This window comes from Agromyces cerinus subsp. cerinus (assembly GCF_900142065.1).
Taxonomy (GTDB): Bacteria; Actinomycetota; Actinomycetes; order Actinomycetales; family Microbacteriaceae; genus Agromyces; species Agromyces cerinus.
Genome location: NZ_FSRJ01000001.1, coordinates 742,418 through 799,783, shown reverse-complemented (window position 1 = coordinate 799,783; position 57,366 = coordinate 742,418). Strand labels below are relative to the sequence as shown.

The 57,366-nt window shown below is 70.4% G+C and carries 51 protein-coding genes and 1 tRNA gene (2 of these 52 only partly in view); 6 read left to right on the top strand and 46 right to left on the bottom strand.

All coding sequences use genetic code 11. The annotated features are described in order from the left end of the window. Positions 1 to 3 (top strand) — tRNA-Leu (locus BUR99_RS03595); it begins 80 nt to the left of the window's first position. 22 nt (positions 4 to 25) lie between these two features. Here BUR99_RS03595 and BUR99_RS03590 read toward each other — a convergent pair. The 31 genes from BUR99_RS03590 to BUR99_RS03440 form a co-directional block, all read right to left on the bottom strand. Then, positions 26 to 472: an SRPBCC family protein gene (locus tag BUR99_RS03590; protein ID WP_074258949.1), complete on the bottom strand. Its 447-nt coding sequence runs from the start codon at positions 470 to 472 to the stop codon at positions 26 to 28. Positions 473 to 599: 127 nt separating this feature from the next. After that, entirely contained in the window at positions 600 to 2,015 is a 1,416-nt protein-coding gene (gene pyk, locus BUR99_RS03585) for a pyruvate kinase (RefSeq protein WP_074258948.1), read from the bottom strand. 72 nt (positions 2,016 to 2,087) lie between these two features. Continuing rightward, positions 2,088 to 3,545 carry a glutamate synthase subunit beta gene (locus BUR99_RS03580; protein WP_074258947.1) on the bottom strand — a complete coding sequence of 486 codons (1,458 nt, stop codon included), beginning with the start codon at positions 3,543 to 3,545 and terminating at the stop codon, positions 2,088 to 2,090. After that, positions 3,538 to 8,130 carry a glutamate synthase large subunit gene (gene gltB / locus BUR99_RS03575; RefSeq protein WP_074258946.1) on the bottom strand — a complete coding sequence of 1,531 codons (4,593 nt, stop codon included), beginning with the start codon at positions 8,128 to 8,130 and terminating at the stop codon, positions 3,538 to 3,540. The genes BUR99_RS03580 and gltB overlap by 8 nt, the downstream gene beginning before the upstream one ends. 96 nt (positions 8,131 to 8,226) lie before the next feature. Further along, on the bottom strand, positions 8,227 to 9,237 hold the full coding sequence (gene lgt / locus BUR99_RS03570; protein WP_394327827.1) for a prolipoprotein diacylglyceryl transferase: 1,011 nt from the start codon (positions 9,235 to 9,237) through the stop codon (positions 8,227 to 8,229). 57 nt (positions 9,238 to 9,294) lie between these two features. Beyond that, positions 9,295 to 10,080 (bottom strand): tryptophan synthase subunit alpha, encoded by a 786-nt coding sequence (trpA, locus tag BUR99_RS03565; protein ID WP_074258945.1) that lies wholly within the window; start codon positions 10,078 to 10,080, stop codon positions 9,295 to 9,297. Further along, positions 10,077 to 11,285, bottom strand: coding sequence for a tryptophan synthase subunit beta (trpB, locus tag BUR99_RS03560; protein ID WP_074258944.1), 1,209 nt, complete (start codon positions 11,283 to 11,285; stop codon positions 10,077 to 10,079). Before trpB ends, trpA begins: the two co-directional genes overlap by 4 nt. A 1-nt stretch (position 11,286) precedes the next feature. After that, complete coding sequence (trpC, locus tag BUR99_RS03555) at positions 11,287 to 12,060, bottom strand: indole-3-glycerol phosphate synthase TrpC (protein WP_074258943.1); 774 nt, start codon at positions 12,058 to 12,060, stop codon at positions 11,287 to 11,289. Beyond that, a complete protein-coding gene (locus BUR99_RS03550; RefSeq protein ID WP_074258942.1) occupies positions 12,060 to 12,290 on the bottom strand; it encodes a DUF6704 family protein in 231 nt (76 codons plus the stop codon). Before BUR99_RS03550 ends, trpC begins: the two co-directional genes overlap by 1 nt. Positions 12,291 to 12,325: 35 nt before the next feature. Next, positions 12,326 to 13,057 carry a Trp biosynthesis-associated membrane protein gene (locus tag BUR99_RS03545; RefSeq protein WP_074258941.1) on the bottom strand — a complete coding sequence of 244 codons (732 nt, stop codon included), beginning with the start codon at positions 13,055 to 13,057 and terminating at the stop codon, positions 12,326 to 12,328. Further along, complete coding sequence (locus tag BUR99_RS03540; RefSeq protein ID WP_074258940.1) at positions 13,054 to 14,580, bottom strand: anthranilate synthase component I; 1,527 nt, start codon at positions 14,578 to 14,580, stop codon at positions 13,054 to 13,056. Before BUR99_RS03540 ends, BUR99_RS03545 begins: the two co-directional genes overlap by 4 nt. 23 nt (positions 14,581 to 14,603) lie before the next feature. After that, positions 14,604 to 14,975: a phosphoribosyl-AMP cyclohydrolase gene (gene hisI, locus BUR99_RS03535; RefSeq protein WP_074258939.1), complete on the bottom strand. Its 372-nt coding sequence runs from the start codon at positions 14,973 to 14,975 to the stop codon at positions 14,604 to 14,606. Beyond that, a complete protein-coding gene (gene hisF, locus BUR99_RS03530; RefSeq protein WP_074258938.1) occupies positions 14,972 to 15,733 on the bottom strand; it encodes an imidazole glycerol phosphate synthase subunit HisF in 762 nt (253 codons plus the stop codon). The genes hisI and hisF overlap by 4 nt, the downstream gene beginning before the upstream one ends. 7 nt (positions 15,734 to 15,740) lie before the next feature. Further along, positions 15,741 to 16,583, bottom strand: a complete 843-nt coding sequence (hisG, locus tag BUR99_RS03525; protein WP_074258937.1) for an ATP phosphoribosyltransferase — start codon at positions 16,581 to 16,583, stop codon at positions 15,741 to 15,743. Positions 16,584 to 16,627: 44 nt separating this feature from the next. Continuing rightward, positions 16,628 to 16,891 (bottom strand): phosphoribosyl-ATP diphosphatase, encoded by a 264-nt coding sequence (locus BUR99_RS03520; protein ID WP_056650691.1) that lies wholly within the window; start codon positions 16,889 to 16,891, stop codon positions 16,628 to 16,630. 70 nt (positions 16,892 to 16,961) lie between these two features. Continuing rightward, positions 16,962 to 17,624 carry a ribulose-phosphate 3-epimerase gene (gene rpe, locus BUR99_RS03515; RefSeq protein WP_074258936.1) on the bottom strand — a complete coding sequence of 221 codons (663 nt, stop codon included), beginning with the start codon at positions 17,622 to 17,624 and terminating at the stop codon, positions 16,962 to 16,964. Between the two features lie 39 nt (positions 17,625 to 17,663). Next, on the bottom strand, positions 17,664 to 19,127 hold the full coding sequence (locus BUR99_RS03510) for an RsmB/NOP family class I SAM-dependent RNA methyltransferase (RefSeq protein WP_084183674.1): 1,464 nt from the start codon (positions 19,125 to 19,127) through the stop codon (positions 17,664 to 17,666). Further along, complete coding sequence (gene fmt, locus BUR99_RS03505) at positions 19,124 to 20,059, bottom strand: methionyl-tRNA formyltransferase (RefSeq protein WP_074258935.1); 936 nt, start codon at positions 20,057 to 20,059, stop codon at positions 19,124 to 19,126. The genes BUR99_RS03510 and fmt overlap by 4 nt, the downstream gene beginning before the upstream one ends. A 27-nt stretch (positions 20,060 to 20,086) precedes the next feature. Further along, complete coding sequence (locus tag BUR99_RS03500) at positions 20,087 to 22,045, bottom strand: primosomal protein N' family DNA-binding protein (RefSeq protein ID WP_074258934.1); 1,959 nt, start codon at positions 22,043 to 22,045, stop codon at positions 20,087 to 20,089. Position 22,046: 1 nt separating this feature from the next. Beyond that, positions 22,047 to 23,240, bottom strand: a complete 1,194-nt coding sequence (gene metK, locus BUR99_RS03495) for a methionine adenosyltransferase (protein WP_074258933.1) — start codon at positions 23,238 to 23,240, stop codon at positions 22,047 to 22,049. Continuing rightward, positions 23,237 to 24,514: a bifunctional phosphopantothenoylcysteine decarboxylase/phosphopantothenate--cysteine ligase CoaBC gene (gene coaBC / locus BUR99_RS03490; RefSeq protein WP_074258932.1), complete on the bottom strand. Its 1,278-nt coding sequence runs from the start codon at positions 24,512 to 24,514 to the stop codon at positions 23,237 to 23,239. Before coaBC ends, metK begins: the two co-directional genes overlap by 4 nt. Before the next feature lie 13 nt (positions 24,515 to 24,527). After that, positions 24,528 to 24,785, bottom strand: coding sequence for a DNA-directed RNA polymerase subunit omega (gene rpoZ / locus BUR99_RS03485; protein ID WP_056009287.1), 258 nt, complete (start codon positions 24,783 to 24,785; stop codon positions 24,528 to 24,530). A gap of 64 nt (positions 24,786 to 24,849) precedes the next feature. Then, positions 24,850 to 25,782: a guanylate kinase gene (gmk, locus tag BUR99_RS03480; protein ID WP_074258931.1), complete on the bottom strand. Its 933-nt coding sequence runs from the start codon at positions 25,780 to 25,782 to the stop codon at positions 24,850 to 24,852. Further along, the gene (gene pyrF, locus BUR99_RS03475; protein WP_074258930.1) at positions 25,775 to 26,653 is read right to left on the bottom strand and encodes an orotidine-5'-phosphate decarboxylase; all 879 of its coding nucleotides are present in this window, start codon (positions 26,651 to 26,653) and stop codon (positions 25,775 to 25,777) included. Before pyrF ends, gmk begins: the two co-directional genes overlap by 8 nt. Then, complete coding sequence (carB, locus tag BUR99_RS03470) at positions 26,650 to 29,937, bottom strand: carbamoyl-phosphate synthase large subunit (protein ID WP_074258929.1); 3,288 nt, start codon at positions 29,935 to 29,937, stop codon at positions 26,650 to 26,652. Before carB ends, pyrF begins: the two co-directional genes overlap by 4 nt. Next, entirely contained in the window at positions 29,937 to 31,115 is a 1,179-nt protein-coding gene (gene carA, locus BUR99_RS03465; RefSeq protein WP_200802657.1) for a glutamine-hydrolyzing carbamoyl-phosphate synthase small subunit, read from the bottom strand. The genes carB and carA overlap by 1 nt, the downstream gene beginning before the upstream one ends. After that, positions 31,108 to 31,740, bottom strand: coding sequence for a PH-like domain-containing protein (locus tag BUR99_RS03460; protein WP_143231425.1), 633 nt, complete (start codon positions 31,738 to 31,740; stop codon positions 31,108 to 31,110). Before BUR99_RS03460 ends, carA begins: the two co-directional genes overlap by 8 nt. After that, positions 31,733 to 33,076, bottom strand: a complete 1,344-nt coding sequence (locus tag BUR99_RS03455; protein WP_074258927.1) for a dihydroorotase — start codon at positions 33,074 to 33,076, stop codon at positions 31,733 to 31,735. Before BUR99_RS03455 ends, BUR99_RS03460 begins: the two co-directional genes overlap by 8 nt. Then, the gene (locus tag BUR99_RS03450) at positions 33,076 to 34,026 is read right to left on the bottom strand and encodes an aspartate carbamoyltransferase catalytic subunit (RefSeq protein ID WP_074258926.1); all 951 of its coding nucleotides are present in this window, start codon (positions 34,024 to 34,026) and stop codon (positions 33,076 to 33,078) included. The genes BUR99_RS03455 and BUR99_RS03450 overlap by 1 nt, the downstream gene beginning before the upstream one ends. Next, positions 34,026 to 34,589 carry a bifunctional pyr operon transcriptional regulator/uracil phosphoribosyltransferase PyrR gene (gene pyrR, locus BUR99_RS03445; protein WP_074258925.1) on the bottom strand — a complete coding sequence of 188 codons (564 nt, stop codon included), beginning with the start codon at positions 34,587 to 34,589 and terminating at the stop codon, positions 34,026 to 34,028. Before pyrR ends, BUR99_RS03450 begins: the two co-directional genes overlap by 1 nt. A gap of 130 nt (positions 34,590 to 34,719) precedes the next feature. Continuing rightward, positions 34,720 to 35,229, bottom strand: a complete 510-nt coding sequence (locus tag BUR99_RS03440) for a DoxX family membrane protein (protein ID WP_074258924.1) — start codon at positions 35,227 to 35,229, stop codon at positions 34,720 to 34,722. 185 nt (positions 35,230 to 35,414) lie between these two features. Between BUR99_RS03440 and BUR99_RS03435 the strand changes: the two genes are divergently transcribed. Continuing rightward, positions 35,415 to 36,707, top strand: a complete 1,293-nt coding sequence (locus BUR99_RS03435) for a glycosyltransferase (RefSeq protein ID WP_143231423.1) — start codon at positions 35,415 to 35,417, stop codon at positions 36,705 to 36,707. A 42-nt stretch (positions 36,708 to 36,749) separates the two neighbouring features. Here BUR99_RS03435 and nusB read toward each other — a convergent pair whose 3' ends face one another. The 3 genes from nusB to BUR99_RS03420 form a co-directional block, all read right to left on the bottom strand. Continuing rightward, positions 36,750 to 37,163: a transcription antitermination factor NusB gene (nusB, locus tag BUR99_RS03430; RefSeq protein ID WP_074258922.1), complete on the bottom strand. Its 414-nt coding sequence runs from the start codon at positions 37,161 to 37,163 to the stop codon at positions 36,750 to 36,752. After that, positions 37,163 to 37,726 (bottom strand): elongation factor P, encoded by a 564-nt coding sequence (gene efp, locus BUR99_RS03425; RefSeq protein WP_074258921.1) that lies wholly within the window; start codon positions 37,724 to 37,726, stop codon positions 37,163 to 37,165. Before efp ends, nusB begins: the two co-directional genes overlap by 1 nt. A gap of 128 nt (positions 37,727 to 37,854) precedes the next feature. Continuing rightward, positions 37,855 to 38,292, bottom strand: coding sequence for a type II 3-dehydroquinate dehydratase (locus BUR99_RS03420; RefSeq protein ID WP_074258920.1), 438 nt, complete (start codon positions 38,290 to 38,292; stop codon positions 37,855 to 37,857). Positions 38,293 to 38,521: 229 nt separating this feature from the next. On the opposite strand from BUR99_RS03420, the gene BUR99_RS03415 reads away from it, so the two are divergent. Beyond that, a complete protein-coding gene (locus BUR99_RS03415; protein WP_074258919.1) occupies positions 38,522 to 40,786 on the top strand; it encodes an esterase-like activity of phytase family protein in 2,265 nt (754 codons plus the stop codon). Positions 40,787 to 40,852: 66 nt separating this feature from the next. Here the strand turns inward: BUR99_RS03415 and aroB are convergent, their stop codons facing one another. The 10 genes from aroB to BUR99_RS03365 form a co-directional block, all read right to left on the bottom strand. Beyond that, on the bottom strand, positions 40,853 to 41,938 hold the full coding sequence (gene aroB, locus BUR99_RS03410) for a 3-dehydroquinate synthase (protein ID WP_074258918.1): 1,086 nt from the start codon (positions 41,936 to 41,938) through the stop codon (positions 40,853 to 40,855). Further along, on the bottom strand, positions 41,935 to 42,453 hold the full coding sequence (locus BUR99_RS03405; RefSeq protein ID WP_234980718.1) for a shikimate kinase: 519 nt from the start codon (positions 42,451 to 42,453) through the stop codon (positions 41,935 to 41,937). Before BUR99_RS03405 ends, aroB begins: the two co-directional genes overlap by 4 nt. After that, positions 42,446 to 43,666: a chorismate synthase gene (aroC, locus tag BUR99_RS03400; protein WP_074258917.1), complete on the bottom strand. Its 1,221-nt coding sequence runs from the start codon at positions 43,664 to 43,666 to the stop codon at positions 42,446 to 42,448. Before aroC ends, BUR99_RS03405 begins: the two co-directional genes overlap by 8 nt. A gap of 137 nt (positions 43,667 to 43,803) precedes the next feature. After that, positions 43,804 to 44,649, bottom strand: a complete 846-nt coding sequence (locus tag BUR99_RS03395; protein WP_074258916.1) for a shikimate dehydrogenase — start codon at positions 44,647 to 44,649, stop codon at positions 43,804 to 43,806. Next, positions 44,642 to 46,150 carry an endolytic transglycosylase MltG gene (gene mltG, locus BUR99_RS03390; RefSeq protein WP_234980717.1) on the bottom strand — a complete coding sequence of 503 codons (1,509 nt, stop codon included), beginning with the start codon at positions 46,148 to 46,150 and terminating at the stop codon, positions 44,642 to 44,644. Before mltG ends, BUR99_RS03395 begins: the two co-directional genes overlap by 8 nt. Beyond that, the gene (ruvX, locus tag BUR99_RS03385; protein ID WP_074258915.1) at positions 46,147 to 46,623 is read right to left on the bottom strand and encodes a Holliday junction resolvase RuvX; all 477 of its coding nucleotides are present in this window, start codon (positions 46,621 to 46,623) and stop codon (positions 46,147 to 46,149) included. The genes mltG and ruvX overlap by 4 nt, the downstream gene beginning before the upstream one ends. Positions 46,624 to 46,628: 5 nt before the next feature. Continuing rightward, positions 46,629 to 49,286 carry an alanine--tRNA ligase gene (gene alaS / locus BUR99_RS03380; protein ID WP_074258914.1) on the bottom strand — a complete coding sequence of 886 codons (2,658 nt, stop codon included), beginning with the start codon at positions 49,284 to 49,286 and terminating at the stop codon, positions 46,629 to 46,631. Between the two features lie 56 nt (positions 49,287 to 49,342). Further along, positions 49,343 to 49,546 carry a hypothetical protein gene (locus tag BUR99_RS03375; protein WP_056650759.1) on the bottom strand — a complete coding sequence of 68 codons (204 nt, stop codon included), beginning with the start codon at positions 49,544 to 49,546 and terminating at the stop codon, positions 49,343 to 49,345. A 147-nt stretch (positions 49,547 to 49,693) separates the two neighbouring features. Next, a complete protein-coding gene (gene rpsD / locus BUR99_RS03370) occupies positions 49,694 to 50,317 on the bottom strand; it encodes a 30S ribosomal protein S4 (RefSeq protein WP_074258913.1) in 624 nt (207 codons plus the stop codon). 216 nt (positions 50,318 to 50,533) lie between these two features. After that, positions 50,534 to 51,991, bottom strand: coding sequence for a replication-associated recombination protein A (locus BUR99_RS03365; RefSeq protein ID WP_084183555.1), 1,458 nt, complete (start codon positions 51,989 to 51,991; stop codon positions 50,534 to 50,536). A gap of 176 nt (positions 51,992 to 52,167) precedes the next feature. On the opposite strand from BUR99_RS03365, the gene BUR99_RS03360 reads away from it, so the two are divergent. The 3 genes from BUR99_RS03360 (at position 52,168) to BUR99_RS03350 (ending at position 54,971) form a co-directional block, all read left to right on the top strand. Further along, a complete protein-coding gene (locus BUR99_RS03360) occupies positions 52,168 to 52,944 on the top strand; it encodes a peptidylprolyl isomerase (protein ID WP_074258912.1) in 777 nt (258 codons plus the stop codon). 88 nt (positions 52,945 to 53,032) lie between these two features. Next, entirely contained in the window at positions 53,033 to 54,265 is a 1,233-nt protein-coding gene (locus BUR99_RS03355; protein ID WP_074258911.1) for a DUF349 domain-containing protein, read from the top strand. A gap of 112 nt (positions 54,266 to 54,377) precedes the next feature. Further along, complete coding sequence (locus tag BUR99_RS03350) at positions 54,378 to 54,971, top strand: hypothetical protein (RefSeq protein WP_074258910.1); 594 nt, start codon at positions 54,378 to 54,380, stop codon at positions 54,969 to 54,971. Here BUR99_RS03350 and BUR99_RS03345 read toward each other — a convergent pair. After that, on the bottom strand, positions 54,958 to 57,210 hold the full coding sequence (locus tag BUR99_RS03345; protein WP_074258909.1) for a RelA/SpoT family protein: 2,253 nt from the start codon (positions 57,208 to 57,210) through the stop codon (positions 54,958 to 54,960). The genes BUR99_RS03350 and BUR99_RS03345 overlap by 14 nt on opposite strands. Before the next feature lie 75 nt (positions 57,211 to 57,285). Next, positions 57,286 to 57,366 carry the 3' end of a protein translocase subunit SecF gene (secF, locus tag BUR99_RS03340; protein ID WP_074258908.1) on the bottom strand. It continues 939 nt past the right edge of the window, so 81 of the gene's 1,020 nt are visible here — the last part of the coding sequence; the start codon falls outside the window, past its right edge; it ends in the stop codon at positions 57,286 to 57,288.

The window sequence follows — 57,366 nt, the reverse complement described above, 5'->3', positions numbered from 1 at the left end:
GCACCGCTCGACGAGCGGCGACCGTTCAGTGAGCGGATGCCGCGATGTGCGCGTTCCGATGTTCGATGAGCCGCCGCAGGTACGGGCCGAGCACGACCTCCGCGATCCGGCCGAGCGGCCCGAGGGGCGCGACGAACCGCACCCGATCGGTCATGATCGTGCCACCCACCGGGTCCGCCGCGAACTCGTGTTCGTGACGGAATGAGCGGAACGGTCCGCGAACCTGCTCGTCGACGAACGACGACGGCGGATCGAACTCGGTGATCCGGCTCGTCATGCGGATCGGCACCCCGAAGTGCCACGCCCGCCACGTCACTTCGTCGCCGGCGCCGATGAGGCCGCTCGTGACGCCGGCGATCGCGCGCTCCTGCGAATCCGCCATCGACGCGACATGCAGGTCGATGCTCCGGGACAGGTCGAACGCACGCGACACCGGCACCGGCAGTTGGGTACGGCACTCGAACTCGACCATGATCCGAGTGTGTCATCTCGAGCCGGAGGGCGATCACGCGCTCCTGTCCGTGCCGGGACATCCGCCGTTCGCCACCGGCGATGCGAAAGGAGCCGGCCCTCTCGGACCGGCTCCTCTCGTGAACTGCTTAGAGCACCTCACCGACGACGTGCACGCGCACGTCGTTGGTGGTGCCGGGGATTCCGGGAGGGGAACCCGAGATGATGACGACCTTCTCACCGTTGACGGCCTTGCCGGTCTTCGCGAGTGCCTCGTCGACCTGGCCGACCATCTGGTCGGTGTGGGTCACGCGAGAGACGACGAACGACTCGACACCCCAGTTCAGCGCGAGGCGACGTCGGATCGCCGGGTCGGGCGTGAACGCCAGGATGGGGATCTTCGAACGCAGGCGAGTCATGCGGCGCACGGTCTCGCCCGACTCGGTGAAGACGCAGAGGTACTTGGCCTCGACGAAGTCGGCGACCTCGACCGCGGCGGCCGTGATCGCGCCCGACTGGGTGCGCGGCTTCGTGCCGAGCGGTGCGATGCGGTCGAGTCCGTGCAGCTCGGTCGACTCGACGATGCGCGCCATGGTCTGCACCGTGATGACGGGGTACTCCCCCACGCTCGTCTCGCCCGAGAGCATGACGGCGTCGGCTCCGTCGAGCACGGCGTTCGCCACGTCGGAGGTCTCGGCGCGCGTCGGCACCGGGCTGTGGATCATCGACTCGAGCATCTGCGTGGCCACGATGACAGGCTTCGCGAGACGGCGGGCGATCTCGACCGCGCGCTTCTGCACGATCGGCACGGCCTCGAGCGGCAGCTCGACGCCGAGGTCGCCGCGGGCGACCATGATGGCGTCGAACGCCTCGGTGATCTCCTCGAGGGCGTCGACGGCCTGCGGCTTCTCGATCTTCGCGACGACGGGGACGCGACGGCCCACCTCGTCCATGATCTCGTGCACGCGCGTGACGTCGGAAGCGTTGCGCACGAAGGAGAGGGCGATCAGGTCGGCGCCGAGCTCGAGGCCCCAGCGGAGGTCGGCCTCGTCCTTCTCGGAGAGCGCGGGCACGTTGACCGCGACTCCGGGCAGGTTAATGCCCTTGTTGTTCGACACCGGGCCGGCGACGACGACGCGGGTCGTGACGACGACGCCATCGGTCTCGATGACCTCGACGCGGACCTTGCCGTCGTCGATCAGAAGGAAGTCGCCGGGCTTGACGTCTTGGGGAAGCCCCTTGAACGTGGTGCCGACGATCTCCTTCGTGCCGACCACGTCTTCGGTCGTGATCTTGAAGATGTCACCCTCGGCGAGCTCGTGCGGTCCGTCGGCGAACTTGCCGAGGCGGATCTTCGGGCCCTGCAGGTCGACCAGCACGGCGATCGCCTTGCCACTGTCGTTCGCAGCCTTCCGAACGTTCTGGTAGACGCCCTCGTGCACGTCGTAGCTGCCGTGGCTGAGGTTCATCCGCGCGACGTCGACGCCCGCATCGATGATCGCCCGGATCTGCTCATAGCTCGATGTCGCCGGCCCGAGGGTGGCGACGATCTTCGCTCGTCTCATTATCTTGTGCTCCCATGTTTCGCGCGTCAGCGCCGGGTGTTTGGTCGAAACGCGCCGTGCGGCGCGCCATGGTCAGATGGAGAAGGCGTGCGCCGTCGAGGCGATCGGCGACGGCAGCAGGGTCTCGCCTTCAAGGTAGCGGTCGACGGCGGATGCCGCAGCTCGCCCTTCTGCGATCGCCCACACGATGAGCGACTGCCCGCGGCCGGCATCGCCGGCGACGAACACGCCCGGCTGTGCGGTCGCGTAGTCGGCCTCGCGGGCGAGGTTGCCGCGGTCGGTGACGGGCAGCGCGAGCTGCTCGTCGAGCGCCGCGGTCTCCGGCCCGGTGAATCCGAGCGCGAGGAGCACCAGGTCGGCGGGGATCTCCCGCTCGGTGCCGGCCTTCGGCACGCGGCGGCCGTCGAGGTACTCGGTCTCGGCGACGCGGATGGCGCGCACCTCTCCGGCGTCGTTCGCGAGGAATTCGACCGTGGAGGCGAGGAACTGGCGGTTGCCGCCCTCTTCATGCGCGCTCTGCACCTCGAACAGGGTCGGGTGCACGGGCCACGGCTGGTGCTCGGGGCGGTTGGCACTCGGCTCCTTGCCGATCGCGAGGTTGGTGACCGACAGCGCGCCCTGGCGGTGCGCGGTGCCGATGCAGTCTGCGCCGGTGTCGCCGCCGCCGAGCACGACGACGTGCTTGCCCTCGGCGGTGATCTGGTCGATGACCTGATCGCCGGCGAGGTGCCGGTTCGACTGCACGAGGTACTCCATGGCGAAGTGCACTCCCGGGAGGTCGCGCCCGGGGATCGGCAGGTCGCGGGGAACGATCGCACCCGTGGCGACCACGACGGCGTCGTAGCGCTCGCGGAGCTGCGCCCAGGTGATGTCGACGCCGATGTTCACGCCGGCGCGGAACCGGGTGCCTTCGGCCGTCATCTGCGCGAGCCGCAGCTCGAGATGCTTCTTCTCCATCTTGAAGTCGGGGATGCCGTAGCGCAGGAGCCCGCCGATGCGGTCGTCGCGCTCGAACACGGCGACGGTGTGACCGGCCCGCGTCAGCTGCTGGGCGGCGGCGAGGCCAGCGGGGCCGGAGCCGACGACCGCGACCGTCTTGCCCGTGAGGCGCCCCGGCGGCTGCGGCTGGACCCAGCCGTTGCCGAACGCCTCGTCGATGATCGAGACCTCGACCTGCTTGATCGTCACCGCGGGCTGGTTGATGCCGAGCACGCACGCCGACTCGCACGGTGCCGGGCAGAGCCGCCCCGTGAACTCGGGGAAGTTGTTCGTGGCGTGCAGGCGCTCGGCGGCCGCGCGCCCCTCACCGCGATACATGAGGTCGTTCCACTCGGGGATCAGGTTGCCGAGCGGGCAGCCCTGGTGGCAGAACGGGATGCCGCAGTCCATGCAACGCCCGGCCTGACGGCGGAGCTGAGCGGGGTCGCCCTGCTCGTAGACCTCTTTGAAGTCCATGATGCGCACCGGCACGGGCCGCCGCTTGGGCAGCTCGCGTTCGGTGACCTTCAGAAAGCCCTTGGGGTCAGCCATTCGTCACCTCGAGAATTCTGGTCCAGACCACGTCGCCGTCGGGGTCGAGCCCCTCGTCGACCGCGCTCTGGCGGGTTCGGAGCACTGCGGCGTAGTCGCGCGGCAGCACCTTGGTGAAGCGGTCGAACGCATCGTCGCCGGCGGCGAGGAGCGATGCGGCGACCGCGGAGTCGGTGTTCGCGACGTGCTGTTCGAGCAGGTCGCGCACGATCACCCGATCGGCGCTGCCGAGCGGGTGGAGTTCGAGCTCGCCGGTCGTCAGCGATTCGCGGTTCACGCGTTCTTCGCGGAGGCCGAGCACGTAGGCGGTGCCGCCCGACATGCCCGCGCCCAGGTTCCGGCCGGTCTCGCCGAGGATGAGCGCGAGACCGCCGGTCATGTACTCGAGCGCGTGGTCGCCCACGCCCTCGACCACGGCGGTGGCACCGGAGTTGCGCACCAGGAAGCGTTCGCCGACGATGCCGCGGATGAACATGCTGCCCTGCGTCGCCCCGTAGCCGATGACGTTGCCGGCGATCACGTTGCGCTCCGCGACGAACCCGCTGTCGCGCGACGGACGGACCACGATCTGTCCGCCCGAGAGCCCCTTGCCGACGTAGTCGTTCGAGTCGCCCTCGAGGCGGAGCGTGATGCCCGCGGGCAGGAACGCGCCGAGGGACTGGCCCGCCGAGCCGGTGAGCGTGATGTCGATCGAGCCGCTCGGCAGCCCGTGCTCGCCGCGCCGCACGGTCACCTCATGGCCGAGCATGGTGCCGACGGCGCGTTCGGTGTTGCGGATCGGCAGCGCGATCTCGATGTTGCCGCCCTGCTCGAGCACCAGGCGGCTCCGCCGGATGAGCTCGTTGTCGAAGTGCTCCTCGAGCTCGTGGTCCTGGCCGCGCATGTTGCGCCGCGCCTCGGACTCGGAGAAGTCGGGACCGACGAGCACGGGCGTGAGGTCGAGCCCGGAGGCCTTCCAGTGGTCGAGCGCTCGGTCGACGTCGAGCAGTTCGCGACGGCCGATGATCTCGTCGATCGAGCGGTAGCCGAGTTCTGCGAGGTACTCGCGCACCTCCTGCGCGATGAACTCGAAGAAGTTCACGACGAACTCGGGCTTTCCCGTGAACCGCTTGCGCAGCTCGGGGTTCTGGGTGGCGACGCCCACCGGGCAGGTGTCGAGGTGGCAGACCCGCATCATGACGCAGCCCTGCACGACGAGCGGCGCCGTGGCGAAGCCGAACTCCTCCGCGCCGAGCAGCGCGCCGATCACGACGTCGCGACCGGTCTTCAGCTGTCCGTCGACCTGCACGACCACGCGGTCGCGCATGCCGTTCAGCATGAGGGTCTGCTGGGTCTCGGCGAGGCCGAGCTCCCACGGCGTGCCCGCGTGCTTCAAGGAGTTGAGCGGGCTCGCGCCGGTGCCGCCGTCGTGCCCCGAGACGAGGATGACGTCGGCCAGGGCCTTGGCCGTTCCGGCGGCGACCGCGCCGATGCCCGACTGGCTCACGAGCTTCACGTGCACGCGCGCCTTCGGGTTCGCGCGCTTCAGGTCGAAGATGAGCTGCTTGAGGTCTTCGATCGAGTAGATGTCGTGGTGCGGCGGCGGCGAGATGAGGCCGACGCCCGCCGTCGCGTGCCGCGTGCGGGCGACCCACGGGTACACCTTCGTCGGCGGCAACTGGCCGCCCTCACCGGGCTTGGCACCCTGGGCGAGCTTGATCTGGATGTCGTCGGCGTGCGTCAGGTACATGCTCGTGACGCCGAAGCGACCCGAGGCGACCTGCTTGATCGCGCTGCGACGCTCGGGGTCGAGCAGGCGGTCGAGGTCTTCGCCGCCCTCACCGGTGTTCGACTTCGCGCCGAGCCGGTTCATCGCGATCGCGAGCGACTCGTGCGCCTCCTTGGAGATCGAGCCGTAGCTCATCGCCCCGGTCGAGAAGCGCTTGACGATCGACTCGACGGACTCGACCTCGTCGATCGGCACGGCGGGACGAGTGCCGGTGCGGAGGGCGAACATGCCGCGCAGGGTCATCAGGTCTTCGGCCTGCGAGTCCACGAGCGAGGTGTACTCGCGGAACACGTCGTAGCGACGGTTCCTCGTGGAGTGCTGCAGGCGGAAGACCGTCTCGGGGTTGAAGAGGTGCGGCGAGCCGTCGCGGCGCCACTGGTACTCGCCACCGGTCGCGAGGCGCTCGTGCGCGCGCACCGCGACATCCTGCGGGTACGCCTGCGTGTGCCTGTCGAGGTTCTCCGAGGCGATCGCGTCGATGCCGACGCCGCCGAGCTTCGAGGTCGTGCCGGTGAAGAACTCGTCGATGAAGCCCTGGTCGAGCCCGATCGCCTCGAATGCCTGGGCCCCCGCGTACGACGAGATGGTGGAGATGCCCATCTTCGACATGATCTTCAACACGCCCTTGCCGAGCGCCTTGATGACGTTGTGCACCGCGTCTTCGGGCGTGACGCCCGTGATGACACCCGAGCGCACGAGGTCTTCGCAGCTCTCCATGGCGAGATAGGGGTTCACAGCGGATGCCCCGTAGCCCACGAGCAGGGCGACGTGATGCACCTCGCGCACGTCGCCGGCCTCGACGACGAGTCCGACCTTCATGCGGTTCTCGGAGCGGATGAGGTGGTGGTGCACCGCCGAGAGCATGAGCAGCGACGGGATCGGGGCCAGGTCCTTGTTGGAGTCGCGGTCGCTCAGCACGATGAACGCCGCGCCGTCGTCGATGGCCTGGTCGACTTCGCCGCAGATCGCGGCGAGGCGGTTGCGCAGCGCGTCGGGGCCCTCGTCGAAGCGGTAGATGCCGCGGATCGTGACCGTGGTGCGTGCGCCCGGTGCCGGGTCGATGTGCACGATCTTCGCGAGCTCGTCGTTGTCGATCACCGGGAAGGTGAGGGCGACCTGTCGCGCGTGCTCGGGTCCGGCGTCGAGGAGGTTGCGTTCGGGGCCGAGCGACGTGCCGAGCGAGGTGACGACCGCCTCGCGGATCGAGTCGAGCGGCGGGTTCGTGACCTGCGCGAACTGCTGCGTGAAGTAGTCGAAGAGCAGGCGCGGACGCTTCGAGAGCACCGCGATCGGCGTGTCGGAGCCCATGGCGCCGAGCGGCTCCTGCCCGGTGCGCGCCATCGGCGCGAGCAGGATCTTCACCTCTTCCTCGGTGTAGCCGAAGGTGCGCTGACGGCGGTTCACGGATGCCGGCGGGTGCACGATGTGCTCGCGCTCCGGCAGCTCGGCGAGCTGGATGCGACCCTGCTCGAGCCAGTCGCCCCACGGCTCTGCGGCCGCCAGGTCGGCCTTGATCTCGTCGTCTTCGATGAGGCGCCCTGCCTCGGTGTCGACGAGGAACATGCGGCCGGGCTGCAGCCGGCCCTTGCGCACGATGCGGCTCTGCTCGATGTCGAGCACGCCGATCTCGCTCGCGAGCACGACCAGTCCGTCGTCGGTGACGACGTAGCGGCCGGGGCGCAGGCCGTTGCGGTCGAGGGTCGCGCCGACGAGCGTGCCGTCGGTGAAGACGATCGCGGCCGGGCCGTCCCACGGCTCCATCAGCATCGAGTGGTACTCGTAGAACGCGCGGCGCTCGGGTGCGATCTCGGTCTGGTTCTCCCAGGCCTCGGGCACCATCATCATGACGGCGTGCGGCAGGCTGCGGCCCGCGAGCGTGAGCAGCTCGACGACCTCGTCGAACGAGGCGGAGTCGCTGGCGCCGGGGGTGACGATCGGCCGGAGCGGCGCGAGGTCGCCGAGGACCTCGGACTCGAGCTGCGACTGGCGCGCTCGCATCCAGTTGCGGTTGCCCTGGATCGTGTTGATCTCGCCGTTGTGCGCGATCATGCGGAACGGCTGGGCGAGCGGCCACGACGGGAAGGTGTTGGTGGAGTACCGCGAGTGCACGAGCGCGAGCTTCGACGCGAACCGCTCGTCGGAGAGGTCGGGGTAGAACGGCTCGAGCTGCAGCGTCGTGACCATGCCCTTGTAGACGAGCGTGCGGCTCGAGAGGGAGGCGAAGTAGAGCTCGAGCTCGCGCTCGGCGCGCTTGCGCAACCGGAAGGTCAGCCGGTCGAGGTCGATGCCCGAGACGGTCGCACCGGTCGACGACGTGGCGACCGCCTGCACGAAGAGCTGCTGCACGACCGGCATGGCCGCCCGTGCGAGCGAACCGAGTTCATCGGGGCGCACGGGCACTTCGCGCCATCCGATGACCGAGAGTCCTTCGGATGCCGCGAGCCCGACGAATGCCTGCTTGACCCGACTGCGTGCGGTGGGGTCGACGGGGAGGAACGCGTTGCCGACCGCGTAGGCCCCGGCCGCGGGAAGCCCGAACGAGGTCACCGCCCGGAGGAACGCGTCGGGCACCTGCGTGACGATGCCAGCACCGTCGCCGGTGCCGGCGTCGGAGCCGACTGCGCCGCGGTGCTCGAGGTTGCGCAGTGCATCGAGCGCCGCGGTGATGATGTCGTGTCCGGCGGTGCCACGGAGGGTGGCGACCATCGCGAGGCCGCAGGCATCTTTCTCGGCGGCAGGGTCGTACATGCCCTGGGCAGCCGGAACGGTACCGAACCTCGAGAAGGGTGGGGTGAGCGACACGTGAACCGTCCTCATCAACTAAGTGTGCAGCGGGGGACGTCGTCGGCCCATCAAGGGAGATGTCTCGACGCGTGGTGCGGCGTCGCTTCGGAGAACGTTCTGCGGGGCGTTTTACGCTGAGGTGGATCGGCTTGGGCTTGTGGCCGCCGTCACGCCCGTCTTGCTCTCACCCTCGACGTCATCGTCGAGAGAGTCGGAGTCGGACTCGATGTCTTCGGAGTCTACCTCAGCATTCGGCGCAGTCCATTCACGCCCCGGCACGTACGGGCTCGGCTCGTCGCCGGTGTGACGACGACGCTGCACGATGATCAGCACGATGCCGAGCACGACGGCTGCGAGCGACGCCCAGACGTTCACGCGGATGCCGAAGAACATCTCACTCGGATCGAGGCGGATCGACTCGAAGAACGCGCGGCCCGCGCCGTACCAGATGAGGTACACGCCGAAGGCCTTGCCCCAGCGCAGGTTGAACCGGCGCTCGAGCAGGACGATGGCGGCGGCGCCAAGGAGGTTCCAGACGAGCTCGTAGAGGAACGTCGGGTGGAACAGCGTGCCGTCGGCGAGGCCTGCCGGGAACGCCAGGTTGTCGGAGGAGATCTCGAGGCCCCAGGGCAGGTCGGTGGGCGAACCGAAGAGCTCGTGGTTGAACCAGTTGCCCAGTCGGCCGATGGCCTGCGCGACCAGCAGGCCGGGCGCGAGCGCGTCGGCGAACGACCAGAAGCGGATGCCGGTGAACCGGCAGCCGATGATCGCACCGATCGCACCGCCGATCAGGGCGCCGTAGATCGCGTTGCCGCCCTCCCAGATGTTCCAGATGGCCCCGGGGGCGAATGGATTCCAGACGTTCGCACCGGCGTAGAAGTAGTCGTCGGGGTGCGTGAAGACGTGGTAGAACCGGGCGCCGATGATGCCGAGCGGCACCGCCCACAGGGCGATGTCGAGCACGATGCCGGGCTCGGCGCCGCGCTTGGTGAGGCGGCGCGAGGTGATGATGACGGCGAGGATGATGCCGACGAGGATGCAGAGCGCGTACGTCTGGATCGTCAGCGTGCCCCACGGGACCGGAATCTCGAGGGCGCGCCAAGCGGGGTCTGGGCTCGGAATGCTGAACGGTGCGATCACGCCGGCTGCTGCCTTTCCTCAGTTGCTTCGGCCGCTGACGGCCTCAATGAGCGTACTTCACTCTGCGCGGGTGCCGCGCGCGAGTTCCGCAGCCAGTTCGCCGACCGCGGCGACGCCGCCCGTGGCGAGTGCGTTCACGAGCGCCGACCCGACGATCGCGCCCTGCGCGTACTCGAGCACCTCGGCGACCTGGGCGGCCGTGGAGATGCCGACGCCGACGCAGCTCGCGGGCGCGTCGGCAGCGGTCAGCCGCTCGACGAGCGTGCGAGCGGCCCGGTCGACGTCGCTGCGGGCACCCGTGATGCCCATGGTCGACACCGCGTACACGAATCCACGACTCGCCTCGACGACCTGCCCGATGCGAGCATCGGTCGAGGTCGGCGCCGCGAGGAACACCCGGTCGAGACCGGTGCGCTCGGATGCCGCGATCCACTCGGAGCCCTCGTCGGGGATGAGATCGGGCGTGATGAGCCCCGCTCCCCCGGCCGCGACCAGGTCGTCGGCGAATCGGTCGACGCCGTACTGCACGACCGGGTTCCAGTAGGTCATGATCAGCACCGGGGCATCCACTCGCGCGGTGATGCGTCGCACGGCCTCGAAGCCGTCGGCGAGGCGGAAACCGTTCGCAAGGGCCTGCTGCGTGGCGGCCTGGATGACGGGACCGTCCATGACGGGGTCGGAGTACGGCAGGCCGAGCTCGAGGATGTCGACGCCGTTCTCGACCATCGCGACCGCGGCCTCGACGCTCTCGTCGAACGTGGGGAAGCCGACGGGGAGGTAGCCGATGAGCGCGCCGCCCGCCTCCTCGTTGCGACGGCGGATGACGGAACCGACCGTGTTCATTCGGCGTTCTCCTGGTCGTAGAGCTCGAAGTAGTGAGCGGCCGTGTCCATGTCCTTGTCGCCGCGCCCCGAGAGGTTCACGAGGATCGTGGCCTCGGGCCCGAGTTCGCGACCGAGTTCGAGGGCTCCCGCGAGTGCGTGGGCCGACTCGATCGCCGGGATGATGCCCTCGGTGCGGGTGAGGAGGCGCAGCGCCTGCATCGCCGCGTCGTCGGTCACCGGGCGGTAGTTCGCGCGCCCGATCGCCGCGAGCCACGAGTGCTCGGGGCCGACGCCCGGGTAGTCGAGGCCCGCCGAGATCGAGTGCGACTCGATGGTCTGGCCATCTTCGTCCTGCAGCAGGTAGCTGCGCGCCCCGTGGAGCACACCGGGGCGACCCTTCGTGATGGTCGCCGCGTGGCGCTCGGTCTCGGCGCCCTCGCCGCCGGCCTCGAAGCCGTAGAGCGCGACGGACTCGTCGTCGAGGAAGGCGTGGAAGATGCCGATCGCGTTCGATCCGCCGCCGACGCAGGCCGCGACGGCCGTCGGCAGCCCGCCCGTGAGGTCGATGACCTGCTGACGGGCCTCTTCGCCGATGATCTTCTGGAAGTCGCGCACCATCTCGGGAAACGGGTGCGGACCGGCGACCGTGCCGAAGATGTAGTTGGTGGTCTCGACGTTGGTGACCCAGTCGCGCATCGCCTCGTTGATCGCGTCCTTCAGCGTGCGCGAACCGGCCGTCACCGCGATGACCTCGGCGCCGAGCAACCGCATGCGCGCGACGTTCAGCGCCTGGCGCTCGGTGTCGACCTCGCCCATGTAGATGACGCAGTCGAGACCGAAGAGGGCGGCGGCCGTCGCCGTCGCGACGCCGTGCTGACCGGCACCGGTCTCCGCGATCACGCGGGTCTTGCCGATGCGCTTCGTGAGCAGCGCCTGGCCGAGCACGTTGTTGATCTTGTGCGAGCCGGTGTGGTTCAGGTCTTCGCGCTTCAGGATGACCCTGGCGCCACCTGCGTGCGCGGCGAAGCGCGGCACCTCGGTGATGATCGACGGGCGTCCGGTGTAGCTGCGGCCGAGTTCGGCGAGCTCTTCGCCGAACGCGGGATCGAGCTTGGCGAGGTCGTAGGCCTCACCGAGCTCGTCGAGTGCGGCGACGAGGGACTCGGGCACGAAGCGCCCCCCGAAGTCGCCGAAGTAGGGACCAGTCTGCGCTCTGAGCGCCATGTCACACCGCCAGGAAAGCTGAGAGGTTGGCAATCGGGTCGCCGCCCGTGACGAGCGCCTCGCCGACGAGCACGACGTCGGCGCCCGAAGAGCGGTAGTGCGCGACATCCGCCGCCGACAGCACCGCGGACTCCGCGACGCGGATCGCGCCCTCGGGGAATCGCGGCGCGAGACGGCCGAAGAGGTCGCGATCGAGTTCGAACGTCGAGAGGTCGCGGGCGTTCACGCCGATGAGGCGCGCGCCGAGCGCTGCCGCGCGCTCGAGTTCATCAGCCGAGTGCGTCTCGATGAGCGGCGTCATGCCGAGCTCGACGATGAGGTCGTGGAGTTCGCGGAGCGTCGGGTCGTCGAGCGCGGCCACGATCAGCAGCACGAGGTCGGCGCCCGCCGCACGGGCTTCGAGCACCTGGTACGGCGTCGCGATGAAGTCCTTGCGCAGCACCGGCAGCGAGACGGCGGCGCGCACGGTCTCGAGGTCGGCGAGCGACCCCCCGAACTTCCGGCCCTCGGTGAGCACGCTGATCGCGCTCGCACCGCCGAGCTCGTACTGACGGGCGAGGGCGGCCGGGTCGGAGATCGAGGCGAGGGCGCCCCGTGAGGGACTCGAACGCTTGATCTCGGCGATGACCTTGACGTGCGAGGCCGGGCGCAGCGCCTCGAGCGCGTCGAGCGCGGCCGGACGAGCGAGCGCCGCGGCCTCGACGACGGCGAACGGGGCGCTCTCGCGGCGCGTCAGAGCGTCGGCGACAGCGTTCGCCGTGAGCTCGGCGAGCACTAGTGCGCCTTTTCGGAGACCTTCGAGCCGCCGACACCGTAGCCGGCGCGCGCGAGCACCCAGCCGACGACCAGGCCGACGACGAGCAGACCTGCCGACGCCCAGACGAGCCACTGCATCTCGAAGAAGAAGGCGACCGTGCCGATCGTGAATGCGATGAGCATGATCGTGACGGCGGTCCATGCCGCGGGCGAGTGTCCGTGGCCGGGATCTGCGGTCTCAATGCTCATGATGCTCCTTCGTGCTGGGGTTTTCGTCGGCCAGTCTAGCGGTTCGCGTCACTGGGGCTCTCGTCGTCGCTCGGGTCGGCGTCGCGGTGGTCGGTGGAATCGTCGTTCGCGTCGGCGCTCGCAGCCGCGGACTCGTCTCGGGTCGGGTCGTCGGTCGGGTCGTCGCCCCGGCTGAGGCCGTCCCAGTCGTCGATCGCGCGGTCGGAGGCCGGGCGCTCGGCCGCGGCGGCGGCAGTGCCGTCGGCGGCCATGCGGGAATCGCTGTACCGCCGCGAGGAGGCGGGCCAGCGGGCGCCGGTCAGGAGGACCACGAGCCCGGCGAGCACGAGCAGCGCGCCGCCGATGATCGCGAGCACCGGCCAGACGGTCGCGGTGACGGATGCCACGAGCTCGGCGGTCGGCGCGGCACCGGCGACGCCCGTGGCATCCGTCACCGCCCGCGATACCGAGGCGACGGGGTCGGAGAGGGACAGGCTCGCCGCGAGCAGCACGCAGCCGCCGAGGAGCACCTCGAGCACGCCGAGCACGAAGCGGATGCCGGGCCCAGCGATCGCGAGTGCCGCGACGAGCGCGAGGCCCGCGAGGCCGAGCGCCGCGAGCGCCGGGGAGGCGATGCTGCCGGTGACGGCGATCGGCTCGCCCGTGCCGCCGGTGGCGCTCGCCTCGATGAGGAGGTCGAACCAGGTCTGGCTCCACGAGAGCAGCACGAGGCCGGCTCCCACGACCGTGGCGACGATCGCGGGCAGCTTCATGCGGGCCGGGTTCACGATTCCACCCGTCGCATCGCATTGGCCACTGCGACCGCTCGGAGCGGCGCGGCGGCCTTGTTGCGCGACTCCTGGTACTCGGACTCGGGATCCGAGTCTGCGACGAGGCCGCCGCCCGCCTGCACCCGGGCGACGCCGCCCGAGATCGTCGCGGTGCGGATCGCGATCGCGAGGTCGGCGTCGCCGCCGAACCCGAAGTAGCCGACGACGCCGCCGTAGAGACCGCGCTGCGCCGGCTCGAGCTCGTCGATGATCTCGAGCGCCCGGGGCTTCGGCGCGCCCGACAGCGTACCGGCCGGGAACGTCGCGCGGAACACGTCGATCGCGTTCGCATCGCCGACGAGGTCGCCCTCGACCGAGGAGACGAGGTGCATGATGTGGCTGAACCGTTCGACCCGCATGAACTCGGTCACCTCGACGGTGCCCGCGGTGCAGACCTTCGCGAGGTCGTTGCGGGCGAGGTCGACGAGCATGAGGTGCTCGGCCTGCTCCTTCGGGTCGGCGATGAGCTCGGCCTCGAGATCGGCGTCGGCCTCGGGTGTTGCACCGCGCGGCTTCGACCCCGCGATCGGATGTGTGAACACGCGGCCCTGCTGCACCTTCACGAGCGCCTCGGGCGAGGAGCCCACGATCCAGTACGGCTCCCCCGCGGAGTCCTCGAGGTGCAGCAGGTACATGTACGGGCTGGGGTTCAGGCTGCGGAGCACGCGGTAGACGTCGATCGGGTGCGCGGTCGCCTCCTGCTCGAAGCGCTGCGAGATGACGACCTGGAAGATGTCGCCCTCGCGGATGTACTCCTTCGACCGGTCGACCGCCGCGAGGAAGTCGGCCTTCTCGGTGCGGTGCACCGGGTCACCCGCGCGAGCCAGGTCGATCTCCGCGAGCCACGCCTCGGTCGGCTGGGCGAGCTCCTGCTGCATACGGTCGAGCCGCGCCTGCGCGCCCTGCCAGAGCTGCTCGGGCGCTTCGCCCCGGTCGTTCAGCACCGAGGCGATGAGCTGCACGGTGCCCGTGCGGTGGTCGATCACGACGAGCTCGGAGACGAACGCGAATGCCTGGCCGGGCATCGGGAACTCCGACGGGGGCCGGTTCGGCAGATGCTCGATCTGGCGGATCGCCTCCCAGCCGATGAAGCCGACGAGACCGCCGGTGAGCGGCGGGGCGCCCGGCACGTCCTCGGTGCGCCAGCGCTCGAAGAGCGCTTCGAGCGCGGCGAGCGGCGCGAGCTCGGCGGCGTCGCCGAGGGCGCGTTCGGCGCTCAGTCCGTAGTCCTGCCACTCGACCCGGTCGGATGCCTCGGTGAGCACGCCGTACGACGAGACGCCGACGAACGAGTAGCGCGACCAGATGCCGCCCTGCTCGGCCGACTCCAGCAGGAACGTGCCGGGGCGGTCACCCGCGAGCTTGCGGTAGATGCCCACGGGCGTCTCGCCGTCGGCGAAGAGCTCGCGCACGACGGGTACGACACGACGCCCCGAGAGCAGGGCGGTGAACTCCTCGAAGGTGGTCGTGGCGTCGGCCAACGTGTGCTCCTCGTCGTCAGTCGTCAGTCGGCGGGCGGGAATCCGGGGGTCACGGCGATGGGGTCGCCGTCGAAGCAGGTGCGGGTGCCGGTGTGGCACGCCGCGCCGATCTGCTCGACGCGCACGAGCAGGGTGTCGGCGTCGCAGTCGAGCGCCGCCGAGCGCACGTACTGCGCGTGGCCCGAGGTGTCGCCCTTGCGCCAGTACTCCTGCCGCGACCGCGACCAGAACGTGACCCGTCCCTCGGTCAGGGTTCGGCGCAGCGCCTCGCGGTCCATCCAGCCGAGCATCAGCATCTCGCCGGTGTCCCACTGCTGGATGACGGCGGGCAGCAGCCCGTCGGCGTTGAAGACGGCGCGTTCGAGCGCCTGGTCGACCGTCGATCCGGTGGTCATCGCACGATCCTCCCGTCGGCCGCCAGCGCGGCCTTGACCTCGCCGATGGTCAGCTCGCCGTTGTGGAACACGGATGCGGCGAGCACCGCGTCGGCGCCGGCCGCGATCGCCGGCGGGAAGTCGGCCACCGCGCCCGCGCCGCCCGAGGCGATGACGGGCACGGTCGACAGCTCGTGCATGAGTGCCGTGAGCTCGAGGTCGAAGCCAGCCTTCGTACCGTCGGCGTCGATCGAGTTGACGAGCAGCTCGCCGGCGCCGAGTTCGATGCCCCGGCGCGCCCAGTCGAGCGCGTCGAGGTCGGTCTCGGTGCGCCCGCCGTGGGTCGTCACGACGAAGCCCGACGGCGTGCGGTCGCTTCGCTTGACGTCGAGCGAGAGCACGAGCACCTGGGCGCCGAACCGGTCGGCGATCTCGCCGATGAGCGCCGGCCGGGCGATCGCGGCGCTGTTCACGCCGACCTTGTCGGCGCCGTGGCCCTGCAGCCGGGCGACGTCGTCGGCCGAGCGGATACCGCCGCCCACCGTGAGCGGGATGAACACCTGCTCGGCGACGCGCTGCACCATGTCGTACGTGGTGGAGCGGTCGTCGACGGTGGCGGTGACGTCGAGGAAGGTGAGTTCGTCGGCACCCTGCTCGGCGTAACGGGCCGCGAGCTCGACGGGGTCGCCCGCATCACGCAGGTTCTGGAAGTTGACGCCCTTCACGACGCGGCCTGCAGCCACGTCGAGGCACGGGATCACGCGGACGGCGAGAGACATGGGCGCCTCACAACCGGGCCGCGTGGATGGCGCTGACGAGGATCGCCCTCGCGCCGAGTTCGTACAGTTCGTCCATGACGTGGTTCATGTCGGTGCGCGGGATCATCACGCGCACGGCGACCCACTCTGGGTCGTGCAGCGGCGACACGGTCGGCGACTCGAATCCGGGTGCCGCGGCGGTCGCGCGCTCGAGGTGCTCGAGCGGCACGTCGTAGTCGAGCAGCACGTACTGACGTGCGACGAGCACGCCCTGCAGGCGCCGGAGCAGGGTCGAGGCGCCGGGCTTGTCGATGCCGGACCCGATGAGCACGGCCTCGGAGTCGAGGATGACCGGGCCGAAGATCTCGAGGCCGGCCTGTCGGAGCGTCGAGCCCGTCGAGACGACGTCGGCGACGGCGTCGGCGACGCCGAGGCGCACCGCCGACTCGACCGCCCCGTCGAGCTTGACGAGCTTCGCCGGCGTCACGCCGTGGCCGGCGAGGAACGCGCCGACGAGGCCCGGGTAGCTCGTGGCCACCCGGACGCCCTCGAGTCCGGTGAGATCGGTGAACGCGCCCGCCGGCCCGGCGAAGCGGAAGGTCGAGTCGCCGAATCCGAGCGGCGCGATCTCGGAGGCATCCGAACCGGAATCGAGCAGGAGGTCGCGACCCGTGATGCCGACGTCGAGTGCGCCGGAGCCGACGTACGTCGCGATGTCGCGCGGGCGGAGGTAGAAGAACTCGACCCCGTTGCGGGGATCGGCGGTGTGCAGGTCGCGCGGGTCGCGGCGACCGGTGTACCCGGCCTCCCACAGCATCTGCGCGGCGGTTTCAGCAAGCGAGCCCTTGTTGGGCACGGCGATTCGGAGCATTTCCTGACTTTCGTGTCGACGGTTCTGATCGGCCATGGGCGTGATCAGAGATGTCGGTACACGTCGGCGGGCGAGAGCCCCTTCGCCAGCATGAGCACCTGCAGGTGGTACAGCAGCTGGGAGATCTCCTCGGCGGTCTCGTCGTCGCTCTGGTACTCGGCGGCCATCCACACCTCGGCCGCCTCCTCGACGATCTTCTTGCCGATGGCGTGCACGCCGGCGTCGAGCTCGCGCACGGTGCCTGAGCCCTCGGGGCGGGTGGCGGCTCTGTCAGCGAGCTCGATGAACAGCTCGTCGAAGGTCTTCACCCGTCAAGACTACCGGTGCCGGGCGCGGGTCGATGCCGGTGCGCGATCGCGGCGTCACGAAGCGTTCCGGTCAATGCCGGTGCGCGACCGCGGCATCACGAAGCGCGGTGATGCGATCTTCGGGCACCTCGGCCCCGAAGACCGCCGAACCCGCCACGAAGGTGTTCGCGCCCGCCGCTGCGGCGATGCCGATCGTGTCGAGCGCGATGCCGCCGTCGACCTGGAGCCAGACGTCGAGGCCGGTCTCGCGCACCACGCGTGAGAGACGCTCGAGCTTCGGCATCGTCTCGGGCATGAACGACTGGCCGCCGAAGCCGGGCTCGACGGTCATCACGAGCACCTGGTCGAACTCGGGCAGCAGCTCGAGGTAGGGCTCGACGTCGGTGCCGGGCTTCAGCGCGATGCCGGCGCGCGCGCCGATCTCGCGGAGCCGTCGCGCGAGCGCGACCGGCGCCTCAGTGGCCTCCGCGTGGAAGGTCACCGAGAAGGCGCCGAGCTCGGCATAGCCCGGGGCCCAACGGTCGACGTCGGAGATCATGAGATGCACGTCGAGCGGGATCGGACTGACCTGCTGCAGGCGCCCGACCATCTGCGGGCCGAACGTCAGGTTCGGCACGAAGTGGTTGTCCATCACGTCGACGTGCACGAGGTCGGCGCTCGCGATGCGCCCGAGCTCGTGCTCGAGGTTCGCGAAGTCGGCAGCGAGGATGCTCGGGTTGATCCGCGTCGTCATGCAGCCACCCTATCGAGCGGCGTCGGCAGCACCCTGCGCTCAGGCCCGCTTGCGCACGAGCGCGATGAACATCGCGTCGGTGCCGTGCCGGTGCGGCCAGAGCTGCACCGTCTCGGGCGCGCCCGCGAGGTCGAGCGGATGCCGCGACACGCCGTCGATCACGGAACGCGTGTCGAGCTGCTCGGCCGCGTCTCCGGCCCGGCGAAGCGCCGCCGCGAGGGTGCCGTGGGTCTCCGCGGTGTGCGGCGAGCACGTGACGTAGGCGAGGATGCCGCCCGGAGCGAGCGCGGCGAAGGCGCTGTCGAACAGTTGCCCCTGGAGCTTCGTGAGCTCGGCGACATCCGCTGGGGCCTTGCGCCATCGCGCCTCGGGGCGGCGACGGAGCGCGCCGAGCCCGGTGCACGGGGCATCGAGCAGGATGCGGTCGAAGCCGCCCGGAGCGCCGAGCGCCTCGAGGTCGAGCTCGCGGCCGTCACCGACGTGCACCTCGACGTCGAGCGGCACGCCGACGATCGCGTTGCGCACGAGTTCGGCACGAGCGGGAACCGTCTCGTTCGCGGCGAGCACCGCGCCGCCCGCGAGCGCCTCGGCCGCGAGCACCGCCGTCTTGCCGCCGGGGCCCGCGCACAGGTCGAGCCAGTGCTCCCCCGACTCGACGGGTCGAGCCCGTGTCAGCGCCAGCGCGGCGAGCTGCGAGCCTTCGTCCTGCACCCGGATGCGACCGCCCGAGCGCTCGGCTGCCGCGATCGGATCGGCGGCGACCGCTCCGATCGGCGAGAAGGGGTCGGGTTCGAGGCCCTCGATGTCGGCGGTGTCGACGTCGAGGCCAGGCAGCACGGCGAGATTCACGCGCGGCGAGGCGTTGTCGGCATCGAGCAGTTGCTCGATCTCGTCGGCCCGCCCCTCATGGTCGAGGGCGGTCCGAAGCGCGCGAACGATCCACTCGGGGTGGCTCGTGACGGCTCCGAGGCGAGCGTCTTCGCTGCTCGCCCCCTCGGCGACGAGTTCGCGCCACTCCTCGGGAGACGTGCGCGAAATCGTACGGAGCACGGCGTTCGCGAAGCCCGCCGCCTTCGGGGCGACGCGTCGCGCGAGCTCGACCTGCTCGTTGACCGCGGCATGGGTGGCGACGCGGGTGGCCAGCAACTGGTGCGCGCCGAGCCGGAGCACGTCGAGCACCGCGGGGTCGATCGCCGACGCCGGGCGGTTCGCCGCGAGCTCGATCACGCGGTCGTAGAAGCCCTGCATGCGGAGCGTGCCGTAGGTCAGCTCGGTCGCGAACGCGGCGTCGGCCCGGTCGAGGCCGGCGCGACGGATGCGCGTGGGCAGCAGCAGGTTCGCGTAGGCCTCGTCGGCGCGCACGGCCTCGAGCACCTCGACGGCGACGATGCGCGCGGGAGCGATGCGCGGCTGGGCCGGACGGGACTGCGCGGGGCGACTCGAGGCTCCCCCGCTGCTGCGACGCCGGCCGCCGTCGGCGCTTCCGCCACGCCCGCCGCTCATCGTGCCACCGCCGTGGTGCGGCCGGAGCCGCGCCACCAGTCGCCCGCGTCCATGGCCGGCTTGCCGGCCGGTTGCACCCGGCGCAGCTCGAGCGGCGTCGTCGCCGTGCCGATGAGCACGCGGCGGGCAGCGAGCACGAGTTCGCCGGGTGACAGTGCGGGGACGTCATCGCCGGCGGCGGGCGCGACGAGGTCGAGCACCTTGACCCGCTGCTCGTCGATCGTCGTCCATGCGCCGGGTTCCGGTGTCACGCCGCGGAACCGTGCGCGCACCTCATCCGCGGGGCGCGTCCAGTCGAGACGGGCATCGTCGATCGACAGCTTCGGAGCGAGGCTCGGCTCGCCGTGCTGCGGCACCCCTCGTGCGGTGCCGTCGGCGATGGCGTCCACGACCTGGCCGAGGAGCCCGGCCCCGGAGTCCGCGAGTTCGCCGAGCAGTTCGCCGGCCGTCTCATCGCCCTGCAGCGGATGCCGCAGCTCGGCGAACACCTCGCCCGCGTCGAGTTCGGGCACGAGCTGGAACACGGACGCCCCCGTGACCGAGTCGCCCGCGATGAGCGAGTGCTGCACGGGCGCGGCCCCGCGCCAGGCCGGCAGCAGCGAGAAGTGCAGGTTGATCCAGCCGTGCACCGGAGTCGACAGCAGCGGCTCGCGTACGAGGCCGCCGTAGGCGACGATGACGCCGAGATCGGGTGCCAGCGCTGCGATCTGCCCCGTCGCGTCGGCGTCGAGGCGATTGGCCTCGATCAGCGGCACGCCGAGTCGCGACGCGGCCTGGGCGACGGGCGACGGCGTCAGCACGCGCTTGCGCCCGAGCGGGGCGGGCTGCCGGGTCACGACGCCGACGAGGTCATGGCCGCTCGCCGCGAGACGTTCGAGCGACGGGATGGCGACGGCAGGAGTGCCGGCGAAGACGATGCGGAGCTTCTGCACACTCCATTGTCGCCGACGACGTACCGACTACGGGACCTCGGGGTCGTCGAAGCGCACTCGGAGCACCGCCGGCCGCTTCGGCGGCTGCCCGGCGACCGGGCGTCGCCGCTCGGTCGCGACCCGGATCATCTCCGCCCTCAGGGCCTTGGCGACCGCGACACCGGCCGCGTAGTCGAAGCGCACGATGCCGCGTTCGAGCCCCTCGTCGGCCGGCACCGGGCCGAGCGAGTCGACGCCGGGCGCGGCGTCGCGTGCTGCATCGAGTGCCTTGGCGACCAGGGCAGGTGCTGCCGTCACGCTCGCCACGCGCACCGCCGGCGGGAACCGCAGGGCCCGGCGGCTCGCGAGCTCGCCGCTCGCCCACTCGGAGAGCCGCCACGACGTCAGCGACTGCGCGAGCGCGCCTGCCACCCCGACGAGGTAGATCGGCGCGCCGGGAGCAGCGAGCGCCGCGGCGTTGGCCCACCAGCGCAGGCAGTCCTCAGCGACGCGGAGCGACTCGCGCAGCAGCATCCGCTCGCCGTCGAGGAGGAGCACGGCACGGTAGCCGCCGTCGGCGATGGGTTCGGCGCCGCGGGTCGCGACGACGAGCGCGGGTTCGGCGCCGACCTTCAGCACCGGTCGCTCGCCGTCGGACAGGATGACGCGGGCCTTCGGGAACGCGCGACCGAGTTCTTCGGCCGTGCGGCTCGCCCCGACCGTCGCCGCGCGGAGCTTCGTGGCCTCGCACACCGGGCATCGCCAAGTGCTCGCACTCGTGCCGCACAGCACGCAGCGGGGGTCGCCACCGCTCCGCGGCACCACCAGGGCGCCGCCGCACGCCGAGCAGCGCGCCGGTTCACGGCAGCGGTCGCACGTGAGCATCGGCGCGTGACCGGGCCGCGCGACCTGCACGAGCACCGGTCCGTCGAGGAGCGCCTGCTGCGCTGCGCGCCAGGCGCTCGACGGGATGCGCGCCGAACCGGGCTCGGGCGACGCCTGCTGCTCGGTCGGGATGACCTTGGGCCGCACATGCCTGACGGGCGGCACCTCGTGCACCCACCCGATCTCGACGAGTCGTTCGACCTCGACGCTGCGGCTGTGCCCGAGGAAGAGCAGGGCGGCACCCGACTGCTCCTGACGGATGAGGGCGGCATCGCGCGGATGCACGCCCGGCGCGAGCTGCTCGTTCTGGAGCGAGTCGCCGTCGTCCCAGATCGCGATGAGGCCGAGCCTCGACGCCGGGGCGTAGACGGTCGAGCGGTTGCCGATGACCACGCGCGCGTCGGCGCCGGTGGCGTCGAGGAATGCACGGAACCGTTCGCCGCCGGTCTGCCGGGCATCGGTGCGGAGCACCCGTCTCGGGTCGACGCGATCGGCGAGCGCCGCCTGCAGCTGTTCCTGATCGCGGTAGTCGGGCACGATGATGAGGCTCGAGCGGTCGGCTGCGAGCGTGTGCGCCGCAGCAGCCGCGAGCGTCGCGGCCCAAGCTCCGACCCATTCGCCCGAGTCGAGTCGCACGGGGCGGGGGTCGGCGGCCAGAGCCATCCGCTGGCCCGCGTCGATGCCCGTCTCGATGCGACCGCGTTCGTAACCGGGGATCGCCGCGCCGGGCCCCGGCAGTTCGCCCGGATCGGGATCGGCGGCCCGCCACGCCCGCTCGGCCCGCACATAGCGGCTCGGGATGGCGACTCGCAGGATGTCTCCGGCGTTGCCGGCCGCCCGATCGGCAGCGGCCCGTGCCAGCGCCCACACCTCGGGCATCAGCAGTGGCACCTCGGAGACGACGTCGTCGAGCTCGCTGAGGCGACCCTCGAACTCGCTCGACGAGGCGACCTCGACGAGCCATCCGTTGGCGATGCGCCCGCCCGAACGCAGCGGAACGCGCACGCGCACCCCGGCGACGGCGGCCTCGCGCAGCCGCTCGGGCACGGCGTAGTCGAAGAGCTGGTCGAGTTGCGGCAGCGGCGAATCGACGAGCACGCGGGCGACGGAGCCGCCTGCCACGTCAGAGCCCGGAAGCGGAGCGGAGGTCGTCGACGCGGTCGAGGCGCTCCCAGGTGAAGTCGGGCAGCTCACGGCCGAAGTGGCCGTAGCTCGCGGTCTGGGCGTAGATCGGTCGCAGCAGGTCGAGGTCGCGGATGATCGCCGCGGGCCGCAGGTCGAACACCTCGCGGATCGCGGCGGTGATCTGCTCGTCGGGCAGCGCGCCGGTGCCGAAGGTCTCCACGTAGAGCCCGACGGGCGCCGCCTTGCCGATGGCGTACGCCACCTGCAGTTCGAGACGATCGGCGAGACCAGCTGCGACCGCGTTCTTCGCGACCCAGCGCATCGCGTACGCCGCCGAGCGGTCGACCTTCGACGGGTCCTTGCCGCTGAACGCGCCGCCGCCGTGTCGGCTCGCGCCGCCGTAGGTGTCGATGATGATCTTGCGGCCGGTGAGGCCGGCGTCGCCCTGCGGGCCGCCGATCTCGAAGCGACCGGTGGGGTTGATGAGCACGTCGAGATCGGGCCGGGCCAGCTCCACCGTGTCGAGCACCGGGCGGATCACGAGCTCCTCGACCTCGGCGCGGAGCTGCTCGGTCGACACCGCGAGCGTGTGCTGCGTCGAGAGCACGACCGTCTCGACCGTCTTCGGCACCTGGCCGTCGTAGCCGATCGTGACCTGGGTCTTGCCGTCGGGGCGGAGGTAGTCGAGCTCGCCGTTCTTGCGCACGGCCGACAGCCGCTCGGCGAGGCGGTGCGCGAGCCAGATCGGCACCGGCATGAGCTCGGGGGTCTCGCGCGTGGCGTAGCCGAACATGATGCCCTGGTCGCCGGCGCCCTGCATGTCGAGGGCATCGACGCTCGACCCCTCACGGGACTCGAACGCGTGGTCGACGCCCTGGGCGATGTCGGGCGACTGGCCGCCGATCGAGACGGAGACGCCGCAGGAGCGCCCGTCGAACCAGGCGTCGGAGGAGTCGTAACCGATCGAGGTGACCCGCTCGCGCACGATCGCCGGGATCTCGACGTACCCGCTCGTCGTGACCTCGCCCGCGACGTGCACGAGTCCCGTCGTCACGAGGGTCTCGACGGCGACCCGGCTGTTCGGGTCTTCGCGCAGCAGCGCGTCGAGGATCGAGTCGGAGATCTGGTCGCAGAGCTTGTCGGGGTGACCCTCGGTGACGGACTCGGACGTGAAGCGGCGGAGTGCGCTCATGGGGTGGGCTCGTGTTCCTTCGAGGTCGTCGCGGTGGTGACGGCGGTCACTTCCGCGACCACCACATCGAGGATGTCATGCGCCACCGACTGTTTCGTTCCATGTGCTCGTGTGACGACATCGCCGTCCCGGCCGATCACGACGACCCGGTTCTCGTCGCTCGCGAAGCCCTCGTTCCAGCCGACGCGGTTGACGACGAGCAGGTCGGCGCCCTTCGCCTCGCGCTTGGCGCGGCCGAGCGCGATGATGCGGTCGTCGTCGGGCTCGGTCTCGGCTGCGAAGCCGACCAGCAGCGTGCCCGGGTGCTCCGCATGGCCGAGGCCCGCGAGGATATCGGGATTGCGCACGAGTTCGAGCGTCAGCCCGTCGTCGCTCTGGTCCTTCTTGATCTTGCCTTCGCTCACGTTCGCCGGCCGGTAGTCGGCGACGGCGGCGGCCATCACGACGACGTCGGCGCCGTGTGCGACCTCGGTCACCGCGGCCTGCAGCTCGAGCGCGGTCGACACACGGCGGATGTCGCAGCCCTCGGGCTCGGCGACCTCGAGGTTCGCGGCGATGAGCGTGACGTGCGCACCGCGCTCGCGAGCGGCCTCGGCGATCGCGATGCCCTGCTTGCCGCTCGAGCGGTTGCCGAGGAAGCGCACGGGATCGAGGGGCTCGCGTGTGCCGCCCGCGCTCACCACGACGCGGCGACCGGCGAGGTCGGCATGATTTGCGGATGCCGCGGCGCCCGAGCCGTCGCCCAGCACGCGTTCGAGCGCGAACCGCACGATCTCGTCGGGCTCCTCCATGCGGCCGGGGCCGCTGTCGGCACCGGTGAGCTGGCCGACGGCGGGGCCCACGATCGTGACGCCGCGCGAACGGAGCGTCTCGACGTTCGCCTGAGTGGCGGGGTGCCGCCACATCTCGGTGTGCATGGCCGGTGCGATGACGACGGGCGCCTCGCTCGCGAGCAGCGTGTTGCCGAGCAGGTCGTCGGCGAGTCCCGTCGCGAGCTTCGCGATCGAGTTCGCGGTCGCGGGGGCGATCACGATGAGGTCGGCGGCCTGGCCGATGGCGACGTGCCGCACCTCGGCGACGCCCTCGTACAACTCGGTGTGCACCGGGTTGCGCGAGATCGCTTCGAGCGTCGGCCGACCGACGAAGCGCAGCGCGCCCTCGGTCGGCACGACGTGCACGTCGTGGCCGGCGAGCACGAGCGCTCGCACGACGCCGACGGCCTTGTACGCGGCGATGCCGCCGGTGATGCCGACGACGATGTTGAGCCGAGTCATCCGGCCCTCCGGATCACTCGGCGATCGGGCGGAGCCGGAGCTTGTCTTCGTTGATCTCGTGCATCGCGACCGACAGCGGCTTGTCGTCGATCGAGGAGTCCACGAGCGGGCCGACGTTGTCGAAGAGGCTGCCCTCGTGCAGGTCGGCGTAGTAGTCGTTGATCTGGCGCGCGCGCTTGGACGCGAAGATGACCAGCTGGTACTTCGAGTCGACCTTCGAGAGCAGGTCGTCGATGGGCGGATCGATGATGCCGGACAGCTTCTCAGCCATGGAATGACTCCTTAGATCGTGGGGTGCGCACCCTCAGTGCGCGGAAAGTCGTGGCGAGGGCAGCTCAACGCCGACCCTTGCGAGATCTCATCAAGTCTACGACCTCCTGCGCCGCTTCGGCGACGTCATGGTTCACGACCTGGTGATCGAACTCCTCGACGGCGGCCAGTTCGACCTTCGCGGTCTCGAGTCGGCGCTGCTGTTCGGCCGGACTCTCGGTGCCGCGGCCGACGAGTCGGCGCACGAGTTCGTCCCAGCTCGGCGGCAGCAGGAAGACGAGTGTCGCCTCGGGTGCGGCGCGGCGGACCGACCGTGCACCCTGGATGTCGATCTCGAGCAGCACGCTGTTGCCCGCCGCGATCGCCTCTTCGACGGCCTTGCGCGGGGTGCCGTAACGCGAGGCGTTGTGCACGGTCGCCCACTCGAGGAGTTCGCCGGCCTCGACCATGCGGTCGAACTCGGCGTCGTCGACGAAGAAGTAGCTCTCGCCCTCGACCTCGCCGGGCCGCGGCTGACGCGTCGTCGCAGAGACCGAGAGGCGCACATCGGGGTGATGGCGTCGGATGTACTCGGCGACGGTCCCCTTGCCGACCGCGGTCGGCCCGGCGAGCACCACGAGCCGGTCGCCCGTGCCGCCGTGGGCGGAGACCCAGTCCGCGAGGAACTCGCGGAGACGCCGTCGCTGCAGCCGGCCGAGGCCGCCGAGGCGCTTCGACGGAGAGATCTCGAGCTCCTCCATGATGCGCGCGGACTTCGTCTGCCCGATCGCGGGGATCGAGGTGAGGAACTCGGTGACGCGCAGGCGCCCCTCGACGCCGTCAGGCGACTCGAAGGCCTCGCGCAGCACGTCGAGCGGGCTTCGCGAACCCGCCGCGATCGCCGACTTGACGGTCGCCCGGGCGCGTCGCGCCGCCACGGCGGCGCGGGATGCGGCCACTCGATCGACGTCGGGCGGCGATGGACGCGTGACGCCGGGAACGGTCGTCTGCTCAGACACTCGTCGCCCCTACCTCGCCGACGCGGCGCGTGATCGCCTCGGCGAGGCCATCGGGCCCTGCACCGAGGATCGACCGGGACTCGCTCACGATGACGCCTGCGGCGAGCGACCCGAAGATCGACCGGAGGTCGCGGAGCTCGGCGCCCTGATATCCGAATCCCGGAGCCAGCACCGGCAGTCCCGGCCGCGGCGGATCGACGTCGAGGTCGATGCCCGAGCTGCGCAGGTCGATGGTCGCGCCGAGCACGACGCCGACCGACCCGAGGGGCCGGTCCGGGGCATCCGCTCGGCCCTGGTTCCAGGCGATGACCCCGCTCGTGATGGCCTGGGCGACAGTGGAGCCGGCGCGGCTCGACTGCTGCAGCACGGCGCGCTGGATGGCGGCGGCCTCGGGGTTCGAGGTCGCGGCCAGCACGAACGCGCCCTTGCCCGCGCGCTCGGCGGCCTCGAGCACCCCGGCGATGGAGCCGAGGCCCTGGTAGGCGCTGATCGTCATCGCGTCGGCCTCGAGGCTCGACCCCGGTGACAGCCAGGCCTCACCGTACGCCGCGACGCTCGTGTCGAGGTCGCCGCGCTTCACGTCGGCGATCACGAGCAGGCCGGCGTCGCGCGCCTCGGCGAGCACGCGCTCGAGCGCGGCATAGCCTGCGGCGCCGTGGCGCTCGAAGAACGCCACCTGCGGCTTGACGATGCCGACGCGCCCTGCGGCGGCGTCGACGGTGCGCAGACCGAACTCGCGCACGCCCTCGGCGGAGTCGGGAAGACCCCACTGGTCGAGGAGCGAAGCGTGCGGGTCGATGCCGACGCAGAGCCGGCCGTAGGCCGCGAAGACGGCTTCGAGCCGATCTCCGAACGGAGTCACGTCGGTCATGCGTTCGCCTCCCGACGGAGTGCGTACTCCTGCAGGCTCGTGACGTCGAAGCCATCGCGCTGCACGTCGAGCGAGGCGACGGCCGCCGAGAGCTCGGCGATGGTCGTGAACAGCGGGATGTCGGCAGCCACCGCGGCTGCGCGGATCTCGTAGCCGTCGGCGCGCGACGAACGCCCGCTCGGCGTGTTCACGACGACGTCGACCTCACCGCGGTGGATGAGCTCGACCACGGATGCCGCGTCGGCGCTCGTCTTCTCGCTGAACTTCAGCACCTCCTGCGCGCGGATGCCGTTGCGACGCAGCACCTCGGCGGTGCCCTCGGTCGCGGCGACGTCATAGCCGAGCTGCTGCAGCCGCAGCACCGGCAGGATGATCGCGCGCTTGTCGCGGTCGGAGACCGAGACGAACACCGTGCCCGAGGTGGGCATGCCGCCGTAGGCTGCGAGCTGGCTCTTCGCGAACGCGGTCGGGAAGTCCTTGTCGATGCCCATGACCTCGCCGGTCGAGCGCATCTCGGGGCCGAGCACCGAGTCGACGATGATGCCCTCGCGGGTGCGGAAGCGGCTGAACGGCAGCACGGCCTCCTTGACGGCGACGGGCGCGTCGAAGGGCACCCGCGATCCGTCGTTGGCGGGCAGCATGCCCTCGTCGATGAGCTCGGCGACGGTCGCGCCGACCATGATGCGCGACGCGGCCTTCGCGAGCGGGATGCCGAGCGCCTTCGAGACGAAGGGCACGGTGCGACTGGCACGGGGGTTGGCCTCGAGCACGTAGAGCACGCCGGCGCCGATCGCGAACTGCACGTTCAGCAGGCCCCGCACGCCGATGCCCTCGGCAATGGCGCGAGTCGCCTCGCGCACCCGGTCGACCTCGGCGCGGCCGAGGGTCACGGGCGGCAGGGTGCAGCTGGAGTCGCCGGAGTGGATGCCGGCCTCCTCGATGTGCTCCATGACACCGCCGATGTAGAGGTCGGTGCCGTCGTACAGGGCGTCGACGTCGATCTCGATCGCGTCGTCGAGGAAGCGGTCGACGAGCAGCGGATGCGTCGGACCGACGATGCCCTGACCCTCGATGCGGGCGAAGTAGTCGGCCAGCGACGGCGAGTCGTAGACGATCTCCATGCCGCGGCCGCCGAGCACGTAGCTCGGACGCACGAGCACCGGGTAGCCGATGCCCTCTGCGACGTGCACGGCGCCCGCGAGGTCGATCGCGGTGCCGTTCTTCGGTGCGAGGAGGCCAGCGGCGTCGAGGATGCCGGAGAAGAGCCCGCGCTCTTCGGCGAGGTCGATCGCATCGGGCGTCGTGCCGAGAATCGGGATGCCGGCGGCCTCGAGGCCCTTGGCGAGCCCGAGCGCCGTCTGGCCGCCGAGCTGCACGACGACGCCCACGAGCTCGCCCGACTGCGACTCGGCATGGATGACCTCGAGCACGTCTTCGAGCGTGAGCGGCTCGAAGTAGAGCCGGTCGCTCGTGTCGTAGTCGGTCGAGACCGTCTCGGGGTTGCAGTTGATCATGATCGTCTCGAAGCCGGCCGCCGAGAGGGCGAACGATGCGTGCACGCACGAGTAGTCGAACTCGACGCCCTGGCCGATGCGGTTCGGGCCCGAGCCGAGGATGACGACCTTGCGGCGGTCGCTGGGCTCGACCTCGGTCTCCTGGTCGTAGCTCGAGTAGTGGTACGGCGTGAGTGCCGGGAACTCCCCCGCGCACGTGTCGACGGTCTTGTAGACCGGGCGGATGCCGAGGATGTGGCGCACCTCGCGGGCGTCGGCCTCGCCGAAGCCTCGGAGCTGGCCGATCTGCGCGTCGGAGAAGCCGTGGTCCTTCGCGAGCAGCAGGAGCTCGGTGTCGAGGTTCTCGGCCGAGGCGATGGTCTCGGCGACCTCGTTGATGAGCACGATCTGGTCGAGGAACCACGGGTCGATCTTGGTCGACTCGAAGAGCTGCTCGATCGTGGCGCCCTTGCGGAGCGCCTGCTGCACGACGACGATGCGGCCGTCGGTCGGCACGGAGGCCACCTCGAGGAGTTCCTCGATCGAACGGTCCTCTTCGCCCCAGTGGAACGAGGAGCCGCGCTTCTCGAGCGAGCGGAGCGCCTTCTGCAGCGCGGTCGCGTAGTTGCGACCGATCGCCATCGCCTCGCCGACCGACTTCATGGTCGTCGTGAGGGTGGGGTCGGCGGCCGGGAACTTCTCGAACGCGAACCGCGGCACCTTCACGACGACGTAGTCGAGCGTCGGCTCGAACGACGCCGGGGTGACCCGGGTGATGTCGTTCGGGATCTCGTCGAGGCGGTAGCCGATGGCGAGCTTCGCGGCGATCTTCGCGATCGGGAAGCCCGTGGCCTTCGAGGCGAGCGCGCTCGAACGGGAGACGCGCGGGTTCATCTCGATGACGATGACTCGGCCGTCTGCGGGGTCGATCGCGAACTGGATGTTGCAGCCGCCGGTGTCGACGCCCACGGCGCGGATGATGTCGATGCCGATGTCGCGCAGGTGCTGGTACTCGCGGTCGGTCAGCGTGAGCGCGGGCGCCACGGTGATCGAGTCGCCGGTGTGCACGCCGACGGGGTCGACGTTCTCGATCGAGCAGACGACGACCGTGTTGTCGGCGGTGTCGCGCATGAGCTCGAGCTCGTACTCCTTCCAGCCGAGGATCGACTCCTCGAGGAGCACCTCGGTCGTGGGCGAGTCGTGCAGGCCCTGGGTGACGATGCGCACGAGGTCTTCCTCGGTGTAGGCGAAGCCCGATCCGAGGCCGCCCATCGTGAACGACGGGCGCACTACGAGCGGGTAGCCGAGGTCGAGAGCGAACTCCTTGGCCTGCTCGAGCGTCTTCGCGACGTGCGACTTGGCGACACCCGCGCCGGCCTCGATCACGAGGTCTTTGAAGAGCTGGCGGTCCTCGCCCTTGCGGATGGCGTCGACCTTCGCGCCGATGAGCTCGACACCGTGCTTCTCGAGGATGCCCGCGTCGTGCAGCGCGATGGCGGCGTTCAGCGCCGTCTGGCCGCCGAGCGTCGGGAGCACCGCGTCGGGCTTCTCCTTGATGATGATCGACTCGATGATCTCGGGCGTGATCGGCTCGATGTACGTCGCGTCGGCGAAGTCGGGGTCGGTCATGATCGTCGCGGGGTTCGGGTTCACGAGGATCACTCGCACGCCCTCCTCGCGGAGCACGCGGCACGCCTGGGTGCCCGAGTAGTCGAACTCGGCGGCCTGTCCGATGACGATCGGACCGGATCCGATGACGAGGACGCTGTTGATGTCGTCGCGCTTGGGCATTACTCGTTGCTTCCTTCGGTCGCGGTGCTCGTCGTCGTGTTCGCGATCACCATGTCGCGGAATCGGTCGAAGAGGTAGTTCGCATCGTGCGGGCCGGCCGCCGACTCGGGGTGGTACTGCACGCTGAACGCGGGGATGTCGAGGCAGTTGAGCCCTTCGACGACGTTGTCGTTGAGGCCGTAGTGGCTGACTTCGACGCGGCCGAAGCCCTCGCTCGATTCGCTCACGCGGTCGATCGGGGCGTCCACGGCGAAGCCGTGGTTGTGCGCCGTGATCTCGACGCGACCGGTGACCTTGTCGAGCACCGGCTGGTTGATGCCGCGGTGGCCGAAGGGCAGCTTGTAGGTGCCGAACCCGAGCGCGCGGCCGAGCAGCTGGTTGCCGAAGCAGATGCCGAAGTACGGCAGCCCCTCGCGGAGCGTGGTGCGCAGCAGTTCGACATGACGGTCGGAGGCCGCGGGGTCGCCGGGACCGTTCGAGAAGAACAGCGCGTCGGGGGCGAGTGCGAGCACCTCCTCTGCCGTGATCGACTGCGGCACGACATGCACGTCGAAGCCGCGCTCGGCGAGGTACTTCAGCGTCGAGGTCTTGACCCCGAGGTCGAGCACCACGACGGATCCGACGCGTTCGCCTTCGGCCGGCAGCTGGTACGGCTCGGTCGTCGAGACGGCGCCCGACAGGTTGGCGCCGGACATCGCCGCACCGCTTTGCACGAGGTCGAGCTGCTCACCCGGGGTGAGGAGCGCGTCGTCGCCCGAGAAGATGCCGGAGCGCATCGCGCCGGCGGAGCGGAGGTGCCGCGTGAGCGCCCGCGTGTCGATGCCGCTGATGCCGACGACGCCCGAGGCGGCGAGGTCGTCGTCGAGGCTCCGCTGCGAGCGGAAGTTCGAGACGACTCGCGAGGGGTCGCGCACGATGAACCCGGCCACCCAGATGCGGGCCGACTCCATGTCCTCGTCGTTCATGCCCGTGTTGCCGATGTGCGGCGCGGTCATCATGACGATCTGGCCCGCGTACGACGGGTCGGTCAGCGTCTCCTGGTAGCCGGTCATGCCGGTGGCGAAGACGGCTTCACCGAGGGTTCGGCCGCGCGCACCGTAGGCGCGACCTTCGTAACGGCGTCCGTCTTCGAGGACGAGCACGGCGGATTCGCTCGTGCCGGCGGGGGTCTCAGTCATTCGAGGCCTCACTCTCCTGCTCTGGCCGCGGCGCGACTGACGCTGCGGCGATGTCCTGTTCGGACCGCGGCGCGACTGGCGCTGCGGCGATGTCCTGCTCTGGCCGCGGCGCGACCGGCGCTGCGGCGATGTCGTTGACGGCCTGGATGATCCTGGCCGGGTCGCCCGGGTACCGGGCGCGTACATAGCTGTCGACCCGGGGCTCGGTGCGCTCGGCTGTCCCGTGCTCCTGGGCGATCCAGGTGAGGGCGACGAGGCCTTCGGGCTCGACGCCGCGGTCGATGGCGTAGCTCGCGAGCTGCGCACCGACGAGGCGGTCGGCCGGGATGAAGGACAGGGACTCCCCCGCAATGCGGAGGATCACCCCTTCTGGCAGCACTTCGAGGTGGCCGGAGCCGCGGAACGCGAGCCCGTGCACCGCAAGCCGTTCGAGGGGTTCACCGAGCGGCGTGGTCGCGACGTAGAGCACCTCGGCGTCGACCACCGGAGCCCCGTGCCCGGCGGGCACCGGGTACGAGCTGAGCGACTCGTCGCGCACGGTGCGCCGCTTCCACGAGCGGTACATGAGCCAGCCGACGAGCGCCACGATCGCGATGGCGACGAGGGTGCCGATCACCTTATCCATGCACGACCCCCAGCGCGGATGCCGCGTTGCGGGCGACCTCGTCGAGCGGGCGCACCGCGCCGTCGAGGAAGGTCGGGTACCCGCCGTGGAACGTCGCGACGACCCGCCCGGGCAGGCGACGGCCGAGGTACGGCGAGTTCGTGCTGCGGCCGGCGAGCCGGTCGAGGTCGAACTCGGATGCCGCGGCGGGGTCGTACAGCGTCAGCTCGGGCGCCGCCCCCACGGCGACCGACTCGCCGTGGCCGTGCAGCCGGCCGATGCGCGCCGGTGCCGACGACATCACGCGCGCGACATCCGCCCAGTTCATGAGCCCCGTCTCGACGACGGCGGCGTGCACGACGGCGAGGGCCGATTCGAGACCGACCATGCCGTTGGCGGCGGCCTGCCACTCGCTCTCCTTCGCCTCGACCGGGTGCGGGGCGTGGTCGGTCGCGACGATGTCGATCGTGCCGTCGGCCAGGGCGGCACGCAGTGCCTCGACGTCTTCGGCACGACGGAGCGGCGGGTTCACCTTGAACCGGGGGTCGTAGCCCGCGATGAGGTCTTCGGTGAGGAGCAGGTGGTGGGGCGTCACCTCGGCGGTCACGTCGATGCCGCGGGCCTTGGCCCAGCGGATGACCTCGACGGATCCGGCGGTGGAGACGTGGCAGACGTGCAGGCGCGAGCCCACGTGCTCGGCGAGGAGCACATCACGGGCGATGATCGACTCCTCGGCGACGGCCGGCCAGCCGGTCAGGCCGAGCTCTCCCGAGAGGGCGCCCTCGTTCATCTGCGCGCCCTCGGTGAGGCGCGGCTCCTGCGCGTGCTGGGCGATGACGCCGTCGAAGGCCTTGACGTACTCGAGCGCTCGACGCATCAGCAGCGGGTCGGAGACGCAGAAGCCGTCGTCGGAGAAGACCCGCACGTTCGCACGGGAGCGCGCCATCGCGCCGAGCTCGGCGAGCTGCTCGCCCTTGAGCCCGACGGTCACGGCGCCGATCGGCTGCACGGTCGCATAGCCGGCGGTGCGGCCGAGGCTCGCCTCCTGCTCGACGACGCCCGCCGTGTCGGCGACGGGGAAGGTGTTGGCCATCGCGAACACCGCGGTGAAACCGCCGGCCGCTGCGGCCTGGGTGCCCGTGAGCACCGTCTCGCTCTGCTCGTAGCCGGGCTCGCGCAGGTGCGTGTGCAGGTCGACGAGGCCAGGAAGGGCGATGAGCCCGGCGGCGTCGACGACCGTCGCGCCCGAGGCATCCGCGATGCTGCCGACGCCGGCGATGATGCCGCCGTCGAGCAGGATGTCGGCGCGCTCGCCACCCGGAAGGGTGGCGCCGGTGATCAGGAAACGCTCGCTCATCAGGCGTCCCCCCGTTCGCCGGACATCAACAGATAGAGGGCGGCCATTCTCACTGAAACTCCGTTCGCAACCTGCTCGCGCACGGTCGACTGCGGGGAGTCGGCGGCGCGAGCGGCGATCTCGAGCCCGCGATTCATCGGGCCGGGGTGCATCACCATCGTACTGGGGGGCAGCGCGTCGAACCTGGCATCGTCGAGACCCCAGGTGCGCGCGTACTCGCGGCTGTTCGGGAAGAACGCCGCGTGCATGCGCTCGGCCTGGATGCGCAGCATCATGACGACGTCGGGTGTGCCGCTGAGCGCGGCATCGAGGTCGTAGCCGACGCGGGCGGGCCAGGTGGTCGTGTCGACCGGCACGAGGGTCGGCGGAGCGACGAGCTCGACCTCCGCGCCGAGCGTCGCGAGGAGCCACACGTTCGACCGCGCGACGCGGGAGTGCAGCACGTCGCCGACGATGACGACGTGCACGCCGTCGAGCGCACGCCCGCGCGACGCTGCGCCATGCAGGCGCCGCCGCATCGTGAAGGCGTCGAGCAGCGCCTGCGTGGGGTGCTCGTGCGTGCCGTCGCCGGCGTTGACGACGCCGGCGTCGATCCATCCGCTCGTCGCGAGCGTGTAGGGCGCGCCCGACGCGTGATGCCGGATGACGACGCCGTCGGCGCCCATCGCCTGGAGGGTCTGCGCGGTGTCCTTCAGGCTCTCGCCCTTCGAGACGCTCGACCCCTTGGCGCTGAAGTTGATGACGTCGGCCGAGAGGCGCTTCGCGGCCGCCTCGAACGAGATGCGCGTGCGGGTCGAGTCCTCGAAGAAGAGGTTCACGACGGTCTTTCCGCGCAGGGTCGGCAGCTTCTTGACCTCGCGCTCCTGCACGGCGGCCATGTCCTCCGCGATGTCGAGGAGTTCGATCGCCTGCTCGCGGGAGAGTTCGCGGGTGCTGAGGAGGTGGCGCATCAGGCCTCGCCGCCCTCGGCCGCGACGGTGTCGTCGATCGCGACGGCGTCGTCGCCGTCGATCTCGGCCAGGCGCACGTTGATGCGCTCCCGGGTCGAGCTCGGCAGGTTCTTGCCGACGAAGTCGGCCCGGATCGGGAACTCCCGGTGCCCGCGGTCGACGAGCACGGCGAGTCGCACCGCGCGTGCGCGACCGAGATCGTTCAGCGCGTCGAACGCGGCACGGATCGTGCGTCCCGAGAACAGCACGTCGTCGACGAGCACGACGGTCTTGCCGTCGATGCCGCCGGCCGGCAGTTCGGTGGGCTGCGGCGTTCGCGTGCGGGTGCGGGTGAGGTCGTCGCGGTACATCGTGACGTCGAGCGCTCCCGCGGGCGGCGGCGCGGCGTCGGGTTCGATGCGTGCGATCGTCTCGGCGATGCGACGGGCGAGGATCACGCCCCTGGTCGGGATGCCGAGGATGACGAGATCGGAACTGCCGCGATTGGACTCGAGGATCTCGTGCGAGATGCGGGTCAGCGCCCGCGAGATGTCAGCTTGACTGAGCACGGCACGTGCCATCAAACGACTCCCTTCTCCGCCTCACAGGACGGCCTTAAAGGTTGTCAACGTCCTTCGATCCTATCGGATGATGCGAACGACCCCCTGCCGCGAACGGAGGGGGTCGTCGACGACGCGGGCCGAGCGCACGGAATCACCGGATCGGACGCGTGAACGCCTTCGCCGCGATCACCATGGCCGCGGCCACGAGCACGACGTCCTTCAGGATGTACTGCGCGGTGAGCGTGGGCCCGGCCGCGGTGAAGAGCTCGCCGCCGAAGAAGACGAGCGGTGAGAACACGCCGACGAAGGTCACCGCGAGCGCGAGCAGGCCGATCCTGAGCAGCACGCCCGTCACGAGCGTGACGCCGACGAACACCTCGAGCGCACCGGTCAGCGCGAGCGCGGCGTAGCCGTCGACCACGCCGAACGACAGCACGTTCCAGGTGCGGGTCACGAGCGCCTCGACGGGGCTCACGCCGGGGAAGAACTTCAGCACGCCGAAGGCGAGGAAGACGAGGCCGAGCGAGATGCGGAGCGCGGGGACTCCTGCACGGGCGAGGAAGCGCTGGACGACCGCCTGGGCGTCGTTCGCGCGGTCGAGGATCGAGTCGAGCCCGGATCCGGTCGCGACGCGACCGGTGCCGATGGTGGTGCTGGACATGGTGCTCCTTCCGAGAGCAACGTGGGAGATGCCGGCCGGAATCGGCGGCACACTCATCACATCGCCGCAGCGGTCGCCCGTCGTCGGGAGTGCCGCTGAACCGCGCTCGGTGCCTCCACGGAACGCGCTCTCAGGGAACGGTCCGCCGAACCCCCCGAGTGCGGGTCACGGAGCGGGGTGCCCGCGTGCTGCAATGGACCATGGCCGATGTCATGATCGCGGTGATGCCGTTCCATGGCCATGTGGCACCGCTGGTGGCCGTCGCCGAGGCCTTCCTGGCGGCAGGGCACCGTGTTCGCGTCTACACGGGTGCAGCCCACGCCGACCGATTCACCGCGATCGGCGCCCGCGTCGTGACGTGGGCGTCGGCACCCGACTTCGACGAGCACGACCTGCCCGCCACCTTCCCTGCGCTGCGCGGGAAGAAGGGTCCGCGGCAGATGCTCACGAACGTCGAGCAGCTGTTCGTGCGAACCGGCGCCGGCCAGGCCACCGATCTCACGCGCGCATACGCCGAGCAACCCTGGGATGTCATCGTCGCCGACGGGTTGAGCATCGGTGCGCATTTCGCGTCCGAGCTGACCGCCACGCCGTGGGTGACGGTCAGCATCGTCCCGCTGACCATTCCGAGCCGCGACCTGCCCCCGCCGATACTCGGGCTTCAGCCGGCCAAGGGGCTCGCAGGACGGCTGCGCGACCGCGCACTCCGCGGAATGACGCGCATGGTGTCGAGCGGGATCCAGCGCGCATACGCCGAGGAACGAACCCGAGCAGGCCTGCCCCTCGATGACCTCGCGTTGGAACAGGCCTTCATGTCGCCCCAACTCGTCTGCGCCTCGGGCGTCGCCGAACTCGAGTACCCGCGCTCGGACCTCGCGACGCAGGTCGTCTTCGTCGGCGAGCTCACCCGGCCGCGCGCGAACGACGCCGCGCTCCCGTCGTGGTGGCCCGACGTCGAGTCCTGCCGCGACCCGATCCTGCACGTCACCCAGGGCACGCTGAACGTCGATCCCCACGACCTCATCGAGCCGTCGTTCACCGCCCTCGGCCGGCAGCGGGTGCTGCTCATCGCTTCGACCGGGCGATCGGATGTCGCGGAGCTGCCGTTCACCGCGCCGCCCAACGCTCGGGTGGCGGGGTTCATCCCGTACGACTCGCTGCTTCCACGCCTCGACGTCATGATCACCAACGGCGGCTGGGGAGGTGTCCTCGCCGCCCTCGCACAGGGCATTCCGCTCATCGTCGCCGGCGGCGACCTCGACAAGCCGGAGATCGCCGCGCGCGTGGCGTGGGCCGGTGCCGGCGTGAACCTGCGCACCGGGCGCCCGCGTCCACGCGCGATCCTCGACGCCTGGCGGCGAGTCACCTCCGACGGCTCGTACCGGGCGAACGCACAGCGCCTTGCGAAATCGCTGTCGGCCCACGACGGACCGCGCGAAGTGGTCGATCACACGATGGCGTTGCTCGCCCGCGCGTGAGCGACCGCAGCCTCAGCGGAGGCGCTCGACGGAAGTGCCCTGTCAGGCCTTCGAGTGCGAGATCGCCGCGAGCAGGCCGTTCACGAAGCCGGCCGAGTCGTCGGTCGAGAGCACCGTGGCCGCCTCGACGGCCTCGGAGATCGCGACCGGGTCGGGCACGGCGTCGTTGTGGATGATCTCCCACACGCCGATGCGCAGGATCGCGCGGTCGACGGCGGGCATGCGCTCGAGGGTCCAGCCGTGCGAATGCGTCTCGATGAGTTCGTCGATCTCGGCACGATTGTCGACGATGCCGTCGACGATCTCGCGCGCGTAGAGCCACGACGCGGCGCGCTCGGGCTCGCTCGCCGCCTTCTCCGCCTCGACGACGAGCATCTGCTCGACCGGCACCTGACGCATGTCGGCCGAGTACAACAGGTCGAGCGCGCGCTTGCGCGCCTTGGTACGTGCGCTCACTAGTCGTTCACGCGGCCGAGGTAGTCGCCCGTGCGGGTGTCGACCTTGACCTTCGTGCCGGTCTCGAGGAAGAGCGGCACCTGGATCTCGTAGCCGGTCTCGACGGTCGCGGGCTTCGTGCCACCGGTGGAGCGGTCGCCCTGCAGGCCCGGCTCCGTGTAGGTGATCTCGAGCACGACCGACGCGGGCAGCTCGACGTAGAGCGGGTTGCCGTTGTTCAGCGCGACGGTCACCGACTGGTTCTCGAGCATGAAGTTCGCGGCGTCGCCGACGACGGTGCCGGGCACCGTGAGCTGGTCGAAGTCGGTCTGGTCCATGAAGACGTAGCCGTCGCCGTCGCTGTAGAGGTACGTGAAGTCACGACGGTCGACGTTCTCGATCTCGATCTTCGCGCCCGCGTTGTAGGTGCGGTCGACGGTCTTGCCCGACACGACGTTCTTCAGCTTGGTGCGCACGAACGCACCGCCCTTGCCGGGCTTGACGTGCTGGAACTCGATGACGCTCCAGAGCTGACCGTCGATGGAGAGGACGACGCCGTTCTTGATGTCAGCGGTGCTTGCCATGCGTGTGTGTTCCGTTCAGTTGCGAAGAGGCTCGGCCGGAGTCGGCCGCAGAAGTTCAGTCGGTCGAGTTTAGTCGGTCGGTCGAGACTGCGCCAATGCACTCGGATGCCGCGGCGCCCGCGCCGATCTCAGGCGTGACGCAGCACCCATTCCACGGCCATGCGGTACGAGTCGCTGCCGAAGCCCGCGATGACTCCGGTGGCGACGCCCGAGATCACGCTCGTGTGACGGAACGACTCGCGGGTGTGCGGGTTCGAGAGGTGCACCTCGACGAGCGGCACGCCGGCCTGCTTCAACTGGGCTGCGGCATCGCGCAGCGCGTAGCTGTAGTGGGTGAAGGCCGCCGGGTTCAGTACGACGGGGAGCTTCCGGTCGACCGCCTCGTGGATCCAGCCGATCAGTTCGGCCTCGTCGTCGCTCTGGCGCAGGTCGATCTCGACGTCCGACGGCACGACGCCTGCGAGCGAGTCGCGGATGTCGGCGAGGCTCTCGCTGCCGTAGACCTCGGGTTCGCGGGTGCCGAGCCGGCCGAGGTTCGGGCCGTTGAGCACGAGGATCGTCGTCATGCCGCAAGCCTATCGAGGCGTGGCTCGCAGGCGCGGCTCTCCGGGTGAGCTCGCGGGTGAGCTCTCCGAAGCAGCCATCCGTCGACGGCCGGCAGTCGGCAGGCGGTGAACGGCGGACTGCCGGCAGGTGGCGGCCCGGGTGCCACCCGAGGCTCGGGTTCACGTGCTGGCCGCATCGCATTCCACGAACGGCCATCACGACGTGCCCTGCGCCCGATTGGCTCGCCGTATGCCAACCGAAACTGCACGAACGCGAACGCGCTTCCGCCTCCTGGTCGCCGCGGCCACCGCCGTCACCGCGGCCGCGATCCTCGTCCCCTCGTCCGCCACCGCCGCCGGGAACGGCGACGCACCGAAGGGTCCATCCGTCAAGAAGACGGAACCCGTCCTCGTCGCCCGGGCGACGCTGTCGGCCGACCACCTCGAGGCGGGCCCCGCCAGCGGCGCAGCGCTCACCACGACGGTGAACGGGCGCACCGGCCCCTTCGCGGGCCAGGTCATCCCCGGGTTCTCGGCGATGATCGACAACGGCGACGGCACGTTCTGGGCCCAGCCCGACAACGGCTTCGGCGCGAAGGGCAACTCGGCCGACTTCCTGCTCCGCAACTACCTGGTCCGTCCTGCCTGGCAGACCGCGGAGGGCGGCAGCGGCGAGATCCAGGTCGAGCGGTTCATCTCCTACAACGACGCGGACCACGTGCTCGACTTCCCGATCACGAACGAGACGACGCCCGAACGCCTGCTCACCGGCGCCGACTTCGACATCGAGTCGGTGGTCCGCGCGAAGGACGGCAGCTTCTGGGTCGGCGAGGAGTTCGGCCCGTTCCTGCTCCACTTCGGCGCCGACGGCACCCTGCTCGAGAAGCCGCATCCGATGCCCGGCGGTGCGAAGTCGCCGCAGAACCCGTATCTGCAGGCCGGCGAGACGCCGCGCGTGCGTGCGAGCCGCGGCTTCGAGGCGCTCGCGTCCTCGGTCAACGGACGCTACCTCTACCCGGTCGTCGAGGGATCCTACGCCGATGACGCCGACCTGCGCCGCCGCGAGATCCTCGAGTTCGACACCAGGGCCGGCGCGTACACGGGTCGCACCTGGAACTACCAGACCGATCAGGACGCCAACGTCGTGGGCGACGCGTTCGCCGTGCGCAACGGCGTGCTGCTGCTCGTCGAACGCGACGACTTCGAAGGCGACCAGGCGGTGACGAAGCGCATCTACGAGGTGGACCTCACGCGCTCCGACTCCGAGGGCAAGCTCGAGAAGACCCTCGTGGTCGATGCGCTGCGCATCGCGAACCCCGGGCTGCTCGGCGCCGGCGACGGCTATGGCACGGGCGATCCGTTCTCGCTGCCGGTGCAGTCGTTCGAGACCGTCGTCCAGTTGAAGGGGGGCGACCTCCTGATCGCCAACGACAACAACTACCCGGGCAACGACGCGCGTGTCGGCGGCACCCCCGATGACACCGAGATCGACGTCATCGACCTCGAGCGCACCCGCGTGCAGCCGTCCGACGTCACCGTCGTGGCGCATCGCGGCGCGAGCGGCTCGCGCCCCGAACACACCCTCGCCGCGTACGAGGCGGCGATCATCGAATGCGCCGACTTCATCGAACCCGACGTCGTCTCGACGAAGGACGGCGTGCTCGTCGCCCGCCACGAGAACGAGATCAGCGGCACGACGGATGTCGCGACCCGCACGGTCTTCGCCGACCGCAAGGCCACGAAGCTGATCGACGGCATCTCCGTCACGGGCTGGTTCACCGAGGACTTCACGCTCGCCGAGCTCAAGACGCTGCGTGCGGTCGAGCGGCTCCCCCAGCTCCGCCCGGCGAACACGACGTTCAACGGCCTCTACCAGGTGCCGACCCTCGACGAGGTGTTCGATCTCGCCCGGCACTCGGTGAGCTGCGACGGCCGGCCGGTGGGCGTCTACCCCGAGACGAAGCACCCGAGCTACTTCGACTCGATCGGCCTCTCCCTCGAGGAGCCGCTCGTCGCCGAACTCTCGCGCAACGGGCTCGACGCGGCCGATGCGCCCGTCATCATCCAGAGCTTCGAGGTGGGCAACCTCCGCGAGCTCGACGGCGCCACCGACGTGGCACTCGCCCAGCTCCTCAACTCGAGCGGTCGTCCCTACGACTTCACGCTCGCCGGTGACGCCCGCACCTACGCCGACCTCGCGACGGCCGCAGGCATCGCCGAGATCGCGACGTACGCCGACGGGGTCGGCGTCGAGAAGAGCCTCCTGATCCCCCGCACCGCGACCGGCACGCTCGGCGCGCCGACCACGCTGATCGCCGACGCGCACGCGGTCGGACTCGAGGTGCACGGCTGGACGTTCCGCCGCGAGAACGCGTTCCTCCCGACCGAGTTCCGTTCGAGCGCCGATCCCGCAGGCATCGGCGACCTCGCCGGCGAGCTCCGGGTGTTCCTCGACGCGGGCCTCGACGGCTTCTTCGCCGACAACCCCGCCATCGGAGTCGCGACCGCGGGCTAGACCGGATTCATCCGTTTCGAGAGCGGGCGGGTGCCTCGGGCATCCGTCCGCTCTCGTGCGCGACGCTCAGGAGGCGATCTCCTGGTAGGCCGCGAAGAGCAGTGACGGGTCGGGCGCGAGCATGACCGTCGGCTTCGCCAGGTCGTCGAGCACGATGAAGCGAAGCTGCCCGGCGCGCGACTTCTTGTCGCGCTGCATCGTGGCGAGGAGGGTGTTCCAGCGGCCTGCGGGGTACGAGGTCGGCAGGCTCAGCAGGTCCAACACGCGCTTGTGCCGGTCGGCGACCTCGTCGGGGAGGCGACCCGAGAGCCGGCCGAGCTCCGCCGCGAAGGCCATGCCGACCGCGACCGCGGCACCGTGGCGCCACTGGTAGCGCTCGGCGTGCTCGACGGCATGACCGAGCGTGTGCCCGTAGTTCAGGATCTCGCGGAGCCCCTGCTCCGTGAAGTCCTCCGAGACGACATCGGCCTTCATCTGGATCGCGAGCTCGACCACGCGGCGGAACTGCGGCGTCGACGGATCGGTCGCGGCCTCGGGGTCCGCCTCGATGATGTCGAGGATCTCGGGGTAGCGGATGAAGCCCGCCTTCACGATCTCGGCGAAGCCCGCGAGGATCTCGTTCTTCGGCAGCGTGTCGAACACGTCGAGGTCGCAGATCACGGCGGCGGGAGCGTGGAACGCGCCGACGAGGTTCTTGCCCTCGTTGGTGTTGATGCCGGTCTTGCCGCCGACGGCCGCGTCGACCATGCCGAGCACCGTCGTCGGCACCTGCACGACCTTCACGCCGCGCAGCCAGGTCGCGGCGACGAAGCCCGCGAGGTCGGTGATCGCTCCCCCGCCGAACCCGACGACCGCGTCGGTGCGGGTGAAGTCGGCCTGTCCGAGCACCTGCCAGCAGAACGCGGCGACCTCGATGCGCTTGCCGGCCTCGGCGTCGGGCACCTCCGCGAGCAGCACCTGATACCGGTCGGAGAGTTCCTCGCGAAGTTCGGCGGCCCGCGCGCCGAGCGTCGCGGGGTGCACGATGAGCACCTTGGTCGCCTCGGTGCCGATCGCGTCGGCGAGCTCGGCGAGCACCCCTCGGCCCACGATGACGTCGTAGCCCGATTCGCCGCCGACGCGGATGCTCGTGCGGGTCTCGTCTGCGGTCATCGTGTTCCTCCGAAGTGCCCGGTGATGTCGTCGACGATCCGCGCGACCGAGCGACGCGAGGTGTCGATGCTGAAGTCGGCGACCGACTCGTACAGGGGGCGCCGCGCTTCGAGGATGGCGCTCCAGCGTTCGATGCCGCCGTCGGCCAGCAGCGGACGAGTGCCGCCGGCGAGTCGGGGCGCCACCGCCGACGCCGACACCTGCAGCCAGACGACCGGGAGGCCGGCGAGGTCGTCACGGGTGTCGTCGTGCAGCACGGCGCCACCGCCGAGCGAGATCACGGCCTCTTCGCGCAGCGCCTCGTCGACGACCTCGCGTTCGACGATGCGGAAGTACTCCTCGCCCTCGCGGTCGAAGATCTCCTCGATCGGTCCGTAGCGTTCGGCGATGCGCAGGTCGGTGTCGACGAACGGTGCGCCGACGGATGCCGCGAGCCGCTGCCCGACCCGTGACTTGCCCGCGCCCATCGGGCCGACGAGCACGATCGGCAGGGCGAGTCGCGGGGTGTCAGACACGATCTGCCGCGACGTCCGAAGCAGCGCCCGCCGTGCGGAGCGTGTCGGGGATCGCCGCGAGGTAGGACTCGAGGTTGCGCCGGGTCTCGCCGATCGAGTCACCGCCGAACTTCTCGAGCACGGCGTTCGCCAGGGTGAGCGCGACCATCGCCTCGGCCACGACACCCGCGGCCGGCACCGCGACGACGTCGGAGCGCTGGTGGTGTGCCGCCGCGGCCTCGCCGGTGGCGACATCGACCGTCGGCAGGGCGTGTGGCACGGTCGCGATGGGCTTCATGCCGGCGCGCACGCGCAGGACGGTGCCGGTGGACATGCCGCCCTCGGTGCCGCCCGCACGATCGCTCGAACGTGCGATGAGCTCGCCGTCGATGTGCAGTTCGTCGTGCGCGGCCGAGCCGCGGCGTCGGGTCGTCTCGAAGCCGTCGCCGACCTCGACGCCCTTGATCGCCTGGATGCCCATGAGCGCGGCTGCCAGCTGCGCGTCGAGACGCCGGTCCCAATGCACATGCGAACCGAGGCCCGGCGGCACGCCGTAGGCGAGCACTTCGACGACGCCGCCGAGGGTGTCGCCCTCCTTGTGCGCGAGGTCGACCTCGGCGACCATCGCGGCCGAGGTCTCGGGGTCGAAGCAGCGGAGCGGATCGGCGTCGAGCAGCTCGACGTCGTCGGGCGTCGGCAGCGGGCTGCCATCGGGCACCCGAACCGGGCCGATCGCGAGCGTGTGGGCGACGAGCCGGATGCCGAGCTCGGCGAGGAACGAGCGTGCCACCGCGCCGAGGGCGACGCGGGCGGCGGTCTCGCGGGCGCTCGCGCGCTCGAGCACCGGGCGGGCCTCGTCGAAGCCGTACTTCTGCATGCCGACGAGGTCGGCGTGCCCGGGACGGGGCCGGGTGAGCGCGGCGCCGCGGCCGCGGCCGAGCTTCGACGGATCGATGGGCTCGGGGCTCATCACCTCTTGCCACTTCGGCCACTCGGTGTTGCCGATGCGCAGCGCGACGGGGCTGCCGAGGCTGAGGCCGTGGCGCACACCGCCCGAGATCGCGAGTTCGTCCTGCTCGAACTTCATGCGCGCACCCCGGCCGTAGCCGAGTTTGCGGCGCGCGAGGTCGGCACGAATATCGTCGAGCGAAACGGGGATACCGGCGGGAAGACCCTCGAGGATCGCGACGAGCTCAGGGCCGTGCGACTCTCCGGCAGTGAGCCAACGGAGCATGTTCCTATCCTTTCACAGGCTCGGTGACGCGGACGTCGCATGACAGAGGCCGGCCGTCGCGACGACGCGGCACCCGCGGCGCCCGCGGCGCCCGCGGCGCCCGCGGCGCCCGCGGCGACGATGCCCCGACGAAGCGCTCAGGCGACCGCATCGCGCATGACGGCGAGCACGGCGTCCTCATCGTCGAGCGGCTCGTTCGGGTCGCCGTTCACGAAGATCCGAACCTGCAGCAGAGCCTGGTGCAGCAGCATCCCGAGTCCGTGCACCACTGCGCCGCCTCCCGCGAACCAGCCGGCCGCGAGCGGCGTGGGCCAGGGATCGTAGGCGACGTCGAGCAGCGCAGCGGAGGAGATGAGACCAGCGGATGCCGCGACGCCGAGGTCCGTTCCGCCGGGCACGGTGCTCACGACGAGGTCGGCACGATCGATCGTCGCGAGTTCGGTGGGGCGGCCCTCGTGGACGTCGATGCCGAGACGCGACCCCAGCTCGACGAGCGGTGCCGCCGCTCCCGGTCGACGCACGAGCACCTGCACCTCGCGTGCCCCGAGCTGCGACATCGCGACGAGCGCCGACGCGGCCGTGGCCCCGCCGCCGAGCAGCACGCCGTGCGACGCCTCATGCACGCCGGCCTCGCGGAGCGTCCGCACGATGCCGCCGACGTCGGTGTTGAACCCCCGGCGGGTGCCGCCGTCGAAGAGCACCGTGTTCGCGGCGCCGGTGATCGCGGCGACCTCGTCGATCGAGTCGAGGAGGGGCAGCACGTCCTGCTTCAGCGGCATCGTGAGCGAGAGCCCGCGCCACGAGGCATCCAGACCACCCAGGAACTCGCCGAGCCGGTCGCCGTCCATCTCGACGGCCGAGTACTGCCACGACAACCCGAGACGGTCGTACGCCGCGCGGTGCAGAGCTGGGCTCTTGGAGTGCGAGATCGGCGAGCCGAGCACCGCGAGCCGCGCGTGGAGCGGTCGCGGTCGCTCAGCCATACTCTGGGTGCTCGTCCATCCAGGCGAGCCACTTCTCGACGGCGGCGTCGTGCTGTTCGACGGTCTCGGAGAAGATCGTCTCTCCGGTGTCGAGGTTCCACGTCACGAAGAAGAGCCACGGCCCGTCGGCCGGGTGCAGCGCCGCGTCGATGGCGAGATCGCCCGGGTTCGAGATCGGACCGATCGGCAGGCCGGGGTGCAGATAGGTGTTGTAGAGATTCGCGGCGTTCGCCCGCTCCTCGTCGGTCGTCGTCACCAGATGGGTGTTGCCGGTGCCGTACGCCACAGTGGCATCCGACTCGAGCAGCCCGGTCTCCCACTTGGCAGGATCGAGCCGGTTCTGGAAGACACGCGACACCTTGTAGAAGTCGTCGCGGAGGCCCGCCTCGCGCTGGATGAGCGCGGCGAGCACGATCGTCCGCCAGCGGTCTTCGGGCGCGACGCCCGCGGCGTCGAGCGCTTCGAACTGCCGGTCGACGAGGGTCTGCAGCACGGCGTGCGCGTCGAGCCCGGGATCGAGCGTGTACGTCGCAGGGAAGAGGAATCCCTCGAGGTTCGTCGCTTCGGCGGGCAGCCCGTAGCTCGCGGGCGGCTCTGCCGCGGCGGCCTGGAGTTCCTCGATCGGCAGTCCGGTGCCCTCGGCGATGTACGGCAGCGCATCGACGGTCGCCGTGCCTTCGGGGATGACGAAGGTGTTCTCGAGCTTCGTCGCCGGATCCTGCAGCGCATCGAGCGCCGCTTGCGCGCTCATCTTCTCGGCGAGCCGGTACGCACCGGGGTGGAACTCGGGTTCGGGACTCTGTTCGAGCAGCAGGTCGTAGAAGGCGTCGTGCGACGCGGTGACGCCCTCGTCGACGAGGTTCGTCGCGATGTCCGAGCCGCCGTCGCCGTCGTGGATCATGAACACGACCTCGCCTGTGCCGGAACCCTCGAAGTCCGCGGCCGGCGTGAACCGCTCGATGACGGCATTGATCGGGCCCTGCAGGAAGAAGAAGGCCACCGCACCGAGAGCGACGACGACCAGGAGGCCGATCAGGCAACCCCATGCGCCTCGGCGCTTCGGCTTCTCGGGCTCGTACGGGTCGGAGTTCACCGCCCGGCGCTCGGCGCGCGACGGTCGCGCCGGCTCGGGAGCAGCGGGTTCGGCCACGATCGAGTCGAAGAACGGCAACGGGGCGTCGTCGGCAGGCGGACCCGCCGCGGCGAGCACTGCTGCCGCTTCGGCCTCCGCCGCCTGACGCTGCTCGGCCTCCCGAGCCTCTCGACGGGTCATCGGCTGCCCCTCGGCGGCGGACGGAGTCGGCGTCGCGCCGGTCGGCGTCGCGCCGGTCGGCGTCGCGCCGGTCGGCGTCGCGCCGGTCGGCGTCGCGCCGGCCTGCGGTCGTGGCGGCGCGGCATCCGCTGCTCTGCTTGCTCGCACCGGCGCATCGCCGGCGAGCATCGCGTGCCAGTCGGCGGCGGCGCGGTCGGTGTCGTCGCGCTCGGGAGGAGGCTGGGTCACAGGGGGGACGGCCCTTCGGGGATCTCGATCGTCCGGCCGGGCGGGCGCTGGAAATCCCGCTCGGCGTCGATGGCGTGTTGCAAAATGATAACGGCTGCAACTTGGTCCACGATGGGACGTTGCTTCCGCGCCGACTTCCCGGTCGCGCGAAGCGCCTGTTGGGCGCTCACGGTCGAGAGTCGTTCATCGACCAGCCGCACCGGGATCCCCGTGCTCGCCAGTCGCTCCGCGAAGGCCACCGCGTCGTCGGTCGACGGCGTCGACGCACCGGAGAGCGAGAGCGGATTGCCGACGACGATCTCGATCACCTCGTGCTCGCGCGCGATCTCGAGGATGCGCGCCACGTCGGCGTCGCCGTCGGCGGCACGCGCCACGGTCTCCACCGGGGTCGCGATCATGCCGCCCGGATCGCATCGGGCGACGCCGATGCGCGCCCGCCCGACGTCGACGCCGAGTCTCGCGCCGGTACGCACAGCGCCTACCCGCGGAGCGCCGAGCGCACCGCGTCGAGCGCGGCCGGGATCGCCGCGAGGTCGCTGCCGCCGCCCTGCGCGAGGTCGGGCTTGCCACCGCCGCCGCCGCCGAGCACACCCGCCATGGTCTTCGCGAGAGCACCGGCATTCGCACCGGCGTCGCGGGCCGCAGGCGAGGTCGCGACGATCGCGACCGGCTTGCCGCCGACCTCGGCGGTCAGGGCCACGACGGATGCCGCGTCGCCGAGCTGCGATCGCACGGAGGTCGCGAGCGACCGCAGTTCGTCACCGGCGCCGAGCGACCCGACCGTCTCGGCGACGAGCAGCACGTCGCCGGTGCGAACGGCCTTGGCAGCCAGTGCGGGCACGCGATCGTTGAGGGCGCGAGCCTCGAACTGCTGGATGCGCTTCTCAGCGGCCTTCAAGCTCGAGACGAGCTCGCCGACGCGGTCGACGAGCTGGTCGGGGCGCGTCTTCAGCGACGAGGTCAGCTCGGAGACGAGCGCACGCTCCGACGCGAAGCGTCGGAAGGCGTCGAGTCCGACGAGCGACTCCACACGGCGGTTGGACGCGCCGACCGAGGACTCCCCCACGATGTTGATCATGCCGACCTCGGCGCTCGTCGACACGTGCGTGCCGGCGCAGAGTTCGCGCGACCAGGGGCCGCCGATGTCGACGACGCGCACGACCTCGCCGTACTTCTCGCCGAAGAGCGCCATCGCGCCGAGCGACTTCGCCTCGTCGAGCGGCATCTCTCGCGTGACGACCTCAAGGTTGTCGCGGATCGCGGCGTTCGAGATCTCCTCGATCTCGCTGCGGGTCTCTGCCGAGAGCGCCGAGTTCCATCCGTAGTCGAGACGCAGGTAACCGGCCTTGTTGAACGAGCCGGACTGGTGGGCGTTCGGCCCGAGAACCTGGCGGAGTGCCGCGTGCACGAGGTGCGTGCCCGAGTGCGCCTGCGTGGCGCCGCGTCGGTACTGCTCGTCGACGAGGGTCGTCGCGGGCACGCCCACGCCGACCTCACCCGACGTCACCTTCACGGTGTGGCTGATGAGGCCCTTGATGGGCTTCTGCACGTCGAGCACCTCGAGCTCGAATCCGTCGCCGACGATGCGGCCCTGGTCGGGCGCCTGCCCGCCGGACTCGGCGTACAGCGACGTCTCGGCGAGGATCACCTCGGCGGTCTGCCCGGCGGTCGCGAACGGCACGGGCCGACCGTCGACGAGCAGGCCGAGCACGGTCGACGCGGTCGACAGCTCGGTGTACCCCGTGAAGATCGTCTCGCCCTTGGCACGGAAGTCGGCGTACACCGAGAGGTCGGCGAGCACCTTCTTCTTGGACTTGGCATCGGCCTTCGCGCGGGAGCGCTGCTCGGTCATGAGCGTGTCGAACGCTGCGCGGTCGACGGCGAGACCCGCCTCGTCGGCCATCTCGAGCGTGAGCTCGATCGGGAACCCGTAGGTGTCGTGCAGCAGGAAGGCCGTGTCGCCCGCGAGCTGGCCGCGACCCGAATCCTTCGTCTTGGAGACGGCGAGGTCGAGGATCGAGGTGCCGGCCGTGAGCGTGCGGAGGAAGGTCTCCTCCTCGCCGAGGGCCAGCTGCTCGATGTGCGCGTAGTCGTGCGCGACCTCGGGGTACGCCGACTTCATCGCATCGCGCGATGCCGCGAAGAGCTCGCGGAACGTCGGACCCTCGACGCCGAGCAGACGCATGGCTCGGATGCTGCGGCGCAGGAGCCGGCGCAGGATGTATCCGCGCCCCTCGTTCGACGGGCTCACGCCGTCGCTCATGAGCATCAGCGCGGAGCGCACGTGGTCGGCGATGACGCGCATGCGCACATCGTCGTCGTGGTTCGCGCCGTAGCGACGGCCCGAGAGCTCGGCAGCGCGGTCGAGCACCGGGCGCACCTGGTCGATCTCGTACATGTTGTCGACGCCCTGCTTGATGAAGGCGACGCGCTCGAGCCCCATGCCGGTGTCGATGTTCTTCTTCGGCAGCTCCTTCACGATGCGGAAGTCGGTCTTCGACTGCACATCGTCGATGAGGTACTGCATGAACACGAGGTTCCAGATCTCGACGTACCGGTCGTCGTCGGTGGCGGGGCCGCCGTCGATGCCGTACTCGGGGCCGCGATCGAAGAAGATCTCGGAGCAGGGCCCCGCCGGGCCGGGTTGGCCGGTGTGCCAGTAGTTCGTGTCCTTGCCGAGGCGCTGGATGCGCTCGTCGGGCAGGTCTGCGACCTTCTTCCAGAGCTCGATCGCCTCGTCGTCGTCTTCGTAGACGGTGACCCAGAGGTCGTCGCGGTCGAAGCCATAGCCGCCGTCGGCCTCGGGGGTCGTCAGCAGCTCCCACGCCATCGAGATGGCGCCCTCTTTGAAGTAGTCGCCGAACGAGAAGTTGCCGCTCATCTGGAAGAACGTGCCGTGGCGCGGGGTCTTGCCGACCTCTTCGATGTCGTTCGTGCGGATGCACTTCTGCACGCTCGTCGCGCGCGGGTACGGCGCGGGCACGAGACCCGTGAGGTACGGCACGAACGGCACCATGCCGGCGACCGTGAAGAGCAGGGTGGGGTCATCGGAGACGAGCGACGCCGAGGGGACGACGGTGTGTCCGCGCTCGGCGAAGAAGTCCAGCCAACGCTGGCGGATGTCGGCAGTCTGCATGGTTCCGTTCTCAGTCGTTGCCCGGGGCATCCGGGCCATCACATCGTGGGCGCGACTCAGAGAGACGCGGGCGTCTCGCCCTGCTCGGCCCGGAGCTCGGCGTCACGGGCGTGGTAGCCCTCGGCGATCGCCTGGCCGAAGGCGCGCGCCTTCGCGTCGACCGCGGAGAAGAAGTCTCGCCCCTGCTTGGTCTGGTTGACCTGGTGCGCGACCGCGAATCCGGCCGCGACGCCGACGGTGAACCACAGAATGCTCTTCACGAGGTGCTCCTGCTCCCTGATCGATGTGTCGCCGTGCGGTGCGCTCGGCACGCCTCGCACCAGTCTAGTGGCCGCGCCGCAGGCGCTCGCCGGGTACGACACAGGGGCCGCGGGAAACCCCGCGACCCCTGTCTCAACTGCTCTGCGTCAGCGAGCTGCGTAGTACTCGACGACCAGCTGCACGTCACAGGTCACGGGGACCTCGGCGCGCTTCGGACGACGGACGAGCTTCACCTGGAGCTTGTCGAGCTCGACCTCGAGGTACGCGGGGAGCTTGGGGAGCACGTCGACGTGACCGCCGGCAGCGGCGACCTGGAACGGCTCGGTGCCCTCGCTGCGTGCCTTGACGTGCACGAGCTGGCCCGGCTTCACGCGGAACGAGGGGCGGTCGACGAGCTGGCCGTCGACGAGGATGTGGCGGTGCACCACGAACTGGCGCGCCTGCGAGATGGTGCGGGCGAAGCCGGCACGCAGCACGATGGCGTCGAGACGCATCTCGAGCAGCTCGACCAGGTTCTCACCGGTCAGGCCGTCGGTGCGACGGGCCTCGTTGAAGGCGATGCGCAGCTGCTTCTCGCGGATGCCGTACTGGGCGCGCAGGCGCTGCTTCTCGCGCAGACGAACGGCGTAGTCGCTGTCCTGCTTGCGCTTGGTGCGGCCGTGCTCACCGGGAGCGTACGGGCGCTTCTCCATGTAGCGGGCGGCCTTCGGGGTGAGGGCGACGCCGAGCGCACGGGAGAGGCGGGTCTTGCTACGTGACTGGTTCGACACGAATGTCCTTTCGGAAGAATCTCAAGTGAATTCACGGCGCGATCGTGCGCCGGGAATCTGTGTCAGAGGGATTCGCCAAGGGTGGATCGGCTACAGATCGCACCCATTCGCCGGTGATTCTCTCGCAGCCGCGCTCGAGAATCAGGCTTCAGGCCAACGGAAATGATATCACGACGGCGCAGTGCGCCCCACCGGGGGCTCTCAGGCTCGTGGCGGTCATCGCCCGCCGCGAACGATGCGCCGCAGCTTCGCGAGCCGCGCAGAGACCTCGCGCTCGTTGCCGTGCTCGGTCGGCTCGTAGTAGACGGCGCCGCGGAGCGACTCGGGCAGGTACTCCTGCGCCACGACGCCGATCTCGTCGTCGTGGGGGTACTTGTAGCCCTTGCCGTGGCCGAGTCGCTTCGCCCCCGGGTAGTGCGCGTCGCGCAGGTGCTTCGGCACCCGGCCGGCCTTGCCCTCGCGTACGTCGGCGATCGCCCGGTCGATGCCGACGTAGGCGGCGTTCGACTTCGGGGCGGTGGCCAGGTGCACGACGGCCTGCGCGAGCGGGATCCGCCCCTCGGGCATGCCGATGAACTGCACGGCGTCGGCGGCGGCCACGGCCACTCCGAGCGCACTCGGGTCGGCGAGGCCGATGTCTTCGGAGGCGAGCACGATGATGCGGCGCGCGATGAATCGCGCGTCTTCGCCCGCCTCGATCATGCGAGCGAGATAGTGCAGCGAGGCGTCGACGTCGCTGCCGCGCACCGACTTTATGAACGCGCTGATGACGTCGTAGTGCTCGTCGCCGTTGCGGTCGTAGCGCAGCAGCGCACGGTCGACGGCACGTGCCACGATGTCGGTCGTGATGACGGGCGCAGCGGATGCCGCGGCATCCGTCACTGCTTCGGTCGACGACTCGTCGTCGCCGGGCGTGCCGGCGGCGGGCGTGTCGTCGCCGGTCGCATCGGCGCCGTCGTCGTCACCCGACTCCGGTGCCGCGGCGACGGGAACCGCCTGCGCCGCGGCCACGGCGGCCGCCTCGAGCGCCGTGAGCGCGCGTCGCGCGTCGCCCGAGGCGAGCCGGATGATGGCGGCCCGTGCCTCTGGGTCGAGTGCCACCTTGCCTGCCAGTCCGCGCGGATCGGCGACCGCCCGATCGACCAGCACCCCGAGGTCGTCGTCGGTGAGGAGTTCGAGCGTGAGCAGGAGCGAACGCGACAGGAGCGGCGAGATGACCGAGAACGAGGGGTTCTCGGTGGTCGCGGCCACCAGGATGACCCAGCCGTTCTCGACGCCCGGCAGCAGGGCGTCTTGCTGGGCCTTCGTGAAGCGGTGGATCTCGTCGAGGAAGAGCACGGTCGAGAGCCCGTAGAGATCGCGGCTCGCCCGCGCCTCCTCCATGACCTGACGCACGTCGCGCACTCCGGCCGACACTGCCGACAGTTCGACGAACTTGCGGCCCGACGAACGCGCGATCGCCTGGGCGAGTGTCGTCTTGCCCGTGCCGGGCGGCCCCCAGAGGATGACGGAGACCGACCCCGACTCCCCCGAGCGATCGCCGGCGAGGGCGACGAGCGGGGATCCGGGCGTCAACAGGTGCCGCTGGCCGGCCACCTCGTCGAGGCTCGTCGGGCGCATGCGCACCGCGAGCGGAGTCGCGCCTGAACGCAGCCCCGGGCCCGAATCCACCATGCCGTCAAGCGTAGTCGCGGCATCCGACACCGTCGGCCGGGCAGGAATCGACCACCCGCTCGAGCGCAGTCGCGGCATCCGACACCGCATCTCGGCGCCGACATCGGTGCGGCGATTGGTCTGGGCACCCCGCCTTGCGTAGAGTCGGCACGCAGGAGTCCCGAGAAGGAGCATGCGTGGCATCGAACGACCGACAGGCGCGTGAAGAACGAGCGCGCCTTCGCACCTACCAGGCACGCCAGGAAGTCCACACCCGGAAGGCGCGCCGGCGCACCCGCGACAACGTGATCGCGGTGCTCGCGCTCGTCGTCGCGCTGGCCCTCGCGACGGCCGCGCAGATCTTCTACTTCAGCGGTGGACCCGGCGCCGAGCCCGCCGCGACCGCGACGCCGACGCCCACCCCGACTCCCGCCGAAGGCGAGAACCAGGGCGACGTGCCGTCGGCGGACATCGCCGAGGACCGCACCTGGACCGGCACGCTCACGCTCAACGACATCCCGCTCGGCGTCGAGCTCGACGGCGCGGCCGCTCCGCAGGCCGTCTCGAGTGAGATCAGCCTCATCCAGTCGGGCTTCTACACCGGCACGAGCTGCCACCGACTCACGACCGAGGGCATCTGGGTGCTCCAGTGCGGCGACCCGAGCGGCGACGGCACCGGCGGTCCCGGCTACAGCTACGGCCCCGTCGAGAACGCTCCGGCCGACGGGCTCTACCCGGCCGGCACGATCGCGATGGCCCGCGCCGAATCGCAGTACAGCAACGGCAGCCAGTTCTTCATCGTCTACGAGGACACGACGCTGCCCGGCGACACCGGCGGGTACACGGTCATCGGCAAGGTGACGAGCGGTCTCGACGCCCTCCGGGCCGGCGTCATCGACGCGGGCACGAGCGACGGCGCCGGCGACGGCGCTCCCGCCGTACCGACCACGATCACGGCGTTCACGATCGAGTGACGGCCCGCGCCGCCCCTCGGCGGTGCAATAGGCTTGATGCCGTCAACGTCGCCTCCGGGCGGCATCCGACATACGACAGGGTGAGGCCGTGACCGATTCAGATCAGCAACCGTGGGGCCGCGTCGACGAGACGGGCACCGTCTTCGTGCGCACGAGCGACGGCGAACGAGCGGTCGGGCAGTACCCCGACGGCTCTGCTGAAGAGGCGCTCGCCTACTTCGAGCGCAAGTACGCCGATCTCGCCGGCCAGGTGGGCCTGCTCGAGCAGCGCGTGCGTCGCGGTGCGCCCGCAGCGGATGTCGCGAAGGCCGTCGCCACCCTCCGTTCCTCGGTCTCCACCGCGAACGCCGTCGGCGACCTCGAGTCGCTCGCGACGCGGCTCGAGGCGCTCTCCGGCACCACGAAGGAACTGACGGAGCAGCAGCAGGCCGAGTCGAAGGCCGCCGTCGCCGAGGCGATCGCCGAGCGCACCGCCATCGTCGAAGCCGCCGAGGCCCTCGCAGCCGGCGACCCCGCCAAGACCCAGTGGAAGCAGGCCACCGCCGAACTCGACGAGCTGTTCGCCCGCTGGCAGCACCACCAGCAGGACGGCCCCCGTCTGCCGAAGAACGAGGCCAACGAGCTGTGGAAGCGCTTCCGCGCCGCTCGCTCGACGATCGAGACGCACCGCAAGGCGTTCTTCGCCGAGCTCGACGCCGCGCACCGCGACGTGCGCAGCCGCAAGCAGGCGCTCATCGAGCGCGCCGAGGCCCTCGCGCCGCGCGGCGCCGATGCGGTCGGCGACTACCGCCACCTGCTCGACGAGTGGAAGCTCGCCGGCCGTGCCGGCAAGAAGCTCGACGACGCACTGTGGGCGAAGTTCAAGGCCGCAGGCGACGTGCTCTTCAGCGCCAAGGCCGAGATCGATGCGCAGGAGGACGAGAGCTACCGGGCGAACCTCGACGAGAAGCTCGCGCTCCTCACCGAGGCGGAGCCCCTGCTCACCGCGAAGGACCCCAAGCAGGCCCGCGCAGAGCTCAACAAGATCCAGCGCAAGTGGGACGAGATCGGCAAGGTTCCGCGCGATCAGGTGCGGGTCGTCGAAGACCGGCTCCGCAAGATCGAGAACCACGTGAAGTCGCTCGAGGAGGAGCGCTGGCAGCGCGAGGACCCCGAGAAGAAGGCACGCTCCGAAGGCATGCTCGGCCAGCTGCACGACGCGATCGACAAGCTCGAGGCCGAGCTCGCCGCTGCTGAGGCGTCGGGCGATGCGAAGGCCGCGGCATCCGCTCGCGAAGCCCTCGACGCGCGCCGTGCCTGGTTGAAGGCTCTCGGCGGCTGAGGCCACCTCGCCTGATCGCGGTCTCGACCGCGATCAGGCGAATGCGCGGCACGTTCTCCACAGATCACCGCCGCCTGCGTCCTGAGGTGCGAGGGTGTCGCAGCATGTCCGTATGGCCAAGCTCCCGAACGTGCTCAGCACCGACGACCTCTCGCTCGCCGAGCTCTGCGCCGCCCGCATCGACGGCGAGCTCATGCCGATCGACGAGGGATGGGCTCCGGTCGACGAGCCCGACCTGCCGTCGCTGCGAGCAGCGGCCATCGCGCTGCGCGCTCCGCGCAGCCTCGTGATCGAACGGCGATCCGCGGCCTGGGTGCACGGCGCACTCACCGCTCCCCCGGCGGTGGCCCAGTTCTGCGTGCCCCGAACCGCCAGAGTTGCGTCGGTCTCCGGGCCGCGTCTGCTCGTGCGCGAGGTGGCGATCGAACCCGACGAGATCGTCGAGTACCGGCGCGCGCGGTGCACCACACCGGTGCGCACCGGCTTCGACCTGCTCCGCGAGCCGGCCGAGGCCGATGACGAGGTCGAAGCGATCGTCACGTCGCTCTGCGGCGACGATGCAGAACTCCCGAGAGCGCTGCGCCGGCGACTCGAAGCCTCGACACGAATGCCGCATCGCGGCCTCGCCCTGCACCGGCTCGTCCGGGTCGAGGCGATGCTCGCCGACGAGCGCCGCCGGGAGGGTGCCGGCGTCAGCCGTCGCTGACGCGGTAGACGTCGTAGACGGCGTCGATGCGCCGCACCGCGTTGAGCACGCGATCGAGATGCGTCGTGTCGCCCATCTCGAAGACGAAACGGCTGAGCGCGAGACGGTCGGTCGACGTCGAGACATTGGCCGAGAGGATGTTGACGTGGTGCTCCGAGAGCACCCGCGTGACGTCGGAGAGCAACCCGGCGCGGTCGAGCGCCTCGATCTGGATCTGCACGAGGAAGACGCTCTTCGAACTCGGCGCCCACTCCACGTCGATCATGCGCTCGGGCTCCTGCATGAGGCTCTGCACGTTGTGACAGCTTGCCTGGTGCACCGAGACACCGGCGCCGCGCGTCACGAATCCGACGATCTCGTCGCCCGGCACGGGGGTGCAGCAGCGGGCGAGCTTGACGAGGATGTCGGGCGCACCGCGCACGAGCACACCAGAATCCGAGTGCCGCGGCAGCGGCCGGGAACGCACCGGGATCGGCAGGTCGGGCTCGTCGCCCTCGTCGACGTCGCGCACGAGAGCGACGACCTTCTCGAGCACCGACTGCGTCGACACATGGCCCTCGCCGACGGCGGCGTACAAGGAGGAGACGTCGTCGTATCGCAGTTGCGCTGCGACCTCGGCGAAGGACTCCTGGTTCATGAGCTTCTGCAGCGGCAGGTTCTGCTTGCGCATCGCGCGGGCGATCGCGTCGCGACCCTGCTCGATCGCCTCGTCGCGTCGCTCCTTGGTGAACCACTGACGGATCTTGTTGCGGGCTCGCGGGCTCTTGACGAAGCCGAGCCAGTCTTTACTCGGACCCGAGTCGGGGTTCTTCGAGGTGAAGACCTCGACGACATCGCCGCTCAACAGCTCGCTCTCGAGCGGAACGAGGCGGCCGTTGACCTTCGCACCCATGGTGCGGTGACCGACCTCGGTGTGCACGGCATAGGCGAAGTCGACGGGCGTCGCGCCCGCGGGCAGTCCGATCACCCGCCCCTTCGGCGTGAAGACGTAGACCTCTTTGGCGCCGATCTCGAATCGCAGCGAATCGAGGAACTCCCCGGGATCGGCGGTCTCGGCCTGCCAGTCGGAGATGTGGGCGAGCCACGCCATGTCGGTCTCGTTCTGACCGGACTTGTCGGCGGTGCGCCCGCCCGCCATGCGCTCCTTGTACTTCCAGTGCGCGGCGACGCCGTACTCGGCGCGCTGGTGCATGTCATGCGTGCGGATCTGGATCTCGACCGCGCGCCCCTTCGGGCCGATGACGGTCGTGTGCAGCGACTGGTACAGGTTGAACTTCGGCGTCGCGATGTAGTCCTTGAAGCGGCCGGGCAGCGGGGTCCACCTGGCGTGGATCGCGCCGAGCACCGCGTAGCAGTCGCGCACCGAGTTCACGAGCACCCGGATACCGACGAGGTCGTAGATCTCGTCGAAGTCGCGGCCGCGCACGATCATCTTCTGGTAGATCGAGTAGTACTGCTTGGGGCGACCGACGACCTTGCCTCGGATCTTCGCGGCCTTCAGATCGTCGGTGATGAGGTCGATGACGTTCTGCACGAACTCTTCGCGCTGCGGGGTGCGCTGCTTGACGAGGCTCTCGATCTCGGCGTAGAGCTTCGGGTAGAGCACGGCGAACGAGAGGTCTTCGAGCTCCCACTTGATCGTCTGGATACCGAGGCGGTGCGCGAGCGGCGCATAGATCTCGAGCGTCTCGGTCGCCTTGCGGGCAGCGGATGCCGCGGGCACGAAGCCCCACGTGCGCGCATTGTGCAACCGGTCGGCGAGCTTGATGATGAGCACGCGGATGTCTTTCGACATCGCGACGATCATCTTGCGGACGGTCTCCGCCTGCGTGGAGTCGCCGTACTTGACCTTGTCGAGCTTCGTGACGCCGTCGACGAGCATCGCGATCTCGTCGCCGAAGTCCGCTCGTACCTGATCGAGCGTGTACGCCGTGTCTTCGACGGTGTCGTGCAGCAGCGCCGCCGCGACGGTCTTCGACCCGATGCCCAGATCGGCGAGGATCTGCGCGACCGCGATCGGGTGCGTGATGTAGGGCTCACCGCTCTTGCGCTTCTGCCCCTCGTGCGCGCGCTCGGCGACCGTGTAGGCCCGCTCGATGAGCGAGAGATCGGCCTTCGGATGGTGCATCCGCACCGTGCGCATGAGCGTGTCGACCGCACCCGAAGGCTGCGCCTTCGAGAAGATGCGGGGCACCAGACGGCGCAGCGATGCCGTCGAGTTGACTCCCGCTTCCGTCATCGCTCACCTCCGGAACTCAATTATCGCCGCTCCGGAGGCTTCGACGCGCCACACGGCTCACGCCGGCCGCGAACATCATGCGGTGGGCAGCGCCTCGGCCCCCGTCGAAACGGATGCCGCGCGCTCACGCTCCTTCAAGACCTTCTGGTCGTGACG

What these genes read in the sequence shown, in the direction of transcription:
- BUR99_RS03590 (WP_074258949.1), bottom strand. Translation starts at nt 472, where the DNA reads ATGGTCGAGTTCGAGTGCCGTACCCAACTGCCGGTGCCGGTGTCGCGT.
- pyk (WP_074258948.1), bottom strand. Translation starts at nt 2,015, where the DNA reads ATGAGACGAGCGAAGATCGTCGCCACCCTCGGGCCGGCGACATCGAGC.
- BUR99_RS03580 (WP_074258947.1), bottom strand. Translation starts at nt 3,545, where the DNA reads ATGGCTGACCCCAAGGGCTTTCTGAAGGTCACCGAACGCGAGCTGCCC.
- gltB (WP_074258946.1), bottom strand. Translation starts at nt 8,130, where the DNA reads ATGAGGACGGTTCACGTGTCGCTCACCCCACCCTTCTCGAGGTTCGGT.
- trpA (WP_074258945.1), bottom strand. Translation starts at nt 10,080, where the DNA reads ATGAACACGGTCGGTTCCGTCATCCGCCGTCGCAACGAGGAGGCGGGC.
- trpB (WP_074258944.1), bottom strand. Translation starts at nt 11,285, where the DNA reads ATGGCGCTCAGAGCGCAGACTGGTCCCTACTTCGGCGACTTCGGGGGG.
- BUR99_RS03550 (WP_074258942.1), bottom strand. Translation starts at nt 12,290, where the DNA reads ATGAGCATTGAGACCGCAGATCCCGGCCACGGACACTCGCCCGCGGCA.
- hisI (WP_074258939.1), bottom strand. Translation starts at nt 14,975, where the DNA reads ATGACCACCGGATCGACGGTCGACCAGGCGCTCGAACGCGCCGTCTTC.
- hisF (WP_074258938.1), bottom strand. Translation starts at nt 15,733, where the DNA reads ATGTCTCTCGCCGTCCGCGTGATCCCGTGCCTCGACGTGGCTGCAGGC.
- hisG (WP_074258937.1), bottom strand. Translation starts at nt 16,583, where the DNA reads ATGCTCCGAATCGCCGTGCCCAACAAGGGCTCGCTTGCTGAAACCGCC.
- rpe (WP_074258936.1), bottom strand. Translation starts at nt 17,624, where the DNA reads ATGACGACGCGGATCAACCCGAGCATCCTCGCTGCCGACTTCGCGAAC.
- BUR99_RS03510 (WP_084183674.1), bottom strand. Translation starts at nt 19,127, where the DNA reads ATGAGCGGCGGGCGTGGCGGAAGCGCCGACGGCGGCCGGCGTCGCAGC.
- metK (WP_074258933.1), bottom strand. Translation starts at nt 23,240, where the DNA reads ATGAGCGCACTCCGCCGCTTCACGTCCGAGTCCGTCACCGAGGGTCAC.
- coaBC (WP_074258932.1), bottom strand. Translation starts at nt 24,514, where the DNA reads ATGACTCGGCTCAACATCGTCGTCGGCATCACCGGCGGCATCGCCGCG.
- rpoZ (WP_056009287.1), bottom strand. Translation starts at nt 24,785, where the DNA reads ATGGCTGAGAAGCTGTCCGGCATCATCGATCCGCCCATCGACGACCTG.
- pyrF (WP_074258930.1), bottom strand. Translation starts at nt 26,653, where the DNA reads ATGACCGACGTGACTCCGTTCGGAGATCGGCTCGAAGCCGTCTTCGCG.
- carB (WP_074258929.1), bottom strand. Translation starts at nt 29,937, where the DNA reads ATGCCCAAGCGCGACGACATCAACAGCGTCCTCGTCATCGGATCCGGT.
- carA (WP_200802657.1), bottom strand. Translation starts at nt 31,115, where the DNA reads ATGACTGAGACCCCCGCCGGCACGAGCGAATCCGCCGTGCTCGTCCTC.
- BUR99_RS03460 (WP_143231425.1), bottom strand. Translation starts at nt 31,740, where the DNA reads ATGGATAAGGTGATCGGCACCCTCGTCGCCATCGCGATCGTGGCGCTC.
- BUR99_RS03455 (WP_074258927.1), bottom strand. Translation starts at nt 33,076, where the DNA reads ATGAGCGAGCGTTTCCTGATCACCGGCGCCACCCTTCCGGGTGGCGAG.
- BUR99_RS03450 (WP_074258926.1), bottom strand. Translation starts at nt 34,026, where the DNA reads ATGCGCCACCTCCTCAGCACCCGCGAACTCTCCCGCGAGCAGGCGATC.
- BUR99_RS03440 (WP_074258924.1), bottom strand. Translation starts at nt 35,229, where the DNA reads ATGTCCAGCACCACCATCGGCACCGGTCGCGTCGCGACCGGATCCGGG.
- efp (WP_074258921.1), bottom strand. Translation starts at nt 37,726, where the DNA reads ATGGCAAGCACCGCTGACATCAAGAACGGCGTCGTCCTCTCCATCGAC.
- BUR99_RS03420 (WP_074258920.1), bottom strand. Translation starts at nt 38,292, where the DNA reads ATGACGACGATCCTCGTGCTCAACGGCCCGAACCTCGGCCGGCTCGGC.
- BUR99_RS03415 (WP_074258919.1), top strand. Translation starts at nt 38,522, where the DNA reads ATGCCAACCGAAACTGCACGAACGCGAACGCGCTTCCGCCTCCTGGTC.
- aroB (WP_074258918.1), bottom strand. Translation starts at nt 41,938, where the DNA reads ATGACCGCAGACGAGACCCGCACGAGCATCCGCGTCGGCGGCGAATCG.
- aroC (WP_074258917.1), bottom strand. Translation starts at nt 43,666, where the DNA reads ATGCTCCGTTGGCTCACTGCCGGAGAGTCGCACGGCCCTGAGCTCGTC.
- BUR99_RS03395 (WP_074258916.1), bottom strand. Translation starts at nt 44,649, where the DNA reads ATGGCTGAGCGACCGCGACCGCTCCACGCGCGGCTCGCGGTGCTCGGC.
- alaS (WP_074258914.1), bottom strand. Translation starts at nt 49,286, where the DNA reads ATGCAGACTGCCGACATCCGCCAGCGTTGGCTGGACTTCTTCGCCGAG.
- BUR99_RS03365 (WP_084183555.1), bottom strand. Translation starts at nt 51,991, where the DNA reads ATGGTGGATTCGGGCCCGGGGCTGCGTTCAGGCGCGACTCCGCTCGCG.
- BUR99_RS03350 (WP_074258910.1), top strand. Translation starts at nt 54,378, where the DNA reads ATGGCCAAGCTCCCGAACGTGCTCAGCACCGACGACCTCTCGCTCGCC.
- BUR99_RS03345 (WP_074258909.1), bottom strand. Translation starts at nt 57,210, where the DNA reads ATGACGGAAGCGGGAGTCAACTCGACGGCATCGCTGCGCCGTCTGGTG.